At 72.3% G+C, this 46,575-nt stretch carries 42 protein-coding genes, 1 tRNA gene and 6 pseudogenes; 23 read left to right on the top strand and 26 right to left on the bottom strand.

What is annotated here, in order from left to right:
* From AB0A61_RS17160 to AB0A61_RS17185, 6 genes and pseudogenes are all read right to left on the bottom strand, one after another.
* On the bottom strand, window positions 1–606 hold a 606-nt coding region (locus AB0A61_RS17160; RefSeq protein WP_361292447.1), incomplete at its 3' end, for an IS110 family transposase.
* 299 nt (window positions 607–905) lie between these two features.
* Window positions 906–1,286: pseudogene (locus AB0A61_RS17165) on the bottom strand (DNA helicase); the annotation flags it as partial.
* A complete protein-coding gene (locus tag AB0A61_RS17170) occupies window positions 1,283–1,654 on the bottom strand; it encodes a hypothetical protein (RefSeq protein ID WP_361292449.1) in 372 nt (123 codons plus the stop codon). The gene AB0A61_RS17170 and the pseudogene AB0A61_RS17165, both read right to left, overlap by 4 nt.
* 377 nt (window positions 1,655–2,031) lie before the next feature.
* Window positions 2,032–2,116: transfer RNA gene (locus AB0A61_RS17175), tRNA-Leu, on the bottom strand.
* Between the two features lie 197 nt (window positions 2,117–2,313).
* Entirely contained in the window at window positions 2,314–3,855 is a 1,542-nt protein-coding gene (locus tag AB0A61_RS17180) for an aldehyde dehydrogenase family protein (protein WP_361292451.1), read from the bottom strand.
* Between the two features lie 306 nt (window positions 3,856–4,161).
* On the bottom strand, window positions 4,162–5,109 hold the full coding sequence (locus AB0A61_RS17185; RefSeq protein WP_361292453.1) for a beta-ketoacyl-ACP synthase III: 948 nt from the start codon (window positions 5,107–5,109) through the stop codon (window positions 4,162–4,164).
* A gap of 143 nt (window positions 5,110–5,252) precedes the next feature.
* Here AB0A61_RS17185 and AB0A61_RS17190 point away from each other — a divergent pair.
* The 4 genes and pseudogenes from AB0A61_RS17190 to AB0A61_RS17205 all read left to right on the top strand — a co-directional run.
* Window positions 5,253–5,382 (top strand): annotated as a pseudogene (locus AB0A61_RS17190) (Fe-S-binding domain-containing protein); the annotation flags it as partial.
* A gap of 7 nt (window positions 5,383–5,389) precedes the next feature.
* Complete coding sequence (gene fdhD, locus AB0A61_RS17195) at window positions 5,390–6,238, top strand: formate dehydrogenase accessory sulfurtransferase FdhD (protein WP_361292455.1); 849 nt, start codon at window positions 5,390–5,392, stop codon at window positions 6,236–6,238.
* A gap of 403 nt (window positions 6,239–6,641) precedes the next feature.
* Window positions 6,642–6,893, top strand: a complete 252-nt coding sequence (locus AB0A61_RS17200; protein WP_361292457.1) for a hypothetical protein — start codon at window positions 6,642–6,644, stop codon at window positions 6,891–6,893.
* Window positions 6,890–7,183: pseudogene (locus AB0A61_RS17205) on the top strand (SDR family oxidoreductase); the annotation flags it as partial. The gene AB0A61_RS17200 and the pseudogene AB0A61_RS17205, both read left to right, overlap by 4 nt.
* A 93-nt stretch (window positions 7,184–7,276) precedes the next feature.
* On the opposite strand, the gene AB0A61_RS17210 reads toward AB0A61_RS17205, so the two are convergent.
* Complete coding sequence (locus AB0A61_RS17210) at window positions 7,277–7,804, bottom strand: isochorismatase family protein (RefSeq protein WP_361292459.1); 528 nt, start codon at window positions 7,802–7,804, stop codon at window positions 7,277–7,279.
* Window positions 7,805–7,823: 19 nt separating this feature from the next.
* Window positions 7,824–8,267 carry a MarR family transcriptional regulator gene (locus AB0A61_RS17215; protein ID WP_361292461.1) on the bottom strand — a complete coding sequence of 148 codons (444 nt, stop codon included), beginning with the start codon at window positions 8,265–8,267 and terminating at the stop codon, window positions 7,824–7,826.
* Between the two features lie 224 nt (window positions 8,268–8,491).
* Between AB0A61_RS17215 and AB0A61_RS17220 the strand changes: the two genes are divergently transcribed.
* Window positions 8,492–9,409: a zinc-binding dehydrogenase gene (locus AB0A61_RS17220; RefSeq protein ID WP_361292463.1), complete on the top strand. Its 918-nt coding sequence runs from the start codon at window positions 8,492–8,494 to the stop codon at window positions 9,407–9,409.
* A 139-nt stretch (window positions 9,410–9,548) separates the two neighbouring features.
* Window positions 9,549–10,784 carry a DUF4185 domain-containing protein gene (locus AB0A61_RS17225; protein ID WP_361292465.1) on the top strand — a complete coding sequence of 412 codons (1,236 nt, stop codon included), beginning with the start codon at window positions 9,549–9,551 and terminating at the stop codon, window positions 10,782–10,784.
* On the opposite strand, the gene AB0A61_RS17230 is transcribed toward AB0A61_RS17225, so the two are convergent.
* Window positions 10,720–11,739, bottom strand: coding sequence for a bile acid:sodium symporter family protein (locus AB0A61_RS17230; RefSeq protein WP_361292824.1), 1,020 nt, complete (start codon window positions 11,737–11,739; stop codon window positions 10,720–10,722). The two genes, AB0A61_RS17225 and AB0A61_RS17230, sit on opposite strands and share 65 nt — an antisense overlap.
* A gap of 213 nt (window positions 11,740–11,952) precedes the next feature.
* Here AB0A61_RS17230 and AB0A61_RS17235 point away from each other — a divergent pair, with 213 nt between their 5' ends.
* The 4 genes from AB0A61_RS17235 to AB0A61_RS17250 all read left to right on the top strand — a co-directional run bounded on the left by AB0A61_RS17235 (window position 11,953) and on the right by AB0A61_RS17250 (window position 17,497).
* Window positions 11,953–12,816, top strand: a complete 864-nt coding sequence (locus AB0A61_RS17235; RefSeq protein WP_361292467.1) for a LysR substrate-binding domain-containing protein — start codon at window positions 11,953–11,955, stop codon at window positions 12,814–12,816.
* A 366-nt stretch (window positions 12,817–13,182) separates the two neighbouring features.
* Entirely contained in the window at window positions 13,183–15,009 is a 1,827-nt protein-coding gene (locus AB0A61_RS17240; RefSeq protein WP_361292469.1) for an AMP-binding protein, read from the top strand.
* Between the two features lie 466 nt (window positions 15,010–15,475).
* Window positions 15,476–16,309 carry an aldo/keto reductase gene (locus tag AB0A61_RS17245; RefSeq protein ID WP_361292471.1) on the top strand — a complete coding sequence of 278 codons (834 nt, stop codon included), beginning with the start codon at window positions 15,476–15,478 and terminating at the stop codon, window positions 16,307–16,309.
* A gap of 489 nt (window positions 16,310–16,798) precedes the next feature.
* Window positions 16,799–17,497 (top strand): glycoside hydrolase family 75 protein, encoded by a 699-nt coding sequence (locus tag AB0A61_RS17250; protein ID WP_361292473.1) that lies wholly within the window; start codon window positions 16,799–16,801, stop codon window positions 17,495–17,497.
* 95 nt (window positions 17,498–17,592) lie between these two features.
* Here AB0A61_RS17250 and AB0A61_RS17255 read toward each other — a convergent pair whose 3' ends face one another.
* Window positions 17,593–18,642 (bottom strand): class I SAM-dependent methyltransferase, encoded by a 1,050-nt coding sequence (locus tag AB0A61_RS17255; protein WP_361292475.1) that lies wholly within the window; start codon window positions 18,640–18,642, stop codon window positions 17,593–17,595.
* Window positions 18,643–18,765: 123 nt separating this feature from the next.
* Here AB0A61_RS17255 and AB0A61_RS17260 point away from each other — a divergent pair, with 123 nt between their 5' ends.
* Window positions 18,766–19,536 carry a phytanoyl-CoA dioxygenase family protein gene (locus AB0A61_RS17260; RefSeq protein WP_361292477.1) on the top strand — a complete coding sequence of 257 codons (771 nt, stop codon included), beginning with the start codon at window positions 18,766–18,768 and terminating at the stop codon, window positions 19,534–19,536.
* Window positions 19,537–19,612: 76 nt separating this feature from the next.
* Here AB0A61_RS17260 and AB0A61_RS17265 read toward each other — a convergent pair whose 3' ends face one another.
* The 4 genes from AB0A61_RS17265 to AB0A61_RS17280 form a co-directional block, all read right to left on the bottom strand.
* Window positions 19,613–20,212 (bottom strand): DUF4352 domain-containing protein, encoded by a 600-nt coding sequence (locus AB0A61_RS17265; protein ID WP_361292479.1) that lies wholly within the window; start codon window positions 20,210–20,212, stop codon window positions 19,613–19,615.
* A 192-nt stretch (window positions 20,213–20,404) separates the two neighbouring features.
* A complete protein-coding gene (locus tag AB0A61_RS17270) occupies window positions 20,405–21,154 on the bottom strand; it encodes a class I SAM-dependent methyltransferase (RefSeq protein WP_361292481.1) in 750 nt (249 codons plus the stop codon).
* Window positions 21,155–21,397: 243 nt separating this feature from the next.
* Window positions 21,398–21,703, bottom strand: a complete 306-nt coding sequence (locus AB0A61_RS17275; protein WP_361292483.1) for a 4a-hydroxytetrahydrobiopterin dehydratase — start codon at window positions 21,701–21,703, stop codon at window positions 21,398–21,400.
* Window positions 21,704–21,801: 98 nt separating this feature from the next.
* Entirely contained in the window at window positions 21,802–22,905 is a 1,104-nt protein-coding gene (locus AB0A61_RS17280) for an ADP-ribosylglycohydrolase family protein (RefSeq protein WP_361292485.1), read from the bottom strand.
* Window positions 22,906–22,933: 28 nt separating this feature from the next.
* Here AB0A61_RS17280 and AB0A61_RS17285 point away from each other — a divergent pair, with 28 nt between their 5' ends.
* The 3 genes from AB0A61_RS17285 (at window position 22,934) to AB0A61_RS17295 (ending at window position 25,643) form a co-directional block, all read left to right on the top strand.
* Window positions 22,934–23,764 (top strand): helix-turn-helix transcriptional regulator, encoded by an 831-nt coding sequence (locus AB0A61_RS17285; protein WP_361292487.1) that lies wholly within the window; start codon window positions 22,934–22,936, stop codon window positions 23,762–23,764.
* 100 nt (window positions 23,765–23,864) lie between these two features.
* Window positions 23,865–24,728, top strand: coding sequence for a helix-turn-helix transcriptional regulator (locus AB0A61_RS17290; protein WP_361292489.1), 864 nt, complete (start codon window positions 23,865–23,867; stop codon window positions 24,726–24,728).
* 105 nt (window positions 24,729–24,833) lie between these two features.
* On the top strand, window positions 24,834–25,643 hold the full coding sequence (locus tag AB0A61_RS17295) for an SAM-dependent methyltransferase (RefSeq protein WP_361292490.1): 810 nt from the start codon (window positions 24,834–24,836) through the stop codon (window positions 25,641–25,643).
* A gap of 158 nt (window positions 25,644–25,801) precedes the next feature.
* Here the strand turns inward: AB0A61_RS17295 and AB0A61_RS17300 are convergent, their stop codons facing one another.
* From AB0A61_RS17300 to AB0A61_RS17320, 5 genes and pseudogenes are all read right to left on the bottom strand, one after another.
* Window positions 25,802–26,644 (bottom strand): YhjD/YihY/BrkB family envelope integrity protein, encoded by an 843-nt coding sequence (locus tag AB0A61_RS17300; RefSeq protein ID WP_361292491.1) that lies wholly within the window; start codon window positions 26,642–26,644, stop codon window positions 25,802–25,804.
* A gap of 243 nt (window positions 26,645–26,887) precedes the next feature.
* Window positions 26,888–28,750, bottom strand: a complete 1,863-nt coding sequence (gene dnaK / locus AB0A61_RS17305) for a molecular chaperone DnaK (RefSeq protein ID WP_361292493.1) — start codon at window positions 28,748–28,750, stop codon at window positions 26,888–26,890.
* A gap of 156 nt (window positions 28,751–28,906) precedes the next feature.
* Window positions 28,907–29,332 carry an OsmC family protein gene (locus tag AB0A61_RS17310; RefSeq protein WP_361292495.1) on the bottom strand — a complete coding sequence of 142 codons (426 nt, stop codon included), beginning with the start codon at window positions 29,330–29,332 and terminating at the stop codon, window positions 28,907–28,909.
* A 178-nt stretch (window positions 29,333–29,510) separates the two neighbouring features.
* Window positions 29,511–30,376, bottom strand: a pseudogene (locus AB0A61_RS17315) (phage holin family protein).
* Window positions 30,377–30,625: 249 nt separating this feature from the next.
* On the bottom strand, window positions 30,626–31,063 hold the full coding sequence (locus AB0A61_RS17320; protein WP_361292497.1) for a hypothetical protein: 438 nt from the start codon (window positions 31,061–31,063) through the stop codon (window positions 30,626–30,628).
* A gap of 85 nt (window positions 31,064–31,148) precedes the next feature.
* On the opposite strand from AB0A61_RS17320, the pseudogene AB0A61_RS17325 reads away from it, so the two are divergent.
* Both AB0A61_RS17325 and AB0A61_RS17330 read left to right on the top strand, forming a co-directional pair.
* Window positions 31,149–31,922, top strand: a pseudogene (locus tag AB0A61_RS17325) (MBL fold metallo-hydrolase).
* A pseudogene (locus tag AB0A61_RS17330) lies at window positions 31,919–32,556 on the top strand (VTT domain-containing protein). The pseudogenes AB0A61_RS17325 and AB0A61_RS17330 overlap by 4 nt, the downstream one beginning before the upstream one ends.
* 145 nt (window positions 32,557–32,701) lie before the next feature.
* Here AB0A61_RS17330 and AB0A61_RS17335 read toward each other — a convergent pair.
* From AB0A61_RS17335 to AB0A61_RS17350, 4 genes are all read right to left on the bottom strand, one after another.
* Window positions 32,702–33,934, bottom strand: a complete 1,233-nt coding sequence (locus tag AB0A61_RS17335) for an MBL fold metallo-hydrolase (RefSeq protein WP_361292499.1) — start codon at window positions 33,932–33,934, stop codon at window positions 32,702–32,704.
* Window positions 33,931–35,181, bottom strand: a complete 1,251-nt coding sequence (locus AB0A61_RS17340; RefSeq protein ID WP_361292501.1) for an aminotransferase class I/II-fold pyridoxal phosphate-dependent enzyme — start codon at window positions 35,179–35,181, stop codon at window positions 33,931–33,933. The genes AB0A61_RS17335 and AB0A61_RS17340 overlap by 4 nt, the downstream gene beginning before the upstream one ends.
* 240 nt (window positions 35,182–35,421) lie before the next feature.
* Complete coding sequence (locus tag AB0A61_RS17345) at window positions 35,422–36,240, bottom strand: hypothetical protein (protein WP_361292503.1); 819 nt, start codon at window positions 36,238–36,240, stop codon at window positions 35,422–35,424.
* Between the two features lie 221 nt (window positions 36,241–36,461).
* The gene (locus tag AB0A61_RS17350; RefSeq protein ID WP_361292505.1) at window positions 36,462–37,256 is read right to left on the bottom strand and encodes an RNA polymerase sigma factor SigF; all 795 of its coding nucleotides are present in this window, start codon (window positions 37,254–37,256) and stop codon (window positions 36,462–36,464) included.
* Between the two features lie 427 nt (window positions 37,257–37,683).
* On the opposite strand from AB0A61_RS17350, the gene AB0A61_RS17355 reads away from it, so the two are divergent.
* The 4 genes from AB0A61_RS17355 to AB0A61_RS17370 all read left to right on the top strand — a co-directional run bounded on the left by AB0A61_RS17355 (window position 37,684) and on the right by AB0A61_RS17370 (window position 39,853).
* Window positions 37,684–38,103, top strand: coding sequence for a DUF2795 domain-containing protein (locus tag AB0A61_RS17355; RefSeq protein ID WP_361292507.1), 420 nt, complete (start codon window positions 37,684–37,686; stop codon window positions 38,101–38,103).
* Window positions 38,104–38,219: 116 nt separating this feature from the next.
* Window positions 38,220–38,651, top strand: a complete 432-nt coding sequence (locus AB0A61_RS17360) for a CBS domain-containing protein (RefSeq protein WP_361292509.1) — start codon at window positions 38,220–38,222, stop codon at window positions 38,649–38,651.
* Complete coding sequence (locus tag AB0A61_RS17365) at window positions 38,648–39,304, top strand: diguanylate cyclase (RefSeq protein ID WP_361292511.1); 657 nt, start codon at window positions 38,648–38,650, stop codon at window positions 39,302–39,304. The genes AB0A61_RS17360 and AB0A61_RS17365 overlap by 4 nt, the downstream gene beginning before the upstream one ends.
* Window positions 39,305–39,310: 6 nt before the next feature.
* Window positions 39,311–39,853 carry a type 1 glutamine amidotransferase domain-containing protein gene (locus AB0A61_RS17370; RefSeq protein ID WP_361292513.1) on the top strand — a complete coding sequence of 181 codons (543 nt, stop codon included), beginning with the start codon at window positions 39,311–39,313 and terminating at the stop codon, window positions 39,851–39,853.
* A gap of 150 nt (window positions 39,854–40,003) precedes the next feature.
* On the opposite strand, the gene AB0A61_RS17375 is transcribed toward AB0A61_RS17370, so the two are convergent.
* Window positions 40,004–40,282, bottom strand: coding sequence for a DUF6158 family protein (locus AB0A61_RS17375; RefSeq protein WP_361292515.1), 279 nt, complete (start codon window positions 40,280–40,282; stop codon window positions 40,004–40,006).
* Window positions 40,283–40,339: 57 nt separating this feature from the next.
* On the opposite strand from AB0A61_RS17375, the gene AB0A61_RS17380 reads away from it, so the two are divergent.
* Window positions 40,340–41,458, top strand: coding sequence for a Vms1/Ankzf1 family peptidyl-tRNA hydrolase (locus AB0A61_RS17380; RefSeq protein ID WP_361292517.1), 1,119 nt, complete (start codon window positions 40,340–40,342; stop codon window positions 41,456–41,458).
* A 135-nt stretch (window positions 41,459–41,593) separates the two neighbouring features.
* On the opposite strand, the gene AB0A61_RS17385 is transcribed toward AB0A61_RS17380, so the two are convergent.
* Window positions 41,594–43,222 carry an ATP-binding cassette domain-containing protein gene (locus tag AB0A61_RS17385; RefSeq protein WP_361292519.1) on the bottom strand — a complete coding sequence of 543 codons (1,629 nt, stop codon included), beginning with the start codon at window positions 43,220–43,222 and terminating at the stop codon, window positions 41,594–41,596.
* Between the two features lie 42 nt (window positions 43,223–43,264).
* Window positions 43,265–43,918, bottom strand: coding sequence for a histidine phosphatase family protein (locus AB0A61_RS17390; protein WP_361292521.1), 654 nt, complete (start codon window positions 43,916–43,918; stop codon window positions 43,265–43,267).
* Between the two features lie 91 nt (window positions 43,919–44,009).
* Between AB0A61_RS17390 and AB0A61_RS17395 the strand changes: the two genes are divergently transcribed.
* Window positions 44,010–45,503: a phosphatase PAP2 family protein gene (locus AB0A61_RS17395; RefSeq protein WP_361292523.1), complete on the top strand. Its 1,494-nt coding sequence runs from the start codon at window positions 44,010–44,012 to the stop codon at window positions 45,501–45,503.
* A gap of 177 nt (window positions 45,504–45,680) precedes the next feature.
* Window positions 45,681–46,499 carry a class I SAM-dependent methyltransferase gene (locus tag AB0A61_RS17400; RefSeq protein WP_361292525.1) on the top strand — a complete coding sequence of 273 codons (819 nt, stop codon included), beginning with the start codon at window positions 45,681–45,683 and terminating at the stop codon, window positions 46,497–46,499.
* The last annotated feature ends 76 nt before the right edge of the window (window positions 46,500–46,575 follow it).

A 46,575-nucleotide genomic window follows, 5' to 3' on the forward strand; every position in this document is an offset into this window, starting at 1 on the left:
GAGCTTGCGGCGGCCGGCTTTGCGCAGAGCGGCCGGGGATCCGTAGCGCTCCAGGAGCCAGGTGATGGCGGGGTGGTCCAGGCGGGGTCCCAGGACGCGTTCGAGGCTGGGGTGGAACTGGGTGAGCAGGCCGCGGATGCGGTTGGAGGTGCGGTTGGCCTCGCCGGCCAGGTCCTGGTCGAAGCCGACCAGCATGGTCAGCTCGGCGGTGATCTCGTCGGCCGGTTCGAGGGAGCGCAGGGTGTGGGGCATGGTGCGGGCGGCGTCCGCGATGACGGCCGCGTCGCGCGCGTCGGTCTTGGCCTCACCTGGGTAGAGGTCGGCGATCCGGCGCATGGCGAGTCCGGGCAGGTAGGCGACCTTGCAGCCGGCGTCGCGGGCGACCGTGAGCGGCAGGGCGCCGATGGAGGCGGGCTGGTCCACGACCACCAGGACGGTGCCGAACTTGGCCTTGAGTTTGTCGAAGACTGCCCGCAGCTGGGGTTTGCCGTTCGGCAGGGCTTTGTCGAAGACCTTCTTCCCGGCCGGGGTGAGTCCGTGGCCGTGATGGTTGCTCTTGCCGACGTCCAGGCCGAGGAAGACGCCCGTCTCGCCGATGTCGATCATCGTGCCCCCACGTTTCGATGCGTGCCGGCCTCGGCGGCGGGGCCGTTCGCGCGCATCCACGTTATGCAGACCTGCTGCCCGCGAGTGGCCCGGCATTGCGCTGGGCCGGGCAGTGGCCGGACCTCTGATCAGCGTCTGTGACGGCACCCCTCGGGCCCGGTGACACCACCCCCCAGGTCATCCGATCGACAGGGGGCAACAGTCATGCCGGGCCCGGAGGCCAGCGGCCCTCTTGCAGGACCGCGAAGAAGATAACGGGGGGATACCGGAGCCGGCGCGGGAGCGGCGGGCGGCGTGAGTTCGCGGCGCAGCACGCTCTCCTCGACGACCTGGAGGTCGACGTACTCGATGGCCCCGGTGACGTGGTTGATGCCGTAGTTGAGCCGGTCCAGGTTCTTGTGGACGTGGCTCCGATGTTTGACCGAGACGAGAAGCCAGTCGTCACCGCCGAGGCGGATCATCAGGGCCCGCCACTCGCGGTTGACGCGGGCGGACCAGAGCCGGTCGTGGCCTTCCAGTTGTTTGAGGTCGAACCCGCCTGCGTCCGGGTTGCGGCGGAAGTCGTGCTGGAACTTGTAGAACGCCCCGAGGACCGCGCGGTCCAGTTTGACGATTTCCTTGTCGGCCTTGTCGAGCAGGCGCAGGGTCACGCCCGTCCTCGGCACGCCGGTGACCGTCATCGCTCGTTCTCCTCGTGGTCGTTCGTCGCCCTGTCGGCGTCGGCTTCCGCGTCGCTGCTCACCATCTCGGCGAGTTCGTTGGCGTCCCATTCCGTCGCGGTGCGGACCTGCCAGCCCGCCTCGCGGTAGGCCTGGTCCCGTTGCTCGGCGTCGATGTCCCGTTTGGTCAGCGGGTCCGGGCGGTGCGCGAGGACGACGCCGACGCGCTGGGCGGGCCAGGCGAGTTCGGCGGGCCAGGCAGCCGCTCCCAGTTCGTAGCCGGCCTCCGGGGCGGGCAGGCCGCGGTCGGCGAGGGTCCGGGCAAGAGCTGGCAGGCCGGGATCGTCGACGAGGAACTCGATGACCTCGTCCCAGGCGGGGTTGCGCACGGCTGCGGGGGTCTCCTCAGCGTTCTGCCGATCCGCCGCCGATTCGGGGGCAAGGCGAGGAGTCGTCCTCGGCGCGGTGGGTGCGGACGTGTCCGCAGTCGGGGCAGACGCGCCACCATGTCCAGGCCGGGCGGCCGGGGCTGCCGATGTCCAGTCCGGTAACCCGGTGCTTGTAGCCCTGGGCGTAGTAGCTCAACGCGGAACAGATCCGTCAGGTCACTGAGAGTCTCGGAGACATTGCACGGCGCATCCGCACGGCCAGCGCCGACAAGAAGGGCCCACTTTACGAAGCCCTGGGCATCACAATCAGCTACGAACATGCAACGAGGACCGCGACCGTAAGGTCGAGGCCCTCATCACCGTATCGTCAAGCGTTGTGTCCGAGGGGGGACTTGAACCCCCACGCCCGATAAAGGGCACTAGCACCTCAAGCTAGCGCGTCTGCCATTCCGCCACCCGGACCAGGTGTCTGCCGCCTGGCCGGGGGTCCTCCCCGCGGCGACGAGGACAACAATACCAAGGTTTCGGAGTGCGTTTCACCTGCGTATCCGGGCGCGGGCGGAACGATAAGGAGGCGTGGGGCCGCGGTGCAGGACTGACGGTGAGTGCCCGGGTGGTCACCGTGGGGCTTCGCCGCGTGCCGTGGCCCGGGGTGTCGGTCAGGGCATCAGCTGGTACTCCGGGAAGTTCCCCGGCAACCGCTCCCCCGCCGGTCCCTGTGTCACCGCACGCACCAGCAGCTCCCCTCCCACGAAGGCGCCGCGCCAGGACGCCCCGAGGCCGCCGAACAGTTCGTCGCGGTCGCCGCGGGAGCGGGGCTTGCCGTGGCCGACCTTGAAGGCGCGGATCTGCGGGGCCAGGCGGTCGTACGTCGCCCGGTCGTCCGTGGACAGGGTGGCGACCAGCGCGCCGTTGGACGCGTTCATCGCGGCCAGCAGTTCCGCCTCCGTGTCGACCAGGACGATCGTGTCGACCGGGCCGAAGGGTTCCGCATGGTGGAGCGGGGAGGACGGAGGCGGGTTCAGCAGGGTCACGGGGTGCACGTACGCCGCCGTGTCCTGGCCGGGCAGGAAGCGGGCGTCCGCCGGCTTGCCGCGGTGGAGGGGAACGGCGCCCCGGTCGATGGCCTCCACCACCTGGTCGCGCAGCTCCTTGGCCTTGGCCGCGTTGATCACCGGGCCGAAGTCCAGCTCCGGCAACGGGTCGTCCCTCTTCTCCACGGCCAGCGGGTGGCCGACGCGCACCCTGCGGACCGCCGGGAGGTAGGCCGCCAGGAACTCGTCGAACAGCTCACGCTGGACGACGAAGCGCGGGTAGGCCGTGCAGCGTTGCTTGCCGTAGTCGAAGAGCTTGGGGACCAGCGCGGTGAGCGTGTCCCAGTCCGAGTGGTTCCAGATGCCCCAGGTGTTCAGGCCCTCCTGTTCCAGTACGTGCCTCTTGCCGAGGTCGGCCACCGCCGTGGCCACCGCCGCGCCGGTGTCGCGGCCGCCCACGAAGGAGACGCAGCCGATCTCGGGCGCGCGCACCAGCGCCTGGGACAGCTCGCCCCCGCTGCCGCTGACGAGGGTGACGGGAAGCCCTTCACGGGCGGCGAGCGCGCAGGCCAGGGTGAGACAGGCGACACCGCCGTCCGTCGGGGTCTTGGCGATGACCGCGTTGCCCGCCAGGGCCTGCACCAGCATGGCGTGGACCAGGACGCTCATCGGGTAGTTCCAGCTCGCGATGTTGGACACCGGGCCGTTCAGCGGGGCCCGGCCGGCGACCATCGGCTCGATGCCGTCGACGTACCAGCGCACGCCGTCGATGGCCCGATCGACGTCCGCCTGCGCCAGCCGCCACGGCTTGCCGATCTCCCAGACGAGCAGCAGGGCGAGCAGTTCGCGGTGTTCGGTCAACGCGTCCAGGGTGGCCGCGACCCGGGCCCGGCGCTCCGCCAGGGCGACGTGCCGCCAGGCGCGGTGCTGGTCGAGCGAGGCACGCACGGCCTGGTGGGCGCTGGGCGCGTCCAGCCGGGGCGGGCCCACGATGGGGCTGCCGTCGACGGGGCTGGTGGCGGGCAGGGCCCGGCCGTCCTGCTGCCAGGCGGCGTTCCAGAGGTTGAGGACGCGGTCGTCGCGGAAGGCTTCCGGCGCGACGGAGAGGCAGCGTTGCCAGGCGTCGGCCCAGGAGGTACCGGACTTGAGGGTGAGGGTGGGTGCCATCGGTTGCTCCGCTCTCGGTGCACAGTCGGGGGCGGTGATCACATGGCTCGTCCGGCGCACGGCTCGCACGGCGGACCCGGTCCGACCCGGCTCGCGCTGCCGTGTACGGAGGTCTTGCGAGGTTCTGCCGTCCTGCAGAGCGCTGAGGCGGACGGTCCACGGACGGACGCGAGAGGTCGTACGGACGAAGTTACCGACGCGGCGGGAACGCCGACAGTCACCTGACGTCAGCTATGAGTGACGTCACCTCGGGACGAGGTGAGCCGGGATTCGCCGCGTATGAGTGGGCGCCCGGCGAGTCCTCGTTCATGGGCAGCGCACGACCTGGCCCGCGTACGACAGGTTGCCGCCGAAGCCGAACAGCAGCACCGGGTCCCCCGAGGAGACGGTGCCCTGCTCGATGAGCTTGGAGAGGGCGAGCGGGATGCTCGCCGCGGAGGTGTTGCCGGAGTCGGAGACGTCGCGTGCGATCACCGCGTTGACCGCGCCCAGCTTCTCGGCGAGCGGCTCGATGATGCGCAGGTTCGCCTGGTGCAGGACGACCGCGGCGAGGTCCTCGGGCGCGATGCCCGCCCGCTCACAGGTCTGCCGGGCCAGCGGCGGCAGTTGCGTGGTGGCCCAGCGGTAGACGCTCTGCCCCTCCTGCGCGAACCGCGGGCTGACGCCCTCGATCCGCACCGCGTGCCCCATCTCGGGCACAGATCCCCACAGCACCGGGCCGATCCCGGGCTCCTCGCCCGGGGCGCACGCCTCGACCACGGCGGCCCCCGCGCCGTCACCCACGAGTACGCAGGTCGTACGGTCGCTCCAGTCGGTCACGTCGGACATCTTCTCGGCACCGATGACCAGGGCCCGGCGCGCGGCTCCCGCGCGCACGGTGTGGTCGGCGGTGGCCAGGGCGTGCGTGAAGCCCGCGCAGACGACGTTGACGTCCATCGCGGCCGGCCGGGGAATGCCGAGCCGGGCCGCGACGCGGGCGGCGGTGTTCGGGGAGCGGTCCGTGGCCGTGCAGGTGGCGACGAGGACCAGTTCGATGTCGGCCGGGGTCAGGCCGGCCGCGGCGAGCGCCTTGGCGGCCGCGTGCGCGGCCAGTTCGTCGACCGGCTCGTCGGGACCCGCGATGTGACGGGTGCGGATGCCCACCCGGCTTCTGATCCACTCGTCACTGGTGTCCACCATGCCCGCCAGGTCCTCGTTGGTGAGCACCTTTGCGGGCTGGTAGTGGCCGACGGCGGCGATGCGCGAGCCGTTCATTGGGCGATCCCCCTCATTGCCTTGGATAACGGGATGCCCCAGTCTGATCAGTGACTCGCGGGTAGCGCGGCAGGTGAGGCCACAGCATTCGGGTGTACGCCTTGTCGGCTTCGGTCAGACCCTCGGACGCCCGAGCACTTCGGCACCTCACTCCGCAGGTGCAGGACAATGAGATCGTGAAGGTCACCACTCCGCACGACAACCCGGTGACCCACGGGGAACCCTCCGCATCAAGGGCCGTCTGGCCACCAGCACGTACAGAACCGGGGCTGATCAGGACATGGGACGAGTCACGGAACGACGCAAGGTGATCCGCATCCGGGACGGGGCCGTCTCCTCCCGGCCGGACACGCTGGTCGCCGAGGAGCCGCTGGAGATCCGGCTGAACGGCAGGCCGCTCGCGATCACCATGCGCACCCCGGGCGACGACTTCGCGCTGGCCGCCGGTTTCCTGGTGAGTGAAGGTGTACTGGCCGCGGCATCCGATGTGCTGAACATCGTCTACTGCGCGGGTGCGACCGTGGACGGTTCGAACACGTACAACGTCGTGGACGTGAAGACCGCCCCCGAGGTCGCCGTCCCGGACATCACCCTCGAACGCAACGTGTACACCACGTCCTCCTGCGGCCTGTGCGGCAAGGCGAGCCTGGACGCGGTGCGGACGACGGCCCGTTGGCTCATCGCCGACACTCCGCCGGTCCGTGTCGATCCGGAACTGCTCGCGAGCCTGCCCGACCGGTTGCGCGCGGCCCAGACGGTCTTCGACCGGACCGGGGGGCTGCACGCGGCGGCCCTGTTCGCCGAGGACGGGGAGCTGCTCGACATACGGGAGGACGTGGGCCGGCACAACGCGGTCGACAAGCTGGTCGGCCGTGCCCTGCAGAGCGGTGACCTGCCACTGTCCCGGTCGATCCTCCTCGTCTCCGGCCGGGCCTCCTTCGAGCTGGCGCAGAAGGCCGTGATGGCGGGCATCCCGGTGCTGGCGGCGGTCTCGGCGCCGTCATCCCTGGCCGTGGATCTGGCCACGGAGACCGGGCTGACGCTGGTGGGCTTCCTGCGGGGCCGCTCGATGAACGTCTACGCGGGCGAGGACCGCGTCGCCCTGCGGACCACGGCCGCCGGGGGCTGACCGGCCTCCCGAGCTGACCCGCTTCCCGGGGCTGACCGGCTTCTTCGGGCTGACCCGCTTCCCGGGGCTGAACGGTTCCCCGGGGCTGACCCGCTTCCCGGAGCCCCGCTTCCCGGGGCCTGACCGGCTTCCTGGGGCTGACCGGCTTCCCGCGGCCCGGCGGCGCAGCCGCGGCCGGCAGTCAGCGCCGCTGCGCCGCAGGCCCCGTCTCGGCCGCGCGTCCGCGGGAGTCCGGCGAGAACACGGCGACCGGGGGGTGAGCGGCGCCCGGCCTCCCGGACGAGCAGGACCTCGTCGGGCTCGGCGCCGGGCACGGGCACGTAGGTGAGCCGGGGTGGTCGTGCCCGGACGAGCAGGACCTCGTCGGGCTCGGCGCCGGGCACGGGCACGTAGGTGAGCCGGGGTGGTCGTCGCCTCGCGGCGTCGGGAGAGCGTGGACGCGGCGCTGAAGCGGCTGCCGAAGCGCGCCGAGGGTCATGTCCTGGACACGACCGACGACGCGGCGGCGCGGGCCTTCTTCGCACAGGTCGGCGGTTTCGACCACCTGGTCCGCACGGCCGGTGAGTCGCTGCTGATGGAGAGCCTCGCGGAGTCGGACCTCACGCGGGCCGCCGTTTCCCGGACACCCGGTTGTGGGGTGCGTACACGACGGTGAAGTACGGGGCCGCGGGTATCCGGGACGGCGGTTCGGTGGTGCTGACCACGGGCACCGCGGGGCGGCGGCCGATGCCGGGCACGACGGTCGCGGCGGCTCTGTGCGGGGTGATGGAGTCCCTCACCCGGGCGCCGGCGCTGGGACTCGCCCCGGTCCGGGTCAATGTGATGTCGCCCTGGGTGGTCCGTACCGAGTTGTGGCGGGACCTGACCGAGGAGGAGCGGGAGGGGCTGTTCCGGTCGTCCTCCGAGTCGCTGCCGGTGGGGCGGGTGGGCGAGCCGGAGGACGTCGCGGAGGCGTACCTGTACCTGATGCGCGGCGGCTACAGCACCGGCTCGGTGGTGGTCGTGGTCGACGGGCGTGCCGGTCTGACGACCGGCGGCTCAGTCCGTCTTCAGGCGCAGGTGGGCCGCTTGCGTCACCGAGCCCAGTCGTGGGAAGTCGAGCCCGACGGACGCCCGGTGTTCGGCCGTGGTGAACGCGGCCATGGCGTCCTCGACGAAGACGAGCCCGTATCCGAGGTCGGCGGCCGCGCGGGCGGTGGACTCGACGCCGAGGTTGGTGGCGATGCCGCCGAACACCAGGGTGGTGATGCCTCGTTCACGCAGCCGCTCGTGCAGGCCGGTGCCCTGGAAGCCACCTATCGTCCGTTTGACGATCTCGATGTCGCCGTCGTGGCGCAGTCCGGCGACGAGGTCGCTGCCGGGCGGTTGCTCGGCGACGCCGGGCCGCTCGACGCGAATCAGCACGACGGGCGCCCCGGCGGCGCGGAAGGCTGCCGCCAGTTCCTGTGCGGCGGCGAGGACTTCGGTGCCTTTGCGGGGCTCGAGGGGCAGCGCGACGATGCGGTCCATCAGGTCGACGAGGACGAGGGCCGAGCGCGCGGGATCCAGTGCGTCAGGTGCGGTCATGACGGAACGTTAGCCGCCATCACCCGTCCGTACCGGAAATCCGGATCAACAGGCCGATGAACTGGTCCTGTTCGGCCGCGGACAGCGGCGCGAGCAGCGCGTCGTTCGCCTCGCGCGCCGCCTTCTCGCAGCGGGTCAGCAGCCGCCCGCCCTCGCCGGTGAGCGACACCGCGTTCTTGCGCCGGTCCCTCGGGTCCGGCTCGCGCACGACGAGGCCCGCGGACTGCAGGTCGTTGAGGACGCCCACGAGGTCCTTGGGGTCGAGTTCGATGCTGCGGCCGAGATCGGCCTGGGCGACGGGGGCGAGGTCACGGACGGCGGAGAGCACCACGTGGTGCCACATCTTCATGCCCTGCGCGGCCAGGGCCTCGGCGACCAGGGCGCGGCCGCGGGCGGCGGCCCTGCCCAGGATCCAGCTGGGGAGCGAGCGGATGGCGGCGAGGTGAGCTTGGGCTTCGGCCATGACGGCAGCCTAACGAAAAGTCATTGGACTTCCCAACGAAGCAGGGATACCGTTGGGACTTCCAACGATTCCAAGGGGTCCGATGCCAAGGGGTCCGACGGCGGTTTCCGCGGCCCCTGTGCCTCACTCACTCATGCCCTCTCCCCCTCACCCATGCCCTCTCCCCCTCATCCATGCCCCTTCTCCCTCACTCATGCCCCTTCTCCCTCACCCATGGAGGTGCGATGCGTCGCGTCCGGTACGAGTCCACCGGCGGCCCCCTGTTCCTGGAGGAGGTGCCCGTCCCCGAACCCGGCCCCGGCGAGCTCCTGGTGCGCTGCGCGGCCGTCGGAGTCACGCTGCCCGTCGTCCGCAAGGTGACGGAGGCGGCCGAACCGATCCCCCTGGGCGGCGAGATAGCCGGCGAGGTGGTCGCCGTCGGCGCGGGCGTCACCCGTTTCCGGGCCGGCGACCGGGTCACGGGCCTGTGCTTCGGCCACGGATACGCCGACTTCGCGCCGCTGCACGAGGCCATGGCCTCGCCTGTCCCCGACGGAGCCTCGGCGGTCGACGCGGTCGCCCTCGTCCGCAGCGGGCTCGTCGCCCTCGGCGCGCTCCATGCGGCACGGCCCGAGCCGGGCGAGGCGGCACTCGTGACGGCGGCGGCGAGCGGCGTCGGGCATCTCGCGGTGCAACTGGCGCGGGCCCGGGGTGCCTCCCGGGTCGTCGGCGCCGTCTCCGACGCGGCCAAGGCGGATTTCGTCCGCGGGCTCGGCGCCGACGAGACGGCCGTCTACGGCGACGACAGCTGGGGGGATCCCGTCGACTACGCCCTGGACGCGGTCGGCGGCGAGCTGCTCACCCCGGCGATCGCCGCCCTCGCTCCGGGCGGACGGCTGGTGGCGTACAGCTCGGGCGGCGGGACCATCGAGGCGTACGACCTGCTCGTCGGCGGCAAGTCGGTGATCGGCTTCCAGATGGCGCGCATCGCCCGCGGCAAGCCGGAGTTGTACGAGCAGTGGCGGCAGGAGCTGTGGCGGCTGTTCGCGCAGGGCGCGGTGAAGCCCGCCGTCCACGGGGAGTTCGCACTAGAGGACGCGGCCGGGGCGCACGAGGTGATCGAGTCGCGCCGCAACCTCGGAAAGGTGGTGCTACGGCCCTGACCGTTCTGCCTGCCCGGGACCCGGCGCTGACCGACGACGAACTCACGGCCGTGCGCACCAAGAACGCCCGGATCCCGCACGGCAGCGCGCCGTGGCTGCCCATGGACCGGGTGGACGACAGCCACTAACGTCCCTCGCTGTGCCTCAGGACGCACGAGTGCGACAGCGGACGGGAACCGGGGCCGGTCTCCTGCTGGTCCTGGTTCTCGCGGCCGTGCTGCTCACCGCCTTCCCGCATTACCACCACCGGGAGGGCGGCGGCACCTGCGCCCCGCGTACGGTCGGCTCCTGGGCGGCCGACCGGCGGCTCACCGACGCGTTCGCCCGCTACGGCGACGACGCCACCCGCACCGACGACTGGACCGGTGGCGACGGCACCCATTCGGTGCGGCTGCCGGACGGCCGGGTGCTGTGGCTCTTCTCCGACACCTACCTGGGCCGGGTGCACGCCCCGCCCGACCCGGCCGGCGGATCCGCGGCGTGGCGCGACGCCACCGCGCCACTGGTGCGCAACTCGGCGGTGATGACGAACCCCGCCGGGCGCCCCGAGTCCACGCTGCCCGCGCCTGTCTTCCCCGATCCGGCGCCCGACCAGTGGCGCTGGCCGGTCGCGGCCCGCGTCGAACCCCGCTCCCCGGGGTCGCGGGAACAGGTCGTGCGGGTCCTGCTGTGGGTGCGCACGGCCGGTCCAGCCCCGTGGATCTACGGCGTGCCCACCGCCACCGAGGTCGCCACCCTGTCGCTGCCCGGGCTTCTGGTGGAGTCGGTGGTACGGGTGATCGACCAGCAGCTCGTACCGGATGCCTCGCGGCGCGTTCTGTTCGGGACCACGCTGGTCGCCCGGGGCGGCTGGACGTACGTGTTCGGCGGCGACGACGGGCAGGCCGTGTCCCGGCCGGTCTCGTCGGCGTACCTGGCGCGGGTGCCGGAGGGCCAGCTCGGCGAGCCGGGCGCCTGGCGGTACTGGAACGGCTCGGGGTGGGCGGCCGGTGGCGCCGGTCTGCGGCCGGTGCTGGGGGACGGGCGGCACACGGGCGTGGGCAGCGCGTTCTCGGTCGTGCCGGACGGTGGCACGTACCTGCTGTTCACGATGGCGGCCGGTGTGCGGGGGCTGACCACCGTGACGTCGTACTGGGCGTGCTCCCCGACCGGGCCGTGGTACGGCCCGGCGGGGGACTTCCGTCCGCCGCTGCCCCGGGGGCGGGTCACGGCGTACAACCCGCAGGTGCACCCCGCGCTGAGCGGCGGCGGCCGGCTGGTGCTGAGCTACGACGTCAACTGGCTGGACCCGGCGACCGCGGCGGCCGGTGTCAACGGGGACGTGTCCCGGTACCGACCGCGGTTCGTGACGCTGCGTCCGGTGCCTGCCCGGTGATCTCCGGCCGTGCCTCGGCGTCATGTGCCCGGCGCTTGGCGATCACCGCGCACACCATGAGCTGCATCTGGTGGAAGAGCATGAGCGGCAGCACGGCCAGGGAGGCGTGCGCGCCGAACAGGACGCTCGCCATGGGGAGGCCGGAGGCGAGGGACTTCTTCGAGCCGGCGAACTGGATGGCGATCCGGTCCTCCCGGCCGAAGCGCAGCGCCTTGGCCCCGTACCAGGTCACGACCAGCATCACGCCGAGCAGCACGGCCTGAACGGCCAGCAGTGCGCCCAGCCGGGCCGGGCTGACCTGGTGCCATATGCCCCGCACCATGCCCTCGCTGAACGCTGCGTAGACGACGAGGAGGATCGAGCCGCGGTCGACGAGGCCGAGGACCTTCTTGTGCCGGGCGACGAAGCCGCCGATCCACGGCCTGAGCAGTTGCCCGGCGAGGAACGGCACGAGCAGTTGCAGCACGATCGTGACCAGCGAGTGCGCGGAGAAGCCGCCGCCGCTGCCGCCGAGGAGCACGGCCGCGAGCAGCGGGGTGAGAACTATGCCGACCAGCGAGGAGAAGGACCCGGCGCAGATCGCGGCGGGTACGTTGCCCCGGGCGATCGAGGTGAACGCGATCGACGACTGGATGGTCGACGGAACCAGGGTGAGGAACAGCAGCCCCTGGTAGAGCGGCCGGGTCAGGAGGAGCGGGACGAGGCCGCGGGCGGCGAGGCCGAGCAGCGGGAAGATCACGAAAGTGCAGGCGATGACCGTGACGTGCAGCCGCCAGTGCCTCAGCCCGTCGAGGGCCTCACGGGTGGACAGCCGGGCGCCGTAGAGGAAGAACAGGAAGGCGATCGCGGCGGTGGAGGCGCCGGAGGCCACGTGGGCGGCCGTGCCGCGGGCCGGGAGAAGCGCCGCGATGCCCACCGTCCCGAGCAGCAGCAGGATGTACGGGTCGATCGGCATCCGACTCGGCCGGCGCAGGCGTTTCACGGTGCTCCACTTGCTCGGTTCTGCTCGGTCTCTGGGCGATGGCCGGGGGCTCCCGGCGTTGCGCACGGGGCGCGGTCACGGCGGTACGGACCGACGGGTCCCCGGTCCATCGTCCTCCTCACCCGGCCGATCGGGAAACCGTCATACCGCACTCACTGTCATCGCCATTCGCGATAACCTGGCCTCGTGTACGACCCGGCGCAGCTGCGCACCTTCCTGGCCGTGGCGCAGACCCTGAGCTTCACGCAGGCGGCGCGGCGGCTGGGGCTGCGCCAGTCGACCGTCAGCCAGCACGTGCGGCGCCTGGAGGACGCCACGGGCCGGCTGCTGTTCTCACGCGACACCCACTCGGTGCGGCTGACCGAGGACGGCGAGGCGATGCTCGGCTTCGCGCGCCGCATCCTGGAGGTGCACGAGCAGGCGACGGCGTTCTTCACGGGCACCCGGGTGCGCGGCCGGCTGCGCTTCGGCGCGTCGGAGGACTTCGTGCTGACCCGGCTGCCGGAGATCCTGGAGGGCTTTCGCCACGAGCATCCCGAGGTCGACCTGGAGCTGACCGTGGAGCTGTCCGGCACGCTGCACGAGCAGCTCGCCGCCGGGAAGCTCGACCTGGTGCTGGCCAAGCGGCGCCCCGAGGACCCGCAGGGCGAGCTCGTCCGGCACGACCGGCTGGTGTGGATCGGCGCGGAGCGGCTCCGGCTGGACCCCGACCGGCCCGTGCCGCTGATCGTCTACCCTCCGCCGGGGATCACGCGGGCGCTGGCCTTCGAGGCGCTGCAGCGGCAGGGGCGGCCCTGGCGTATCGCGTGCACGAGCGGCAGCCTCAACGGGCTGATCGCGGCGGCCCGGGCGGGCCTCGGCGTGATGGCGCACTCGCGGGGACTGATCCCGCCGGGTCTGGTACGGGTGCCGGAACGGGCAGGTCTGCCAGAGCTGGGGCAGGTCGACTTCGTCCTGGTGCACGGCCGCCGGCGCCCCTCCGCCCAGCACGCGGCGGACGCGCTGGCGGCGGCGATTCTTGCGGGCGGGGACCGGCTGCACGGACGCTAGGGGTGTCGCCTGCACGTGGGCAAGGCACCGCCTCCACCCCGCGGAGCACGCCGGAGCACGCCGGAGCGGGCCGGGGTGGTGCCGCCGGAGCGGGCCGGGCCGCCGGTAATCGGGTCGTACAGATTCGGTGGAGATTGCCGCACCGAAACTTACTGAACCGCAAGGATTTCCGTCCCACCCTTACCCATGTGAGGGGAATTTCCGCCCTTACCCGCGCGTACGTGAGCACTGCTCGCTTTCGACGCCCCTCCCGCCCCGCTCGCCGGTGGGGTAGCTTTCACGGCACTGTGCGGAGCGTCACAAGGTTGCCGGACCGGCTGCAGCGTCCCGGAGGCGAACCGAACGACTGAGAAGCGGGAGCGGGGTTTGCGCGAGTACACCAGCCCTCCGTCGACGTCGGCACCGCCGGTGGGCGGACTGGCCGACGCCGTCTTCCGGCATGCCCAGGAGGACCCGCTGCACATCGCACTCGGCCGCAAGGACGAGACGGGGCAGTGGCGGGACGTCACCGCCGCCGAGTTCCGCGACGAGGTCCTCGCCCTCGCCAAGGGCCTGCTCGCCCGGGGCGTCCGCTTCGGCGACCGGGTCGCGATCATGTCCCGTACTCGCTATGAGTGGACGCTGTTCGACTTCGCGCTGTGGACGATCGGGGCCCAGGTGGTGCCCGTCTACCCCACGTCCTCGGCCGAGCAGTGCTTCTGGATGCTGTACGACGCCGAGGTGTCCGCGGCAATCGTGGAACACGAGGACCACGCGATGACGATCGCCACCGTCATCGACCGGCTGCCGCAGCTCAGACAGCTGTGGCAGCTGGACGCGGGCGCCGTGCAGGAGCTCTACGACGCGGGTGCGCACATCGACGACGAGGTGGTGCACCGGCACCGCGAGGCGGTCACCCCGGACTCCGTCGCGACGATCATCTACACCTCCGGCACCACGGGCCGCCCCAAGGGCTGTGTCCTCTCGCACGCGAACTTCATGTTCGAGGCGGACACCGTCGTCGAGCGCTGGGAGCCGGTGTTCCACTCCAAGAAGGGCGACGAGGCGGCGACGCTGCTGTTCCTGCCGCTCGCGCACGTCTTCGGCCGGATGGTCGAGGTCGCAACGATCCGTGGCAAGGTCCGCCTCGGCCACCAGCCGCAGCTGAACGCCGACGCCCTGCTGCCCGATCTGCAGGCCTTCAGACCGACCTTCATCCTCGCGGTGCCGTACATCTTCGAGAAGGTGTTCAACGCGGCCCGCCGCAAGGCGGAGAAGGAGGGCCGGGACGGCCCCTTCGAGAAGGCCGTCGAGGTGGCGATGAAGTACGCGGACGCGATGGAGGCGAAGGCGTGGGGCATCGGCCCCGGCCCGTCGGCCGGGCTGCGCGTGCAGCACCAGCTCTTCGACAAGCTCGTGTACTCCAAGGTGCGCGCGGCGATGGGCGGCCGTATACGCAACGCGATGTGCGGTGGCTCGGCCATGGACCGGCGGCTCGGCCTGTTCTTCGCGGGCGCCGGTGTGCAGATCTACGAGGGGTACGGTCTGACGGAGTCGACCGCCGCCGCCACCGCCAACCCTCCCGAGCGCACCCGGTACGGAACCGTCGGGCAGCCCGTCCCCGGCGTCACCGTGCACATCGCCGACGACGGCGAGGTGTGGCTGCGCGGCGGGAACGTGTTCCAGGGCTACCTCAACAACCAGAAGGCCACCGACCAGACCCTGCACGACGGCTGGCTGGCCACCGGCGACCTCGGCTCCCTCGACGAGGACGGCTACCTGACCATCACCGGCCGCAAGAAGGAGATCCTGGTGACCTCCGGCGGCAAGAGCGTCTCCCCCGGCGTGCTGGAGGAACGGGTGCGCGACCACCCGTTGGTCTCCCAGTGCATCGTCGTCGGCAACGACCGCCCCTACATCGCCGCCCTGGTCACGCTCGACCACGAGGCCGTGGAGCACTGGCTGCAGATGCGCGGCAAGCCCCGGATGTCCCCGGCCGAGCTGGTGCGCGACCCCGACCTGGAGACCGAGGTGCGGCGGGCGGTGGTCGCCGCCAACACCCTGGTCTCCCAGGCCGAGTCGATCCGCACCTTCCGCATCCTCGCCCAGCCCTTCACCGAGGAACACGGTCTGCTGACGCCGTCCCTGAAGCTGAAGCGCAAGGCCATCGAGAACGCGTACGCGAACGAGGTGGACGCGCTGTACCGGACCTGAGCCCGGCACGGCGCCGCCGGCCGGATCCGATCCTGGGGGTGTCATGCTGCCGGCCCTCCTGGTGCAACGCGGCGAGGAACTGCGGGACTTCGTCGGCGTGTTCTCCACGACATGGAACCCGGGGCTTTGCCAGACCTTTTCATCGGATGTCTCCTGAACGGATGCTTCCGCCTCGAAGGCCTCGGTCAAGGTCTGATTCATGTGTACGCACCTGCTTTCCCGAAGGACAGACAGGGCCGGCATCAAGCTCACGGGAGCGTTCGGTGGCGCGACACAGAGTCGCGGGACGGCGTGGCCCGGTCAATGGTCCGGACCGATGAGGTCGGATGCATTTCCGGCCAGTCCCACTCCCGCGAACTGACTCCCTGGTCAGTTGCCGACGAATTGGGCGGTCAGGAATGCATCACCGCCCGTGATCGTTGACGATATGAGTTCCACCTGACGACAACCGAAGGATCAAGAGCTCGTGAGCAGCAAGGTCCCCCCGATCATCCTCAACAACGGCGTCGAGATGCCCCAGCTGGGCTTCGGCGTCTGGCAGGTGCCGGACGCCGAGGCGGAGCGGGCTGTCGCCACCGCGTTGCAGGCCGGGTACCGCAGCATCGACACAGCGGCGATCTACGGCAACGAAGAGGGCACCGGAAAGGCCATCGCCGCCTCCGGCATTCCCCGCGAGGACATCTTCGTCACCACCAAGCTCTGGAACAGCGACCAGGGGTACGACTCCGCGTTGCGCGCCTTCGACACGTCGCTGGCCCGGCTCGGCCTGGAGTACCTGGATCTGTACCTGATCCACTGGCCGATGGCACCCAAGGGCAGGTTCGTCGAGACGTACAAGGCGTTCGAGAAGCTTCTCGCCGACGGCCGGGTCCGGGCGATCGGCGTCTCCAACTTCCTTCCGGAGTACCTGGAGCGCCTGATCGCCGAGACCTCGGTGATCCCGGCGGTCAACCAAATCGAGCTGCACCCGCACCTGCAGCAGCACGCCGCCCGCGAGTACCACACGGACCAGGGCATCGCCACCGAGGCCTGGTCGCCGATCGGCCAGGGCAAGGGCCTGCTGGAGGTCCCGGCGATCGTGGCCATCGCGCAGAAGCACAACCGGACCCCGGCCCAGGTCGTACTGCGCTGGCACATCCAGCTCGGCAACATCGCGATCCCGAAGTCGGTGACGCCGTCCCGCATCGAGGAGAACATCCAGGTCTTCGACTTCAGCCTGGACGACGAGGACCTCGCGGCGATCAGCGCGCTGAACGAGGACCGGCGGCTGGGCCCGAACCCGGCGACCTTCATGGCCTGACGCACAATCCACCGACCGCACTCTCCGGCGCGCCCCGGACCCGCTCCCCGCGTGGTTCCGGGGCGCGCCGCTGCCTGCGGTGGCGCGGACAGGGCGCTGGAGGCCACCGGCCGGCGCGACGGCAGGGCGGGTTGACGGCCAACGGCAGGCGGCCGAAAGCAAGGCGGCCCGACGCCACCGGCCGACGGCCGATGGCAGGGAGGCAGGACGGCTTGACGGCCCCGGCGGCCGGCCCACGGCCGGACGGACTACGCGGCGGACTCCTCACACTCCTCACACTCCTCATTTCGGGTGCGGCTCACGCGCCGAGGCCCCGTCAGCCGATCACTCTGGCATCTGTTTTCACTAGGCTGTGAGCTGCGCATTCGCTCTGCGGTGAGCAACTCGGCCCGCAGGCAAGGCTGTTGGGGGGCTTGACGCGGCCATGCCGCCAGGTCCACCTTGTACCGCGCCAGTAAGGAAACTTTCCTAACAGAAGGGTCTCCCACAGTGCGCATGCGATCCCTGGCCCTCGCCGCGTCCTCCGGCGCCGCCCTGCTCGCCGCCGGCGTGCTCCCCGCGAACGCCTCCTCCGGCGGCGCCACCCCCAGGTCGGCCCAGGAGGGCACGGTCAGCGCGGCCGACCTGCTCGCCAAGGTGACATCCTGTCAGCAGATCTCGAACGGGAAGTACAAGACCGACGACGAGACCTCGGCCACGATCCCCGTGTGCGGCAAGAACGGTGCCGTGTTCTGGAAGGCCGACATGGACGTGGACTGCGACGGCCAGCGCACCACGAACTGCAACGAGGACCGCGACCCGTGGTTCCTGAACGACACCGCCTTCCACCAGTCCGACGGCAAGCCGCTGAAGGCGGAGTCACTGCCGTACGTCGTGGTCCCGAGCTCCAGCAGCATCTGGAACTACTCCAGCGCCGGCATCAAGGGCGGTGGCGTGGTCGCCGTCATCTACAACAACAAGGTCGAGTACGCGGTCGTCGGCGACACCGGCCCCACGAAGATCATCGGCGAGGCCTCGTACGCGACCGCCAAGGCGCTCGGCATAGACCCCGACCCGGCGACCGGCGGGGCGGACTCCGGGGTGACGTACATCCTGTTCAAGGACTCGAAGGTCTCCCCCATCGAGAGCCACAGCGCGGCCGTCGCGCTGGGCGACCAGTTGGCGAAGCAGTTCATCGCCAGCAACTGAGCCGGAAGAGAAGGCGGGCCCGGTACCGTGATCTGGCCGGGGTACCGGGCCTCACCCGTCAGCGTCCTCGAAGTCGGCCAGGGGCGACCGCGGGCTCAGGAGGTCCGCACGGCGGTGTACACGGTGTGCGCCTTCAGCACGAACAGGTCGTTCCTGCGGTGCACGCTCGCCTCGTCCTCGGGGTCCAGCAGCCGGTCCAGCGTGGCGCTGTCCTCCGCGTCCAGACCGTCCTCCAGCGCTTCGCGGAGCCAGGTCAGGGAGGCGACGACGTAGGAACGGCCGCGGTCCGCGACCGGTGCGGGCAGGTCGAGGAGGAAGCTGCGGGTACCGGTGTGCTTCAGCCCCGCGGCGGTCAAAAGCGCCGGCCAGTCCTCGGTCACGGCGACCGAGCCGGGCAGTTCGGCCCGCATCCTCGCGAACCAGTCCGCCTGCACCGCGTCGATCCGTTCCTGAAGACCCGGACGGCCGATGCCGATGTCCCGGGGCAGGAAGCGCGCGGGCAGTCCGCCCTCCAGCAGGGCGAGCGTGCCCCCGGGAGCAAGCCGTTCGGCGAACGCGGCGAGCGCGGCCCGCTGGTCCCCCAGGTGGTGCAGGCTGTTGCTGGCCCACAGCAGGTCGGCCGGATACTCCAACTCCCCAAGCGCCTCGGGCAGTTCACCGGCGACGGTGGCGAAACGGTCGGCGACGCCGAGGCGGGCGGCCCGGGCGCGGGCTCGTTCCAGCAGCGGCTCGGAGCTGTCCACGGCGACGACCCGGGCACCCGGGAACGTCTCGGCGAACAGACAGGAGACGACCCCCGGCCCGCTGCCCGCGTCGACGATCAGACCCGGCTCGGTCACCTCCTTCGCCAGCCACGCCATGGCCCGCTCGTACAGGGGCGCGAACAGTTCAGCCTGGGCCTCCAGCTGCGGAGCCATCACGGCCCAGTCGAGGTCGGTGTGGCCGGGGTGGTCGTGATGGCCGTGGTGGCCTGCGTGGCCGTTCCCGCCCTGTGCGTCCCGGCTGCCCTGCTCGTCCCGGTCACCCTGCTCGTCCTGGTGGCCCTGGTCCCGGTGGCCCTGCTCGTCCCGGTGGCCCTGCTCGTCCCGGTCGCTTTGGTCCCGGTGGCCCTGGTGGTGCCGGTGGTTGTGGTGCTCGTCCGCCATGGTGGTCAGCCTCTCCTCTCGATGCGCCCAGCCTGCGCCGACGCACCGCCGAACGGCCAGCAGTGTTGCCGGGGCGGCAAAAACCGGGTGCGCCGCGCCGGTCCGGTCGCCGAGGATGGCCGGATGGACGACGAGCTGGTGGAACGGTTCCTCCGGGACGGATTCGTGAAGATCGAGGGCGCCTTTCCGCGGCGCGTCGCCGAGGACTGCGCCCGGCTGCTGTGGCGGGAGACCGGATACGATCCACTCGATCCCGGCACGTGGAAGGATCCGGTGTACTGGGTGCCCGGCATGGCGCAGGGCCCGTTCGCGGCCGCCGCCAACACCCCCGTACTGCATGAGGCGTTCGACCTGCTGGTGGGCGAGGGCCGCTGGGAGCCGCGTTACTCACTGGGCACGTTTCCGCTGCGGTTCCCGCACCCGCGGGAGCCGGACGACGCGGGCTGGCACATCGAGGGCAGTTATCTGCCCGAGGGCGAGAGCTGGTACTTCGCCAACCTCCGGTCGAAGGACCGCGCCCTGCTGATGCTGTTCCTCTTCTCCGAGGTGACCGAGGACGACGCGCCCACCCGCATCCGGGTCGGCTCGCACCTCGACGTGCCGCCGCTGCTGGCGCCGTACGGCGAGGCCGGCGTGTCGGGCCTGGAGATCGCGCCGCGGCTGGTCGAGGCCACCGCGCACCGGCCGCTCGCCCACGCCACCGGCCGCCCGGGTGACGTCTATCTCTGCCACCCGTTCCTCGTGCACGCCGCCCAGCCGCACCACGGCACCCGCCCCCGCTTCATGGCCCAGCCGCCGCTGCTCCCGGCGGTGCCCTACGAGCTGCGGCGGCCGGACGGCGACTACTCCGCGGTGGAGTTCGCCATCCGCCGGGGTCTGGCTCGGGAGGACTGACCCGGGGCGCCCGGGGGTCCGTTGCGAGGTGCGGCCCGGCCGCTGCCACGAGCGGCCAAGCCTGTTCGCTACCGCGTCACCGCAGCTTCCATTCGCCGGTCTGGTCGGCGAAGCCGCTGTCCATCGCGAACTGAGCGGTGGCAGGCTTCACGCCCTTGGGCACTTCGAACACGATCCAGCCGAGGGCCTTCGCGCCGGGCTTGAGCCGCACGTCCGAGGACATGGACTGGCCGGCCGTGATGTCGGCGAAGGTGGTGTCGAACTGCTGGCCCTGCTCGTCGGCGATCTGGACACCGTTGGCGGGGCTGTCGCCGTAGGCCTTCGTGCCGGTGTTCACGAGGCGGAACTGGAGGCCGACGAAGCGCTTTCCGTCCGCGGGGACGGTGAACTCGTCGGCGGACTTCGCCGGGTCGACGACCTTGACGACGGTGACGTCCAGCTTACTGCCGTCGTCCATGCCCTTCAGCGACAGGGTGTCGCCGATCTTGGCGACTCCGGGAGCGGCCGACTTCTTCGCGGCGGCGGGCTTCTTGCCGGTGCCGCTGCCGCTGTCGGCCTTGGTGGAGGCCTTCGCCTTCGGCTTGTCGACGACCGTCTCGCCGGAGCCGCAGGCGGTGAGTCCCAGCGCGGCCACGGCGGTGAGCGCGGCGAGACGAACGCGGGTGCAGTGCTTCATGATCCCCCCAGGGTTCGGTGATGTACACGTGAAGGACTTGCAAAGAACCCGGATGGTTGCACGGTTAACCAAAAAAATCCGAGCGACCCGAGCAACCTGGAGGTCGATCCCGCCGTCCGCGTCATCTCCGGGGATTCGGGCTGTGCACACCGCCGGAGTTGCCGCACCGCTCGCACAGGTCGAGGTACGAGTTCACCCGTCCAGCGGTTTCCGGAACGCCCGCAGGCTGAACACGGGGTCCGGGCGGGGCCGGTCCTGGTCGGGCAGCCGGGCCAGCCGGGCGGCGAAGTCCTCGGTGAGCGGCTCGCCGGGCGGCAGCGTGACGAACCAGCCGCGCCGCAGGTCGGCGATGGTGCGGCGGGGGCTGCGGCCCTGGCCGCGGCCGGGGAAGCGGGCCTGCCCGGCGGGTACCAGGCCGTGCGCCGCGGCATAGTCGGCGACGAGGCCGGCGGCGTCGCGGGCGGGGCTGCGCGGCCGGGCGGCGAGGACGGCGTCGATGTCACTGCCCACGTTGTGGGCGGCGGCCTTGTCCACGGTGGTGACGTACACGCCGCCTGGAGCCAGAGCGCGGGCGCACTCGGCGACAACGGCCCGTGCCGCGTCGGGACCGCCCGTCAGGTGCAGCAGCCACACGCTGGTCACGGCGTCGAACCGGCCGTTCGCGAAGGGCAGGCGGGTGCTGTCGGCGAGAACGACGGCGCCGGGCAGGCGGGCGGCGGCCTGCCGGGCCATCGCGGGCGCCCGGTCGAGCCCGGTAACGCGCAGGCCGTCGCGGGCGGCCGCGAGCCTGCGGGTGACGATGCCGGTGCCGCAGCCGACATCCAGCAGGGTGCGTGCTCCGGGCGGTATCAGGCCCAGCACGGCCTGGGCGGCGGCCGCCGCCCGGGGCTCACCGCCCCGCGAGGCGTCGTAGTGCTCGGCTTCCTTGTCGTAATCCAGCACGTGGTTCCCCCCGTGGTCGTTGTCCGTGCACGCGGTCCCGCGTCGTCACCGGCCGCGCACGCGACTCCTTCCGTCGTCCCGGGCCGGCACCCGACTCACTCCGTCGTCCCGGGCCGGCACCCGACTCACTCCGTCGTCCCGGGCCGGCACCCGACTACACGTCCCGGTGCGGCAGCTCACCCCGTCCCGGTGCGGCTCAGTGCACCCCGCCTCGGTGACGATCGGCTCGCCCGCCGGTCGGGCTCAGCTCGCCCCGTGCCCCGGTGCGAGGTCCTGCACCCGGCGGGCGAGTTCGAAGTCCTTCTCGGTCACCGCGCCACCCGCGCTGTGGGTGTGCACGCTGAGGGCGACGGTGTTGTAGCCGAGGGTCAGGTCGGAGTGGTGGTTCAGTTCCTCCTGCACCTGGGCGATGTGCACGACCATCGCCGTGGCCGAGAAGTGCGAGGGGAGCCGGTAGGAGCGGGTGAGGCGGTCCCCGTCGACGGACCAGCCGGGCAGTTCGGCCAGCCGGTCCTCGACCTCCTTCTGCGACAGCGGTTCGACGGCCATGGGCTCGCTCCCTTCCTGGGGGTGGCGTGATGGGCGCGTTCCTGCCCAGACTGCCACAGGTCGGCCGCTGCGTCCCTGGTCAGAAGGGTGGCCGGGGGTCAGTTGCGTACGCATTCGGCCGCGAGGTCGTCCGCGAGCGCGGCGATGCGGGCGCGCCCCTCGACCCGCTCCACCCACTCGTGGGGCAGGCCGTGGTCGCCGTGCCGGGCGCCGAGGATGTTGCCGCAGACTGAGCCGGTGGAGTCGCTGTCGCCCGAGTGGTTGACGGACAGCAGCAGCGCGTCCTCGACGCGGTGGGTCGTGAGCGCGCTGTAGACGCCGATGGCCAGGGCCTCCTCGGCGACCCAGCCGGCGCCGAGCCGCTCCAGCCGCTCCGGGGCCGGGCTGCCGTCGGCGGCCAGGTCGAGGGCCCGGTGCAGGGCGGTGCTGGTCTCCTCGTGGCCGGGGTGGCGGGCGAGCAGGCGCAGGGTGCGCAGCACGGAGCCCTCGACGGAGTCGCCGGAGACGAGGCAGGAGATGATAGCGGCGAGTGCGCCGGCCGCGTAGTAGCCGGTGGGGTGGCCGTGGGTCATCTGGGCGCAGTGGGCGGCGATGGTGAAGGCCTGCACGGGGTCGGTACGGGTGAGGCCGAAGGGTGCGGAGCGCATGACCGCGCCGCAGCCCTTTGAGTCGGGGTTGACCGGTCCGGGCGGGCCGAACTCGGCCCGGGGGTCGGGCACATGGTCCTGGGAGAGCCCGGACAGGCAGGCGTTTCCGGGGGCGCGGCGGGCGTACAGCCAGGGCTCGGTGATCAGGCCGCCGCGCGGTCCCTCGTAGCCGCCGCCCGAGGGCCTGGCGGGCTCGCTCGCCTCGGGGCCCGGCCGGAGCTGGGTCTCCAGCCAGCGTTCGTAGGACCAGCGCAGCAGGCGGGACCAGCCGCCGCCGATGCCCTTGAGCCGCTCGCGCTCGTGGGCCTGGCGGATGCCCTCGGCCGAGAACAGCGTCATCTGGGTGTCGTCGCTGACGCGGCCCACCACGCCCTCGCCGTCGGGCACCAGCCCGGTCACGCCGCGCGGGCCGTACGTGGCACGGATGCGGTCCAGGGAGCTGAACTCGATCGGGTAGCCGAGGGCGTCGCCGACCGCGCCGCCGAGGAGGCAGCCGCGCACTCTGGCGCGGTACACCGCCGTCGCCTCCCAGCTCTGCTTCCACGACTCGGTCATGCGCCCCTCCTCGACTACGGTCGTGCGTATGACCATTGTCGCCTCCGGTAGTGCCATGTCGTCCGCTGCCCCCGCCGGTCAGGGTGTGGGCCCGCTGCTGCGGGCCTGGCGGCAGCGGCGCCGGGTCAGTCAGCTGGAGTTGGCGCTGCGCGCCGACTCCTCGGCCCGGCACATCAGTTTCATCGAGACGGGCCGGTCACGGCCGAGTGAGGAGATGGTGCTGCGGCTGGCGGAGCATCTGGAGGTGCCGGTGCGGGAACGCAACGCGCTGCTGCTGGCCGCCGGTTACGCCCCGCACTACCCGGAGACGTCGCTGGACGATCCGGCGCTGGGCGCGCTGCGTGAGGGACTCGAGCGGCTGATCCGGGGTTATGAGCCGTATCCGGCGCTGGTGGTGGACGCGATGTACGACGTGGTGACGGCGAACCGGGGCATCACGATGCTGCTGGACGGTGTCCCGGAGTCGCTGCTCGTGCCGCCGCTGAACGCGATGCGGCTGACCCTGCACCCCGAGGGGCTGGCGCCGCGGATCCGCAATCTGCGCGAGTGGCGGGGGCATCTGCTGGCGCAGATGGAGCGGCAGATCGCGCTGCACCGCTCGGCTCGCCTGCGGGCGCTGTACGAGGAGGTGGCCGCGTATCCGGTGCCGCAGGGTGCGGTGGAGGACGAACCGGCAAAGGACGTGCCGTACTTCGCGCTGCCGATGCGCGTCGAGCACGAGGGCCGGGTGCTGTCGTTCGTCTCCTCGATCTCCACGTTCAACACGCCGATGGACGTGACGGTGGCGGAGCTGGCGATCGAGACGTTCCTGCCCGCCGATCCGTCGACGGTCAAGTACCTTCACTCGATGCTGGGTTGACGGCCATGTGACGCTTGTGCAGGCTTCGCGCTCGTGTGCGGTCCGGCGGCGCATGACACACTGCTGCTCGCAGAATTCGGCGCGTGTGGGGAGGCGTGGCGTGAGTGAGCGGCGGGCCGCGCCCACCGTGGGCCAGGTGGTGCTCGGCAGGAGACTGCAGGAGCTGCGGGAGGCTGCCGGCCTCGGCCGCGAGGAGGCCGCCAGGGTGCTGCGGGTGACCGCGGCGACCGTCCGGCGCATGGAGACGGCCGAGGTCGGGCTGAAGATCCCCTATGTGCAGCTGCTGCTGACCACGTACGGGGTGCGCGAGGACGAGGCCGCCGCGTTCGTGGCGCTGGCCGAGGAGGCCAATCGGCCGGGCTGGTGGCAGCGGTTCCACGACGTGCTGCCGGACTGGTTCAGCATGTATGTGAGCCTGGAGGGTGCAGCCCGGCTGATCCGCTCCTACGAGCCGCACTTCGTGCCCGGGCTGCTGCAGACGGAGGAGTACGCGCGTGCCGTGCTGGAGGCCGGGACGGTCGGGCAGACCGGCCCGGAGGCGATCGAGCGGCATGTGTCGCTGCGCATGGCCCGTCAGCGGCTGCTGGAACGGGCGGACCCGCCGCACCTGTGGGTGATCATGGACGAGACGGTGCTGCGGCGGCCCGTGAGCATACGCGACGAGGTGATGCGCGAGCAGCTCGACAAGCTGCTGGAGTACGCCGGGCGGGACCGGGTCACGGTTCAGGTCGCCGAGTTCGCGAGCGGCCCGCACCCGGGGACGTATGCGCCGTTCTCGTTGTTCCGTTTCGCCGAACCGGAGTTGCCCGACATGGTCTACACGGAGTACCTGACGGGCGCCCTCTATCTCGATTCGCGTACGGAGGTCTCCACGCATCTGGAGGTCCTGGACCACATGACGGCACGCGCGGCCTCGGCGCAGCGCACCCGGGAAATCCTGCGGGAGTGCCGCGAGAACTTCTGACGCCCCAACTCCTGGCCCTGTTCTCTCTTTGTTCTCCCTCTGTTCTCCCTCTGTTCTCCCTTTCTCCTGTCCAACGCCCCGACCAAGCCGAGGAGCAGACACCGCATGAACGGATCGGACGCCACGCCCACCCGCATCGACACCAGCCGCCCCCATCCGGCCCGGGTGTACGACTGGTGGCTGGGCGGCAAGGACAACTACCCGGTGGACGAGGAACTGGCCCGCAGGATCCTGGCCGCGGACGGCACCGCGGTGCGCGGGGCGCGGGCCAACCGCCGCTTCATGCACCGGGCCGTCCGCACGGTCGCCGAGTCCGGCACCCGCCAGTTCCTCGACATCGGCACGGGCATCCCGACCGAGCCCAACCTCCACCAGGTGGCCCAGCAGGCGGCCCCCGAGGCGGCGGTCGTGTACGCGGACAACGACCCGATCGTGCTGCGGCACGCCGAGGCGCTGCTGCACGGCTCCGCGCAGGGCAGCACCGACTACGTCCACGCCGATGTCCGCGACCCGGACACCATCCTGCGGCTGGCGGGCCGGTCGCTGGACTTCGACCGGCCGGTGGCCCTGTCGCTGGTGGCGCTCACCCACTACCTGTCGGAGGACACCGACGACGTGTACGGCCTGCTGGAGCGGTACGTCGAGGCGCTGGCGCCGGGCAGCCACCTGATCCTGTCCCAGGTCACGCAGGACATCAGCCCCGAGGGGGTCGCCAAGGCGGTGGAACTGTTCCGGCAGAGCGGCACGCCCTTCCACCCGCGTACGCACGCCGGGTTCTCCCGCTTCTTCGACGGGCTGGAACTGCTGGAGCCGGGCGTCGTGCCGGTACTTCAATGGCGGCCCGAGCCGCAGGACACCGCAGCCGCCGCGGAGGGTGCCGTGCCGGTGTACGCGGGGGTGGGGCGCAAGGCCTGACCTGCCCGGTCGGGCCGCACGTAAGACCTGACCCGGCCGGTCGGGCGCAGGACCCGACGCAGCGGGCCGCGCACAGTCCGACCCGACGGGGAGCGCGGCCTGCCCAGGCGGGCCGCACGCAACGCCTGACCCCGCAGGCCGCGCGCGGCCCGTTCGGGTCATCCGTTGTCTGTTTCTCCGGTGCGCCGTTGGGAGACCTGTTCACGTGCGGTGCGCCAGCGGGAACGGGCGTGTTCGACGACGCTGTCCCACTGGCGGCGGACCTCGTTGTCGGAGGGGCGGTCGCCGTGGCGGATGCGGGTGAGTTCGTCGCTTACCTCTCGTCCGAGCGCCGCCGACCCGACGATGATGAGCATGGCGGCGAAGAGGGCGGAGATCATCGCGAAGACCGCGCCGACCGATCCGTAGCGTGAGGCGTAGGAGTTGAACAGCCGTGGGAGGTAGATCTTCCCGCCCACCGTGTACGCCGCCGACAGAAGCGCGGCGGTGAGGCCGAAGGGCAGCAGGTCCGGCCAGGTGATCCGCTGCGCGGACAGCAGCCGGCCGCTGCAGACGAGGAAGGCGGCGGTCACCGGCACCTCGCACACCGTGGCCACCAGCTCCAGCGGGCCTTGGCCGAGGACCGCGTAGAGCCACCCGGTGACCGCCGTGTAGCCGCCGAGCAGCAGGATCCACCACAGGCCGTTGCGCGTGTTGCGCACGCTCAGGGGCGTGAGGTCCCAGGCCTGCTCGAACAGCCGCTGCGATGTTCGTGTGAAGCTCAGCACGGAGATGATGAGGAACACGATCCCGAAGACGCCCACGCTGGTGGCGGTGCCCCCGGACGAGAAGAGGGAGTTGACCGCCTCGGCGCCCTGGCCGGTGAGGTTGTAGCGTCTGACGATCCGCTCGGCGGCGTCGTAGTGCACCACATTGGTCAGCACGGCGCTGCTCAGGATCGCGAGCGGGACGAGCGCGGTCAGGGCGCTGGACGCCAGCGCCATCGAGCGGTCGAAACCCACGATCTTCTGGAACCGGTTGACGACTCGCAGCGCGAAGGCGGGACGCAGCCAGAACGTCAGCGTTCGGACGAGGCGCTCGCGTTTGATCCCCGCCGTTGTGCCCTCCGTGAAGATCGGGACCTGTGTGGCGACGCGAGCCTAACGGAGGGCCGCGGCCACGGCGAAGGACGACACGGCCGGGGTGGGCGGCGCGTCCCCGACGTCCACCAGGCCGCCCGATGACCCAGGTGTTGCCGACACCCCCTAGGCGGCTCCTCCCTTGGAGTCCTTCTCGTCGTCGACGATCTCCGCGTCCACCACGCTCTCGTCGTCCTGCGGCGCGGTGTGCTGCTCGGTGCCCTCCGACGCCGTCTGCTGGGCCTGCGCGTACATCGCCTGGCCCATCTTCTGGCTGACCGAGGCGAGTTTCTCCACGCCCGTGCGCAGGGCACCCGTCTCGGCGTTCTGCTCCAGCAGGCCCTTCAGCTCCGTGACCGCCGCCCCGACCTCGCTCCTGGTGTCCGCGGGGATCCTGTCGGCGTTCTCGCGCAGGAAGTTCTCGGTCTGGTAGACGAGTTGTTCGGCCTGGTTGCGGGTCTCCGCGGCCTCCCGGCGACCGCGGTCCTCCTCGGCGTACTGCTCGGCCTCCCGCATCATGCGGTCGATGTCCTCCTTGGGGAGGGCGGAACCGCCGGTCACGGTCATCTTCTGCTCGCGGCCGGTCGCCAGGTCCTTCGCGGAGACGTGCATGATGCCGTTGGCGTCGATGTCGAAGGCGACCTCGATCTGCGGCACCCCGCGCGGGGCGGGCGGCAGGCCGGTGAGGTCGAAGACGCCGAGCTTCTTGTTGTACGCGGCGATCTCGCGTTCGCCCTGGTAGACCTGGATGCCGACGGACGGCTGGTTGTCGGCGGCGGTGGTGAAGATCTCCGAACGCCGGGTGGGGATCGTCGTGTTGCGTTCGATCAGCTTGGTCATGATGCCGCCCTTGGTCTCGATGCCCAGGGACAGCGGGGTGACGTCGAGGAGCAGGACGTCCTTGACGTCACCGCGGATCACGCCCGCCTGGAGGGCGGCGCCCACGGCCACCACCTCGTCGGGGTTGACACCCTTGTGCGGATCCTTGCCGGTGAGCTCCCGGACCAGCTCGGTGACCGCGGGCATACGGGTGGAGCCTCCGACGAGGATCACGTGGTCGATGGCGGACAGCTTCACGCCGGCGTCCTTGACCGCCTGGTGGAAGGGCTTCTTGCAGCGGTCCAGCAGGTCGGCGGTGAGCTCCTGGAACTGCGCCCGGGTGAGCTTCTCGTCCAGGTGCAGCGGGCCCTCGGCGGAGGCGGTGATGTAGGGCAGGTTGATCGTCGTCTCGGTGGACGACGACAGCTCGATCTTGGCCTTCTCGGCGGCCTCGCGCAGCCGCTGCACCGCCATCTTGTCCTGGCCGAGGTCGATGCCGTACTGCCCCTTGAACCGCTTGACGAGGTGTTCGACGATCCGCTGGTCCCAGTCGTCGCCGCCGAGGTGGGTGTCGCCGTTGGTGGCCTTGACCTCGATGACGCCGTCGCCGATCTCCAGCAGGGACACGTCGAAGGTGCCGCCGCCGAGGTCGAAGACGAGGACGGTCTGCTCCTCGCCGCGGTCGAGGCCGTAGGCGAGGGCCGCGGCCGTCGGCTCGTTGATGATCCGCAGGACCTTCAGGCCGGCGATCTCTCCGGCCTCCTTCGTGGCCTGCCGCTGGGCGTCGTCGAAGTACGCCGGTACGGTGATCACCGCGTCGGTGACGTCCTCGCCGAGGTAGGCCTCCGCGTCCCGCTTCAGTTTCTGCAGCACCCGCGCCGACAGCTCCTGGGCCCGGTACCGGGTGCCGTCGACCGAGCCCTGCTCGGGGAACCGCCAGTGCCCGTCGCCCATGTGGCGCTTGACGGAGCGCGCCGTGCGCTCCACGTTCGTCACGGCCTGCCGTTTGGCGACCTCGCCGACGAGAACCTCGCCGTTCTTGGCGAAGGCCACGACCGACGGCGTGGTCCGTGCACCCTCGGAGTTGGCGACGACGGTGGGTTCGCCGCCCTCCAGGACGGCCACCACCGAGTTCGTCGTCCCGAGATCGATCCCGACCGCGCGTGCCATCTCCGTCCCCTTCCGCCTGGGCGTGTCCCGTTTCCCAGCACAAAACTTGAGTGCGCCGTTGTCAATGCCGCGTACCCCGGCCGGGCGGAAACAACGGTGCCGCGCCCCGTTCGGCGGAACGGGGCGCGGCACCGAGCGACGGTCCGGGTGGGACCGTCAGGCGAGCTTGGCGTCGAGGGTGATCGTCGTGCCGGCGAGGGCCTGGCTGACGGGGCAGTTCTTCTTGGCCTCCTCGGCGGCGGCCACGAACGCGTCGTTGTCGATGCCGGGCACGGTGCCCTCGACGGTGAGGTGGATGCCGGTGATGCCCTCACCCGGCTGGAAGGTGACGTCGGCCTTCGTCTCCAGCTTGGCGGGCGGGGTGCCGGCGCCGGTCAGGCCGTGCGACAGCGCCATGGAGAAGCAGCTGGAGTGGGCGGCGGCGATCAGCTCCTCGGGGCTGGTCTTGCCGTTGGCCTGCTCGGCGCGCGACGGCCACGACACCGGCTGGCGGCCGATGCCGGAGGAGTCGAAGGTGACGACGCCGTTGCCCTCGAGCAGGTTGCCTTCCCAGACGGTGTGAGCGGTGCGCGTGGTTGCCACGGTGAATCCTTCCGCTTTCTGGCTGTGTTCTGTGGGTGGTCCCGTCTCCGGGCCACGGCACCATCCGATCACATTCCGGCCCGGCACACCCGCAGGACCGGACCGCGGGCGGCTGCGCGGGGCGGTGCGCCGACGGCACGGTGCGTCGGCGGGGCGGTGCGCCGGCGGGGCGGCCTGCTCAGGCGGCCCGGCGGTCTTCCGGCGCGGGCAGCGGCACCTGGGGTCCGGCCGACTCGCGCAGCCAGCGCCGCAGCACGCGGTGGACGTGCTCGGCGCCGACGAGTTCCTCGCCCTCGCCCACGGGCGGGGAGCAGACGAGCGGTGACAGCAGGAAGGGGCGGGCCTGGGCGCCGCCGAGGCCGCCGTGGGATCCGATCTGCTCCTCGAACGCGAGGACCTCGCCGTGGGCCGGGTCGTAGCAGGAGTTGACCATGATGTCGGCGGTGTGCGGGAAGGAGTGGGTGCGGCGGACCGCGTCGACGGCGCCGGGGCCGAAGACCGCGAGCGGGCCGGGGTCCGTCCCGAGCCGGCGACGGTCGGCATCAGGCCCTGACCGACCGCGTCCAGCAGCACGTCGTGGCCGACGCCGTCGAGCTGTACGAGGACGGTGCCGGGCGTGGACGAGCAGGGTGGCAGTCCGCTGCGGCGGCGGTCGGCCAGCCGGTACAGCCTGCGCCGGTAGGCGTCGTCGTCACGTACGGCGAGCGCGGCGCCGGTGGCCGAGGCGACCGCGGACATCACGGCGACGACGACGGCGGTCTCGGGGGCCGCCTCGGCCTGTCCGGAGGGGTTGATGCGCAGGGCGAGCAGGAACAGCGAGCCGTTGAGGAAGAACACCAGTAGGCCGAGCACGAGCGCGGGCACGAGCAGCAGCAGCCGGACGAGCAGCGGCCAGACGGCGGCCGACAGCACACCGAAGGCCCCGGCGCCGAGCGCGGCGGTGACGGCGATCCGGGTGGCGCTGTCGTCGTCGGGGGACTGCAGCTGGAAGTCGGGCAGAACCCCGGCGAGGACGAGCATGGTGACCGTGGAGACGACCCACACCGCAACGCTCCGCCCGACCTGACCGGCGCCCCTCCGCCACCGCCCGCCACGCACGCCCAGCACCCCTCACGTCCGGCCCGGTCGTCCGCACGGGCCCGGCCTCGGCTTGTCATACGGCCCACCGAGGCCCACGGCCGTGACGGAGGAGCCGACAACGCCGCCGCACCTCGCCGGGTCCAATCCTCGGCCATCACCCGGCACCCACGAGGTGACCGGCCCGCAACCCCTTGAGGTCCCGGGTGCCCCGGTCTACCGGCCGTCGTAGCCCGCTGTCGGCATGGAGAGCCTGCGATGCACCCGCGCCTTCATCTGCGCGTCGTAGGACGGTTCGGCCTGACCCACCGTCTCCACCCGCACCCCGCGCCGGGCGCACTCCGCGGCGAACTCGTCCACGGACGACAGCGCGCTCTCCAGCACGCGGCGGCTGGGCGCGACGAACAGGTCCACCCCGGGCCGGACCCCTTCCCACAGGGCGCAGTGGTCGGTGCGCAGCCGCCGCACGAGCAACTCCCGCGCGACCACGTATCCGCGCTCCGTGGCCCACCGCGCGCACATCGCGTGCTGGCTGCGGTAGTCCACCAGGAAGGGGTCGTCGTTGAGCTCCTCCAGGGGTGTCAGGCTCGCGATCGCCGTGACCCGGACCACTACCGCGGCGAAACCGCCGATGGCACCCCGTACCTGTCCCATGGCGTCCCCCTCACCTCCGGGTTTTCGCCGCCGACCCTACTCCTGCCCGTAGGCTCTTGGGAGTCGCGCGAAGGAGGCAAAGAAGGTGCCGGTGGAGATCACCTGGTGGGGTCACGCCACCTGCGCGGTCGAGGACTCGGACGTGCGTGTGGTCACCGATCCCCTGTTCGCCCGCCGGTTCGCGCACCCGCGGCGTCGCCGGGGGGCGCTGCCGCCGCCGGGCGCCTTCCCCGCGGACGTCGCGCTGGTTTCCCACCTGCACGCCGACCATCTGCACGTACCCTCGCTGGCCCGACTGGCCCCCGGCACGCGCCTGCTGGTGCCCCGGGGCGCATGCCGGGCGGTGCCGGGGCTGCGCCGGCTCGGCCATCTGCGGATCACCGAAGTGACGCCCGGGGACCGGACGGAGATCGGCGCAGTGGTCGTACGGGCGGTACCCGCTCGGCACGACGGGCGGCGGCTGCCGGTCGGGCCGCACCGCTCTCCCGCGCTCGGCTACGTCGTCGAGGGCGAGGCGCGGACGTACTTCGCCGGGGACACCGGCCTGTTCGACTCGATGGCCGCGGAGGTCGGGCCGGTCGACGCGGCGCTGCTTCCGGTGGGCGGCTGGGGCCCGTACCTCGGCGAGGGGCACCTGGACGCGGGCCGGACGGCGCAGGCGCCGGCCCGGCTGGCGCCGCGCAGCGTGGTGCCGGTGCACTACGGCACGTACTGACCGATCGGGATGGACGCCGTGCGCCCGCACGAATTCCATGCGCCCGGCGAGGAGTTCGTGCGCCTCGCGGCCGAGCGCGCGCCCGGGGTGGTGGTGCACCGGCTCGGGCACGGGGCGAGCGTGCTCCTGGAGGTCGCCCGGTGATACGGCTGGCCGCCGCCGTCACGACGGTGGTGCCGACGGAGTCCACTCAGCAGGCGATCGGGTATCCGTCGCTGTTCCTGCTGGTGCTGGGGCGCTGGTGCCGGTGGTACCCACGGGCGCGCTGGTCAGTTCGGCGGCGGTGGTCGCCTTCCATCAGACGGCGCCGTTCTCGTCGGCGCTGGTGTTCTTGACGGCCTCCCTGGCCGCCTTCCTCGGGGACGTGGCGCTGTACTGGCTGGGGCGGCGCGGGATGCGGTCGAAGAACGGGTCCCGGTGGCTGGAGGCGATCCGGTCACGGGCGCCGGAGGACCGGCTGACGCAGGCTCAGGAGAGCCTGGCCGAACACGGTGTGGCCGTGCTGGTGCTGTCCCGGCTGGTGCCGGCCGGCCGCATCCCGGTGATGCTGGCCTGCCTGCTGGCCAAGTGGCCGCTGCGCCGCTTCGCCCGCGGCAACCTGCCGGCCTGCCTGGCCTGGGCCCTGACGTACCAGCTGATCGGTGCCCTCGGCGGCTCGCTGTTCCCGGAACCCTGGGAGGGCGTGGCGGCCGCGATCGCACTGACCGTGCTGCTCGGCACGGCGCCGAGCATGTGGCGCCGGATCCGGCGGACCTCGCCGGTGCACCGGTCGGGCTGATCCACCGAGCCCGCCCGGCGCGCTCCCCTCTGCCCGGCCCTCGTCACCCGGACCGGCTCCGCTCACTCAGGTCCGGCGCTCCTCGCTCGGACGCGGCCCTCGTCACCCGGACCGGCCCTCCGCCTTCAGGTCCGGTCCTCCTCGCTCATATCCGGCTCGCTTCCCGCGCGGCCTCCTCGGTCGTCCGGTCGAGCACCCGTGAGGACCCGATGGGCAGGTCCCACAGCTTCTCCCGGGCCAGGCCCGCCTCCTTCCAGGCCGCGCGGACCCGGATGAGCGGTTCCAGGACCGGCTCCGCGGACAGGACGAACGTGCCCCAGTGCATGGGGGCCATGCGGCGGGCGCCGAGGTCCCGGGTGGCCTGCACCGCCTCCTCCGGGTCGCAGTGGACGTCGCTGAGCCACCAACGGGGCTCGTAGGCGCCGATGGGCAGCAGGGCGAGGTCGATACCGGGGTAGCGGCGGCCGATGCGGGAGAACCAGTGGCCGTAGCCCGTGTCACCGGCGAAGTAGACCCGCTGTCCGTCGGGGGCGGTCGCCACCCATCCGCCCCACAGGCTGTGGCAGGTGTCGGTGAGGGTGCGCTTGGACCAGTGGTGCGCGGGCACGAAGTCGAAGCGGACACCGTGCAGTTCGGCCGCCTCCCACCAGTCCAGTTCGGTGACGCAGGTGAACTGGCGGCGGCGGAACCAGCGGCCCAGACCGGCCGGCACGAACACCGGGGTGTCGCGCGGGAGTCGGCGCAGGGTCGGGGCGTCCAGGTGGTCGTAGTGGTTGTGGCTGATCAGGACGGCGTCGACGCGGGGCAGGGACTCCCAGGCGACGCCGACGGGCGTGATGCGGGCCGGGGTGCCGATGATGCGGCGGGACCACACCGGGTCGGTGAGCACGGTCAGGCCGCCGATCCGCAGAATCCAACTGGCGTGGCCGGCCCAGGTGACGGCGACGGTGCGGGAGTCGGCCCGGGGCAGCGGGCCGGGACGGTGGGGCACGAGCGGGATGTCGGCGAGGCCCTCCTTCCCGGGCCGTACGGCGCCCTCGCGGGCGAAGCGGGCGAAGGCCTTCAGGCCGGGCAGGGGGGCGGTGAGCCGGTCGTGGAAGGTACGGGGCCAGACCCGGCGCTCACCGAGCGGCCGGGGTGCGGCAAGCGGTGGGGAGGGGAACGGGAATGGGGACGAGACGGTGGGATCGTCGGCCCCCCGCGCGGGCGTCGCGGCCTCCCGCGCGGTGTTCGTGGCCACCCCGGTCGTCGTGGCCACCCCGGCCGTCGTGGCCGTCGCCACCGGCAGGACCACCGACACGGGCGGGACAGTCGACACGGTCGGGGTCGGGGGCATGGGCGTGGTCGTGGACGTGGTCGACTCGGACTGCTGCGTCATCGAGGAGGCTCCCATCGCTGAGCGTCGTCGCGGAGATCGTCGAGGACCGACTTCAAGGACATCAACGCGCGTTGCACATGTGGCAGTTCCAACGGCGCGGGTGACATGAGACATTCCACGCGTTCCTCGTCCGTGTCGCCGAGCAGGTGAGCGGTGGACAGCCGTACGCGCAGCGCGCCGAGGTCGTCACCGAAGCGGTGCCCGCCGGGCGCGGGCATGCCGAGCCGGGTGGTGAGGAAGTCCTCCAACTCCTGGGCGTCGCCGACCCCGTGCACGGCGAGCCCGGAGCGCAGTGGGCCGAGGTCGGGGTACAGGTGGCGGCCGGCCTGCGGGGGCCGCGCGAGCGCGCCTCCGGCGACGACGACGGCGTGCGCGGCACGCGCCAGGCGCGCGTGGAGGCGTACGGAGGCGGTCAGGCGCGCGGTGACGGGCTCGGGTTCGTCCAGTGCGTAGGCGGCCGCGACGGCGACCGGTGCGGCGATGCGGGCGTCCAGCGCGGTGAGGACGTCGAGCACGCGCGCGTGAAGGGCGTCGCCGGTGCCGCCCGCCGGGAAGCGGGCGACGGCCGCGGGCCAGCCGGTCGGCAGGAACGCGCCGGCCAGGTCGGTGACGACGGTGACCCGTTCGGGCAGCATCTCGGCGGGGCTGAGCAGCACGGTCTCGTGCGGCAGGTGGACGGTGTCGCGCCAGGTCTCGTCGCTGACCAGGTGCAGCCCCTCCCCCGCGGCGGCCTCGACGGTCTCGTGCAGCAGTTCGGGCGGTGCGACGGTGGCCGTCGGGTCGTCGGCGACGGACAGCACGAGCAGGCGCGGGTCGCCGCCCTCGGCGCGGACCCTGCGGACGGTCTCCAGCAGGGCGTACGGGTCCGGTACGCCGCCGGACTCGGCCGGTGTCGCCACGTGGAAGGCGGGTCTGCCCAACAGGCGGGCGTAGGGCGCCCACCAGGCCGCGCAGGGCCGTGGCACCAGGACATCGCCGCCGAGCGCGGCGGTCAGCGCGAGCAGCAGGGACGGCGCGCCGGGCGCGGCCGCCACGTGGCCGGAATCGGTGGGCAGCCCGCGCCGCAGCCAGTAGCCGCGGGCCGCGTCAAGGAGCCCCGTGCCGCCGCCGATCGGCCGTTCCGCTGCACGGCCCGCCGCCGCGGCGAGCGCGGCGGAAAGCTCCGGCAGCACGGGGAGTCCGTCGTCGGGCAGGGTCGACGGCCCGTAGCGGACGGGGCCGTGACCTTCCGGGTCCGTCCGCCGCATGGCTACCTCCGCGCAGTCCCTGGTGCCCTGTCCTGTGCCCGTGCTGGTGGCCGCAGGGCCGTGCGGGTCCGTGTGCCCGCCGCGGGCCCGTCGTGGGGAATGGGGCCCGTTCGTACGCCAACGAGGCCCGTTCGTACGGCGGGGACGCGCCCTGGGGGCGTGAGTACCCAGGTTGCCGTCGGCCCATGGCCGTCCGGCGGGGTTGCGAAGGTCACACGGACACGGCGGCCGCGGGTCGGGTCAGCCGACCCGCCTCCGGCGCAACACGCGGTGTGCCGCGGCAGTGCACCCCAGGGCCACGAGCACACCTCCCCCGATGAGAGCGGGCACGGACGGGCTGAACGAGCCGCCCTCACCGGCCTGCACACCCCCGCGGGGGACGACGACGGACGTGGCGGGGGCCGCGACGCCGCCGACGCCGCCGACGCCGCCGATGTTGCCGACGACGCCCACGACGGGCTGACGGGGGACGCCGATCCCGATGACGACCGGTTCGCGGCGACCTTCGTTGTGGCGGCCTTCGTTGTGGCGGCCTTCGTTGTGGCGGTCTTCGTTGCGCCCCTGCGAGTTGGCGGCCGCGCTCTGGTTCTGATTCTGGTTCTGGGTCTGGGGGTTCTGGATGACCACCTGCTGCACGGGGCTGGTGTTCCCGCTGGCGGAGTTGCCCTGGGAGGAGACCCCGCCGGTGGGGCTGGTGCTCGGGGACGTCCCGTCGTTGGAGTTGCCCTGGGGCAGTGCGACGGTGGACGGATCCTGGGGGGCCGCGTCGGTGGACGGGTCCTGGGCGGACACTCGGTCGGACGGGTCGAGGAGGGGCTGCTGTCCCGAGGCGCCCTGGGACGGGTCCTGGGCGGCCGAGTCGAGAGAGGGGTCCTGGGCGAGGGCGCCGGGCGCGGCGTCCCCGGCGGTGTCCTGCTGGGTTCCCTCGGAGGGAGCCGCGGGTGCCGCTGCGAGCGGACCCGCCTGCGCGGCCGGGGCGGCGAAGGCGGCCGGGGCGCTGGTTCCGGCTATGAGGCCGACCAGTACGGCGGCGGAAAGGGCATGGGCGGTGCGACGCATGGAGTGAACTCCTTTGGACGGCGGTCGGGCACGACGTTTCATGCCTCTGCAGCCATCAGAGCCCCATGAGCCGTCCCGCGCGCGCGGCCGAGACCCATTGGCGGGACACGAACGGCCTATCGGGTGAACCCGAGGGCCGGCCGCGCGGGCCGGGACGCCGGCCGTCACGCCGGGCGAAGGGCCCCTAGAAGGGTCATGAAGATCTTGGGGTTCTGGCCCTTCTAGACCGCGTCCCGCAGCACCTGGTCCCGCAGCCGGTCGCAGCACCGGCTGATCAGCCGTGAGACGTGCATCTGCGAAATGCCCAGCTGCTCGGCGATCCGACTCTGCGTCATGTCGCCGAAGAACCGCATGTAGAGGATGGCCCGCTCCCGCTCGGGCAGCGCCGCCAGCCGCGGCCTGACGGCCTCGCGGTCCACGACGATGTCCAGCGCGGGGTCCGGTGAGCCGAGGGAGTCGCTCAGGGAGTAGCCGTCGTCGCTGCCGGGCAGCTCGGCGTCCAGGGAGAGCGCGGTGAAGCTCTCCAGCGCCTCCAGGCCGACCCGGACGTCCGCCTCGCTGAGGTCGGCCTGCTGGGCGATCTCGGCGATGGTGGGCTGCCGGCCCGAGATGGTCTGCGCCAGGTCCATGCGGGCGAAGCGGACCCGGTTGCGCAGGTCCTGCACCCGGCGCGGCACGTGCAGGGTCCACAGGTGGTCCCGGAAGTGCCGCTTGATCTCACCGGTGATGGTGGGCACGGCGTAGCTCTCGAAGGCGTTGCCCCGGTCGGGGTCGTAGCGGTCCACGGCCTTGACCAGGCCGAGGGCCGCCACCTGGCGCAGGTCCTCGTAGCTCTCGCCACGGCTGCGGAAGCGGCCGGCGAGCCGCTCGGCCATGGGCAGCCAGGCCCGCACGATCTCGTCGCGGAGCGCGTCGCGCTGGGGCCCCGGGGGGAGCGCGGCAAGCCTGCGGAATGCGTCGGCGGTGTCGGGGGCGTCGTCGTGCGGGTGGGGCTTCGCGCTCGCGTGAGTAGGCATGGTGCGTCGCAACTCCCTCGGAGTGCTCTGGGGTGGACGGTCACCGTGGGAGCGCGCCGCGATCCGGACGGCCGCACGTGCGGCGGCTCGATGGCCGCTCCCACGGACGTGCCTCCGGTCCGAAGCACTGAGTGTCCGCCTGCCCCCTCCCTCCGGCCGCAAACCCCCGCATCCCCGCCCGCGTCCTCCGGCGCGGCCGGGGGTGAGCCGGCAGGGCGCCGGCTGTGGCTTCTGCGGTCCGGCAGGTCCGGCAGGTCCGGCAGGTCTCGACACCGAGGCCGCCGGCAGCGTGCGGCGCCGGCGGAAGGTCGGCTCCCCGCACACGGCGCGGGTGAGGCTCGTCCCGGGGTGCGATCCGGCCCGAAAAGTCGTGTCGGCCGCCCGTGCACGGGTACGCGGTGGCCACCCCGAAGATCTGGAGGGAGACATGCAGCGAGGCAGTGACCGGCTGAGTGTCCACCGTGACGAAGAGATGAAGCACGAACTGCAGGGCCTGCTCAGGTCCGGGCACCCCACGCGGAGCGAGGAGTGGCACGACCCGGAGCCGACCGCCGACGACGATCCGGAGGTGTGGCGCGGGCCGGTGGCGCCGCTGGACCCCCGGATGTCCCTGGCGGCGGTCCGGGTGGAGCTGGCCCGCTACGTGGGACGCGGCGACTTCCCCGCGAGTCCGGCCGACCTCGGCCGCATCGCGGGCCGCAAGAACGCGCCCGACCCCGTGATCGAAGCGCTGGAGGGCCTGCCCCGCAAGGCGCGCTACACCAACCTGGAGGAACTAGCCGAGGCGGTGGTGCAGGCCGGGCGGTCCGGATCCGGCGAATCCGGGGAAGCAGGTGAATCCGCGTAGGTCCTTGGCCCGGTGCATCCGCATGGGCCCTTGGCCCGGGGGTACTGCGGGACGTCGTAGCTACCGCACGACCGCAGCACCCCCCATTCGCAGAAAGGCAGGAAGGGCCTGACGTGATGGCTGATTTCGTGAGGGACGTCATGACCCCGGGCGTGGTCGCCGTCCGCCCGGACGCCTCGCTCGTAGAGGCGGCCCGGCTGATGCGCGCCCAGGACATCGGGGACGTCGTGGTGGCCGACGGACAGGACGTCGTCGGTGTGCTCACCGACCGTGACATCACGGTGCGGGCCGTGGCCGAGGGCCTCGACCCGCAGGCCGTGAGCGCACGCACCGTGTGTACCCCGAACCCGCTCGTCGTCGCTCCGTACGACCCTGTGTCGGCGGCCGTCGCGCTGATGCGCGAGCGCGCCGTGCGCCGGCTCCCCGTCGTCGAGGACGGTCTGCCGGTCGGCATGGTCAGCCTGGGAGACCTGGCCGAGGCCCAGGACCCCCACTCGGCGCTCGCCGACATCAGCCGGGCCGAGCCGGACGCCGGGGACACCGCATGAGCCACGGTCAGGCCACCGAGATCGCCGCCGGTGGAGCCGCCGTCGATGTCGGCGACGCCACGACCCGCTACCTCCTGTACGGACTCCTGCCGGGCTGGTTCGTCCCCGGCCTCGCCGACTGGGCGATGCACCGGCGCACCCGGATCGAGGAGACGGCGGGGACTAAGGAGTCCCTCATCCACTCGCTGATGATGGCCGAGGTCGGCCTGCCCATCGCGCTCACCCTGCGTTACGAGGTCAACCCGCTGCTGCTGGCGGTGCAGCTGGGCGGTGCCGCGGTGCACGAGGCGACCGCGCTGTGGGACGTACGGACGGCCGTCCGCAGCGACCGCGAGGTCAAACCGGTCGAGCAGCACATCCACAGCTTCCTGGAGTCGCTGCCGTTCGCCGCGCTGGCCTCGCTGATGTGCCTGCACTCCGACCAGGTGAAGTCGCTGCTGCGCGGCGGCCGCGAAGACCGGGACGCCTGGCGTCTGGTGCCGCGTCGCCGCCCGCTGTCGCCCGGCTACCTGGCGGGCGTCGCCGCCGCGATCGGTGCGTGCGTGCTGCTGCCGTACGGCGAGGAGCTGCTGCGCTGCCGACGGGCGGCCAGGACGAGGAAGAGGCGCGCCGGGGCCGAGCGGGCCCCGCGGCGCGCGAGGAAAGGACGTTGAACCATCATGCGCATCGCATTTCTCTGCGCCCCCGAGGGCGTCGAGCAGGTCGAGCTCACCAAGCCGTGGAAGGCGGCCTCGGAAGCCGGCCACCAGACCGTGCTCGTATCGACGAAGTCGGGGGAGATCCAGGCCTTCAACCATCTGGACAAGGCGGACACGTTCCCCGTGGACGAGGTCGTCGGCAACACGTCGGCCGACTCCTTCGGCGCGCTGGTCCTGCCGGGCGGCGTGGCCAACCCGGACTTCCTGAGGATGGACGAGAAGGCCGTCGCATTCGTGCGGGACTTCTTCGAGCAGGGCCGTCCGGTCGCGGCGATCTGCCATGCGCCGTGGACGCTGGTCGAGGCGGACGTCGTGCGCGGCCGGGTGCTGACCTCGTGGCCGAGTCTGCGGACGGACATCCGCAACGCGGGCGGCACCTGGGTCGACGAGCAGGTGAAGATCTGCGAGAACGGCCCGAACAAGCTGGTCACCAGCCGCAAGCCGGCCGACCTGAAGGCGTTCTGCGAGGCCTTCCTCGACGTGTTCGCACAGAAGGCGGGCTGAACGGACCGGAGCGGGAACAGACCGGGACCGGAACGGACCGGAGCGGGAACAGACCGGGACCGGAACGGACCGGAGCCGGGACATCGTCACGCCCGTGGGCGCGCTCCTCGCGTGCCCGCGGGCGTGACCGCGCCAGGGGCGGGGCGCGGGTCAGGTGGCCGGAGTCGCCGACTCCCCGCAGCCGCGTTCCCGGGCACCTTCGCGGGTGCGTGCCGAGGCGACGGCGCGGCGCGGATTGCGGCGCAGCCACTCGCCCTCGAGCTGTGCCATCCGCTCGTTGTGGGCCCGCAGCGCGTCGTTCGAGCCGTACAGCAGGGTGTCGTGACGCGTTCGGTGGATGTTCTCCAGCTCCTTCATGAGCTGCTGGTCGTCCAGTCGGGCCGGGTCGACTCCGGTCATGGTGTTGCCCCGCTCGTCGTGTTCGTTCATGTGGTCCGGGTACCCGCCCGGCGAGGACAACCACCGAACGGCATCCGGGAGGGAGCCATGGATCTCGCCTTTCTGAATCCACTGTACGAACACCCGGGCCCGTGGGCCTCCGTGTACGTCGACACCTCCCGGCACGCGGAGGACACGCCCGAGCAGCTGCATGTCGCCGCCGACAGTGCGGCCAGGGAGCTGGGTGAGCTGGGCGCCGACGAGGCCACCTGGCGGGCTGTGCTCAACGCGATCGAGGACCTGCGCCACTCCCCCGACCAGTACGGACGGGCACTGTTCGCTCGGGCCGGCACGATCGTCGCCGACCCATCCCTGGCCCGGCCCCCGCAGGGTGCCTACCAGGTCGTGTGGGCGCCACTGCCGCGCGTGGCGCCGCTGCTGGACCTGGCGGGTGAGGACCCGGTCGCGATCGTGGCGTACGTCGACCGCAAGGGTGCGGACTTCGAGCTGCGCAGCGCGCTGGGCCGGCAGAAGGCCGGCGCGGTGGTGGGCCGTCAGTGGCCCATCCGGCGCACGAAGACCGCCGACTGGTCGGAGAAGCACTTCCAGCTGAAGGTGGAGAACACCTGGGAGCACAACGCGGCGGAGATAGCGGACGCGCTCAGTGTCTGCGAGGAGGAGGTCCAGGCGGACCTGCTGATTCTCGTCGGGGACGTACGAGAGCGGCGCGAGGTGCACGAGCGGCTGCCCAAGCGACTGCACGACCGCGTGGTGGAGAGCTCGCACGGCACCGGCAGCAGGCTGCTGGACGAGGACGTGGAGCAGATCCGTGCCGAGTACGTGCGCCGCCGCGTCGAGGCCGAGCTGGACCGGTTCCGGGCGGCCCGTGCGCCGGACGACGAGGGGCGGGTCCGGGCCGTCGAGGGCGTGCCCGAACTGGTCGAGGCGGGCCGCATGCACCGCCTCGAGGAGCTGCTTATCCGGTCGGACGGTCCCGACCTGCAGCAAGAGGTGTGGGTCGGCGAGGATCCCGACCAGCTGGCGATGCACCGCACGGAGCTGAAGATCCTCGGGGAGCAGCACTCGTGGCCGGCCCGCGCCGACGACGCCCTGCTCCGCTGCGCCGTCGCCACGGACGCCACCGCGCTGTCACTGGCCCCGGTGGCCGCGGCGCTCGCGGAGGACGAACCCGCGGGCGGCATGGGCGCCATCCTCCGCTGGAAGTGACAAACCGGCGGCCCCACGGCCGACGGGACCGCCCCGCCACCGGCCGGAAACGGCCCGGCCGACTCGGGGACCGGTCGGCGGACACCGCGCCGCCCGCCGACCGGCCACCATGGCCCGCTCGAAGAACGCCGCGGGTCAGCGCGTCTGACGCGCTCGTTGCACTCGTCGTTCGTCCCAGACCGGGTCCGCGGTCTCGCGGATGTGGCCGTCGGTGCCGAAGACCAGGTAGCGGTCGAAGGAGCGGGCGAACCAGCGGTCGTGGGTGACCGCGAGGACGGTGCCCTCGAAGGACTCCATGCCCTCCTGCAGGGCCTCGGCGGACTCCAGGTCGAGGTTGTCGGTGGGCTCGTCCAGGAGGAGGGCCGTCGCGCCCGCCAGTTCCAGCAGCAGGATCTGGAAGCGGGCCTGCTGGCCGCCGGAGAGCCGGTCGAAGTCCTGTTCGGCCTGGCCGGTCAGCTCGTAGCGGCGCAGCCGGGACATGGCCGCGCCGCGGTCCTGGGAGTGCTCCTTCCAGAGGATGTCGAGGAGCGTACGGCCCTGGAGCTCGGGGTGCGCGTGGGTCTGGGCGAAGTGCCCGGGCACGACGCGCGCCCCGAGCTTCCACTGCCCGGTGTGCGCGACGTCCTGCCCGGCCAGCAGCCGCAGGAAGTGCGACTTCCCGGAGCCGTTGGAGCCGAGGACGGCGACCCGTTCGCCGTAGAAGACCTCGAGGTCGAAGGGCTTCATCAGGCCGGTCAGTTCCAGTTGCGCGCAGGTGACGGCCCGCACGCCGGTGCGGCCGCCCTTCAGGCGCATGGTGATCTCCTGCTCGCGCGGCGGCTCGGGCGGCGGTCCGGCCTCCTCGAACTTGCGCAGCCGGGTCTGGGCGGCCTGGTAGCGGGACGCCAGCTCGTGGCTGACGGTGGCCGCCTGACGGAGACTGAGCACCAGCTTCTTCAGCTGTGCGTGCTTCTCGTCCCAGCGCCTGCGCAACTCCTCGAACCTCGCGAAACGTTCCCGCCGTGCCTCGTGGTAGGTCGCGAAGCCGCCGCCGTGCACCCAGGCGTCGGCGCCGGCCGGGCCGGGTTCGACCGACACGATCCGCTCGGCGGCACGGGCGAGGAGTTCGCGGTCGTGGGAGACGAACAGGACGGTCTTGCGGGTCTCCTTCAGGCGCTCCTCCAGCCAGCGCTTGCCGGGCACGTCGAGGTAGTTGTCCGGCTCGTCCAGCAGCAGGACCTCGTCGGTGCCGCGCAGCAGCGCCTCCAGCACCAGCCGCTTCTGCTCGCCGCCCGACAGGGTCCGCACCTGCCGCCACTGCGCCTTCTCGTACGGCACGCCGAGCGCGGCCGTGGTGCAGATGTCCCACAGCGTCTCGGCCTCGTAGCCGCGCGCCTCCGCCCAGTCGGCCAGCGCCTGCGCGTACGTCAGCTGGGCGGCCTCGTCGTCGACGGTCATGACGGCGTGCTCGGCCGCGTCGACGGCCTTCGCCGCCTCGCGGATGCGCGGCGGGGCGACCGACACGAGCAGGTCACGTACGGTGCTCTCGTCGCGCACGGAGCCCACGAACTGCCGCATGACTCCGAGACCGCCACTGACGGTGACGGTGCCGCCGTGCGGCTTGAGCTCCCCGGAGATCAGCCGGAGCAGCGTCGTCTTGCCCGCGCCGTTGGGGCCGACGAGGGCCACCACGGACCCTTCGCCCACCCGGAAGGACACATCGCCGAGCAGCGCCCTCCCGTCGGGAAGGTGGTATTCCAGGTGCGCGGCTTCCAGATGTCCCATGGGCAGGCATTCTGCGGGCCGCGCACGGGCAGCGGCAAACCCTTATCCGGCCTGGACCGGCCGTCCCGTCGGGCCGCCCTCCCCCGCGGGCGAGACGACCGCGCCGGCCCAGGACAGGGCCTTGAAGCCGTCGCCGGGCGAGCCCTCCAGGATCACCACCCCGGTGTTGTCGAGCGGATGGGCGGCCGCGAAGTCCGCGTCGAGGTTGTGCGCGCGCACGGCGGTCCACAGCCGGATGGCAGCACCGTGGCTGACCATGGCGACGGTCCGGGCCCCGCTGTCCGCGGCCTCGGCGACGACGGCGTCGTAGCGCGCCAGGGCCTGCCCACCGCTCTCGGCGCCCGGCATGCGCAGTTCGGTGTGCCCGGCGGCCCAGGCGAGCACCGTCCTCATGTACTCCTGGCCGCGCCGGGTGCCGCCGGGCAGCATCTCCAGGTCGCCGGCGGTCACCTCGCGGATGCCGTCGCGGACCGGCACGTCCAGTCCCCGGGCGGCGGCCAGCGGGGCGGCCGTGAGCTGTGTGCGCACCAGGGTGGACGCGTAGACGGCCTCGATGTCCTCGTGGGCGAGCGCCCCGGGCAGGGCGGCGGCCTGCCGCTCGCCCAGCTCGGTCAGGCCCGGGCCCGGGACGGCCGTGTCCAGCAGGAAGTCCACGTTGGACGGGGTCTGGCCGTGACGTATGAGGAGCAGGCGCATACAGGGGTTCCTACGCGGTCGGTGCCGCCGTGCGGTCGGTGCCGCTGTCGGGGCACACAAGAAACGGCCACTTCAGGGTAACGGTCCCTGTATGACCCCAGACGTCGACCTCACCACCCCTAAGGCCGGTGCGCACGATGTGCTCAGGCGCCTGCTCACCCTGGACTGCCGGCTGTTCGAGTTCGCGGCCGAGCGGCACTGGCCCGCGGCCGGGCCCGTCCTGCCGCGGCTGAGCCGGAGCGCGAACCACGGGGTGCTGTGGTTCGCGACGGCGGCCGCCATCGCGGCGAGCCGGACGCCGCGGGCGCGCCGGGCGGCCGCCCGCGGCGTGGCCTCACTGAGCCTGGCCTCGCTGACGATCAACACACTGGGCAAGCGCTCGGTGCGCCGTCCCCGGCCCGTGCTGGACCCGGTGCCGGTGGTGCGGCGGCTCAAGCGGCAGCCGATCACCACGTCGTTCCCGTCCGGTCACGCGGCCTCCGCGGCCGCCTTCGCGACCGGCGTCGCCCTGGAGTCCCCGGGCTGGGGTGCGGTCGTGGCCCCGCTGGCCTTCTCGGTCGCGGCCTCCCGCGTCTACACCGGCGTGCACTTCCCCAGCGACGTGCTGGCGGGCGCGGCCCTGGGCGCGGGTGCCGCGTTCGCCGTACGGGGCCTGGTGCCGCCCCGTGCCGGGACCGACCCGCCCGCCCGGCCCCGCGCCCACGTACCCGCGCTGGCCGCCGGCGAAGGCCTGGTCGTGGTGGCGAACACCGCCTCGGGCACGGCCGACCGGGCCCGCGCGCTGCGGGACGCGCTGCCCAGGGCGGAGGTGGTCGAGTGTGGACCCGATGACGTGCGGGGCGAGTTGGCGAAGGCGGCCGCCCGGGCCCGGGTGCTCGGGGTGTGCGGCGGCGACGGCACCGTGAACGCGGCCGCGGAGCTCGCCCTGCGCCACGGCCTGCCGCTCGCGGTGCTGCCCGGCGGCACTCTCAACCACTTCGCGTACGACGTGGGTGTGGAGGACGTGCGGGGCCTGAGCCGGGCCCTGGAGCGGGGCGAGGGCGTGCGGGTGGACGTGGGCGGCTTCACCTCCGGCACGAAGCGGGGCATCTTCCTCAACACCTTCAGCCTGGGCGTGTATCCGGAGCTGGTGCGCGAGCGGGAGCGCTGGGCGGACCGGATCGGCGGGTGGCCGGCCGGGGTGCTGGCGGCGCTGCGGGTGCTGCGCGCCGACCGCCATCCGCTTCGGGCGGAGTTCGAGGGCCGGACCCGTCCCCTGTGGCTGCTGTTCGCGGGCAACGGCACGTACCACCGCAGGGGCCTCGCGCCGGGCCGGCGGCTGGACCTGGCGGACGGCAGGCTCGACGTCCGGGTGGTGCACGGGGGCCGGCGGCCGGCGCTGCGGCTGCTCGCCGCCGCGCTCGCGGGCCCGCTCACCCGCTCCCCCGCCCATGCGGCGGTTCAGGTGGGCCGGTTGCACCTGACCGGCGTCGCCCCCGGCACCCCGCTCGCCTATGACGGCGAGGTGACGGAGGCGGAGGGGGAGGTGTGGCTGGAGAAGCTGCCGGAGGCGCTGACGGTGTACCGGCCGCTGCCGGGCGCCTGACCGACCGCCGGCTCGCCCAGGTCGCCCGCGTCGCCCCGTCGCCCTCTCACCCCTCGTCCACATTATGAAACGCGGATCTCATTATGCGGCACACGGGCGTACGGTGATCCGTACCGCCCCGGGGGTCACGGACCCCGCGGGGAGGGTGCGGAGCGCTGCGAGAGAAGGGGCACAGCCATGCCGAAGCCGCGGGAGACCGCCGTCTACACGCACGGGCACCACGAGTCCGTACTGCGTTCGCACACCTGGCGGACCGCCGCCAACTCCGCGGCCTACCTCCTCGGTTCACTGAAGCCGCACATGAAGGTCCTCGACATCGGCTGCGGCCCGGGCACCATCACCGCCGGCCTGGCGGAGCTGGTGCCCGACGGTCACGTCACCGGCGTCGACCGGGCGGCGGAGATCCTGGAACGGGCCCGGGCCGCGGCGGCCGAACGCGGCCTGACGAACGTCGACTTCGCGATCGCGGACGTGCACGCCCTGGACTACCCGGACGAGACGTTCTGCGTCGTCCACGCCCACCAGGTGCTGCAGCACGTGGGCGATCCGGTGCGGGCGCTGCGGGAGATGACGCGGGTGACGAAACCGGGTGGCCTCATCGCCGTCCGCGACGCCGACTACGCGGCGATGACCTGGTATCCCGAGGTGCCGGGGATGGCCGACTGGCTGGACCTGTACCGGCGGGTGGCCCGGGCCAACGGCGGTGAGCCGGACGCGGGGCGCCGGCTGAAGTCCTGGGCGCTGCGGGCGGGCCTGACCGAGGTGACCGCCACCTCCAGCACCTGGACCTACTCGACCCCGGCCGAGCGCCGGTGGTGGAGCGGACTGTGGGCCGACCGCACCCTGGATTCGGCGTACGCGGCGCGCGCCGTCGAGGGCGGTCACGCGAGTGAGGAGCAGCTGCGGGCCGTGTCCGAGGCGTGGCGGGAGTGGGGGCGGCAGGAGGACGGCTGGTTCGCCGTCATGCACGGCGAGATCCTGTGCCGAAAGGCCTGATCCCGGGATTTTCCGGGTGATCCGGACGGCTCCCGTAGTCCGTCCCGGGCAGCCGTGCCGGTGGTCCGTCCCGGGC

The organism is Streptomyces sp. NPDC046197 (assembly GCF_040646295.1).
Classification (GTDB): Bacteria; Actinomycetota; Actinomycetes; order Streptomycetales; family Streptomycetaceae; genus Streptomyces.

Coding starts and splice junctions, on each gene's coding strand:
- AB0A61_RS17180 (WP_361292451.1), bottom strand. CDS start 3,855: ATGGCACCCACCCTCACCCTCAAGTCCGGTACCTCCTGGGCCGACGCC.
- AB0A61_RS17185 (WP_361292453.1), bottom strand. CDS start 5,109: ATGAACGGCTCGCGCATCGCCGCCGTCGGCCACTACCAGCCCGCAAAG.
- fdhD (WP_361292455.1), top strand. CDS start 5,390: ATGGGACGAGTCACGGAACGACGCAAGGTGATCCGCATCCGGGACGGG.
- AB0A61_RS17210 (WP_361292459.1), bottom strand. CDS start 7,804: ATGACCGCACCTGACGCACTGGATCCCGCGCGCTCGGCCCTCGTCCTC.
- AB0A61_RS17215 (WP_361292461.1), bottom strand. CDS start 8,267: ATGGCCGAAGCCCAAGCTCACCTCGCCGCCATCCGCTCGCTCCCCAGC.
- AB0A61_RS17220 (WP_361292463.1), top strand. CDS start 8,492: ATGCGTCGCGTCCGGTACGAGTCCACCGGCGGCCCCCTGTTCCTGGAG.
- AB0A61_RS17230 (WP_361292824.1), bottom strand. CDS start 11,739: ATGCCGATCGACCCGTACATCCTGCTGCTGCTCGGGACGGTGGGCATC.
- AB0A61_RS17255 (WP_361292475.1), bottom strand. CDS start 18,642: ATGGCGGACGAGCACCACAACCACCGGCACCACCAGGGCCACCGGGAC.
- AB0A61_RS17260 (WP_361292477.1), top strand. CDS start 18,766: ATGGACGACGAGCTGGTGGAACGGTTCCTCCGGGACGGATTCGTGAAG.
- AB0A61_RS17265 (WP_361292479.1), bottom strand. CDS start 20,212: ATGAAGCACTGCACCCGCGTTCGTCTCGCCGCGCTCACCGCCGTGGCC.
- AB0A61_RS17275 (WP_361292483.1), bottom strand. CDS start 21,703: ATGGCCGTCGAACCGCTGTCGCAGAAGGAGGTCGAGGACCGGCTGGCC.
- AB0A61_RS17280 (WP_361292485.1), bottom strand. CDS start 22,905: ATGACCGAGTCGTGGAAGCAGAGCTGGGAGGCGACGGCGGTGTACCGC.
- AB0A61_RS17285 (WP_361292487.1), top strand. CDS start 22,934: ATGACCATTGTCGCCTCCGGTAGTGCCATGTCGTCCGCTGCCCCCGCC.
- AB0A61_RS17295 (WP_361292490.1), top strand. CDS start 24,834: ATGAACGGATCGGACGCCACGCCCACCCGCATCGACACCAGCCGCCCC.
- dnaK (WP_361292493.1), bottom strand. CDS start 28,750: ATGGCACGCGCGGTCGGGATCGATCTCGGGACGACGAACTCGGTGGTG.
- AB0A61_RS17320 (WP_361292497.1), bottom strand. CDS start 31,063: ATGGGACAGGTACGGGGTGCCATCGGCGGTTTCGCCGCGGTAGTGGTC.
- AB0A61_RS17335 (WP_361292499.1), bottom strand. CDS start 33,934: ATGACGCAGCAGTCCGAGTCGACCACGTCCACGACCACGCCCATGCCC.
- AB0A61_RS17340 (WP_361292501.1), bottom strand. CDS start 35,181: ATGCGGCGGACGGACCCGGAAGGTCACGGCCCCGTCCGCTACGGGCCG.
- AB0A61_RS17345 (WP_361292503.1), bottom strand. CDS start 36,240: ATGCGTCGCACCGCCCATGCCCTTTCCGCCGCCGTACTGGTCGGCCTC.
- AB0A61_RS17350 (WP_361292505.1), bottom strand. CDS start 37,256: ATGCCTACTCACGCGAGCGCGAAGCCCCACCCGCACGACGACGCCCCC.
- AB0A61_RS17355 (WP_361292507.1), top strand. CDS start 37,684: ATGCAGCGAGGCAGTGACCGGCTGAGTGTCCACCGTGACGAAGAGATG.
- AB0A61_RS17360 (WP_361292509.1), top strand. CDS start 38,220: ATGGCTGATTTCGTGAGGGACGTCATGACCCCGGGCGTGGTCGCCGTC.
- AB0A61_RS17365 (WP_361292511.1), top strand. CDS start 38,648: ATGAGCCACGGTCAGGCCACCGAGATCGCCGCCGGTGGAGCCGCCGTC.
- AB0A61_RS17370 (WP_361292513.1), top strand. CDS start 39,311: ATGCGCATCGCATTTCTCTGCGCCCCCGAGGGCGTCGAGCAGGTCGAG.
- AB0A61_RS17375 (WP_361292515.1), bottom strand. CDS start 40,282: ATGAACGAACACGACGAGCGGGGCAACACCATGACCGGAGTCGACCCG.
- AB0A61_RS17380 (WP_361292517.1), top strand. CDS start 40,340: ATGGATCTCGCCTTTCTGAATCCACTGTACGAACACCCGGGCCCGTGG.
- AB0A61_RS17385 (WP_361292519.1), bottom strand. CDS start 43,222: ATGGGACATCTGGAAGCCGCGCACCTGGAATACCACCTTCCCGACGGG.
- AB0A61_RS17390 (WP_361292521.1), bottom strand. CDS start 43,918: ATGCGCCTGCTCCTCATACGTCACGGCCAGACCCCGTCCAACGTGGAC.
- AB0A61_RS17395 (WP_361292523.1), top strand. CDS start 44,010: ATGACCCCAGACGTCGACCTCACCACCCCTAAGGCCGGTGCGCACGAT.
- AB0A61_RS17400 (WP_361292525.1), top strand. CDS start 45,681: ATGCCGAAGCCGCGGGAGACCGCCGTCTACACGCACGGGCACCACGAG.